This window comes from Fictibacillus sp. FJAT-27399 (assembly GCF_001510655.1).
Classification (GTDB): Bacteria; Bacillota; Bacilli; order Bacillales; family Fictibacillaceae; genus Fictibacillus_C; species Fictibacillus_C marinisediminis.
In genome coordinates this window covers 1-56554 of record NZ_LMVC01000005.1, presented here as the reverse complement: position 1 = coordinate 56554, position 56554 = coordinate 1, and the positions used below count along the sequence as shown (strand labels likewise).

The window sequence follows — 56554 nt, the reverse complement described above, 5'->3', positions numbered from 1 at the left end:
TATTACGAAGAGCAATCCGGAGGAAGCTATACAGTTGAAGGAACAGTTTCACCGTGGTTGACTGTCCCTGGTAAAGCAGCTGATTATGGAGATGATTCTCCAAAAGGCGGTAACGATAACCAGGCACCACTAGGGCCTCGTGATTTTATTAAGGACTCTTTAAATGCAGCAGCGGCAAGCGGAATTAACCTTGCTGACTATGATAATTTGGATATTTATGATCTTGATGGTGATGGAAATATTAATGAGCCAGACGGATTAGTTGACCACTTGATGGTTATCCATGCAGGCAGTGGACAGGAAGCAGGCGGCGGAAAGCTTGGAGACAATGCGATCTGGTCCCACCGCTGGACGATTGGAAATGCACCTTACAAAGTTCCAGGAACAACTGCAACTGTACCTTATTGGGGCGGACAAATGGCTGCTTTCGACTACACAGTTGAACCTGAAGATGGGGCAGTTGGGGTATTTGCCCACGAATTCGGACATGATCTAGGTCTGCCGGATGAGTATGACACTCAATATACAGGTGACGGTGAACCGGTTGCTTCCTGGTCCATCATGAGTGGCGGAAGCTGGAACGGTAATATTGCGGGAACAACGCCAACAAGCTTTTCACCGCAAAACAAAGATTTCTTCCAAAACACAATTGGCGGGAATTGGGCGAACGTACAGGAAGTAGATTACAGCAAAATCAATAAAATTGGTCTTCTCACAAAAGTTGACCAGTCTGTAACCAAATCGAACAACCCGGGTATTGTTAAAGTAAATCTGCCGGATAAAAAGGTTCAAGGCATTAAGCCAGCTTTCGGTGAGAAATACTTTTACAGTACAAAAGGTGATGACCTGCATACTACGATGACCACACCGGAGATTGATTTGACTAATGCATCAAATGCAAAAATCGACTTTAAAACACTTTATGAAATTGAAGCAGATTATGACTACCTATATGTTAAAGTAGTGAAAGCTGACGGAACTACCGAAACGATTGATACATTTGGTGATGAGGTTGTAGATGAAGACAAAGGCGCAGATACAACTAAGGACCAATGGATAGACAAATCTTATGACCTTTCTGCTTATAAAGGCCAAAAAGTAAAAGTTCAATTTGAGTATGTTACAGATGGTGGTCTTGCGATGAACGGCTTTGCAATGGATAACTTATCTGTAACTGTGGATGGAAATGTTGTACTATCCGATGATGCTGAAGGAACTCCAAAATTAACATTCTCTGGTGGTGCTAAGACTTCTGATGGAATCGACTTTAAGAAAAACAACTACTACATCGAATGGAGAAACTACGCTGGTGCAGATAAGGCCCTTCAATTTGCGCGCGGAGTAAAATACAACACTGGTATGCTCGTATGGTATGCGGATGACAGCTTCTCTGATAACTGGACTGGACCGCATCCAGGTGAAGGGTTCCTTGGAGTAGTAGACTCTCATCCGAAAGCAATTGTCGGTACGTTGAATGGCAAGCCTTCAGTTGAGAATTCTACACGTTACCAAGTAGCAGATGCTGCATTCTCTTTTGATAAAGCTCCGGCTTGGTACATCAACTCTCCTTCAAGAGGAATCTTTGACTATAAAGGCTTGAACGGAGTAACTACATTTGACGATTCTAAAAAGTATATCGATGAAACAGACTATAATGGCAGTGAGCCAGACGGAAAGATTGATGACGCAGGACGCAAGGTTCCTAACCTAGGCTTGCAGTTCCATGTGATCGGTGAAGCGAAAGATAACTCTGCCGGTGCAATCTGGATTCGCCACAGATAATTAAAAAAGAACCTGAATGGCCCACTAAGAGCCATTCAGGTTTATTTTTTGAATTTTTGAATAACCTATTTACAAATCCTGCATACTTATACTATAGTTAGATTATTAAAGAGTCTTTAAGGAGGTATGTTATATGAGCATTGTTACTGAATACGCCATTACTGTTGTTAATTTCATATCACAGCCCTCCGGGAATCAGGACATTTAATTTCTTTGAAGTATTTCAATGGTTAAGTGATTATACCCGTGGGCTGTGAACAGTTCACGGGTTTTTTAATGCAAAGGAATTCTGTCATTATGCAGATCTCCAAAAGACCGGTGCGCCGGTCTTTTTTATTTTAAATAAAATTAATCATTTAATCATTGGAGGAAAACAAATTGAATTTAAAACAATTAGGATGGGATCTATTTTTTGAAGAAGGATATGCATCATTCGATAAGGAAAGCTACACCGTTGGCCGGGTGGCTCTTGAGCATAAGGGAATGTACCGATTGTTCACGGAGCACGGGGAACTTCTCGCCGAGGTGACCGGAAAGCTCCGCCATATGGCATCAGAAAGGCAGGATTACCCGGCTGTCGGGGATTGGGTCGTTATTACGGCAAGGCCGGAGGAGAAAAAGGCTTCAATACATGCCATTCTTCCACGCAAAAGCAAATTTTCAAGAAAAGCGGCAGGACATACGACAGAAGAGCAGATAGTAGCCGCAAATGTGGACACAGTTCTACTCGTGAATGCATTAAATACGGATTTTAATCTAAGAAGGATAGAAAGATACTTGCTGATGGCTTGGGAAAGCGGAGCCAACCCAGTAATCGTACTAAGTAAAGCTGATCTTTGTGAAGATATCGAGGAAAAGTTCAGGGAAGTGGAAGAAGTGGCGATGGGTGTTCCCATCCATGCAATCAGTGCGGAAAAAGAAGAAGGTTTGGAGCAGCTTGCCGCCTATCTTGAAGAGGGTAAGACGGTTGCCTTGCTCGGTTCTTCCGGGGTAGGTAAATCCACGTTGACGAATGCTCTCTATGGAGAAAAGAAGCAGGATGTCAAAATCATCAGGGAAGACGATGACAAAGGGCGGCATACGACGACGCATCGCGAACTCATCGTTTTAAAAAGCGGAGGAATTGTCATTGATACTCCTGGAATGCGTGAGCTGCAGTTGTGGGAAGCAGAAGAAGGAGTAGGGCACAGCTTTTCAGATATTGAAGGGCTTGCTGAACAATGCAGGTTCCGGGATTGCAGCCATACGAACGAGCCAGGATGTGCGGTTCAAAAGGCCATTAAGAATGAGACATTGGATGAAGGCCGCTATAGCAGTTATGTTAAGCTGCAAAAAGAGCTGGCTTTCCTTGCAAGAAAAGAAGACCAGCGTGCCGCACTGGCTGAAAAAGCAAAGTGGAAAAAGATCGCCGGAGACCGTACACGTGTAAATCGCAAATAAAAGGAAAGAGCTGCCCACACGGCAGCTCTTTTTTATGCTTTGCATTCTTCTATTTCTTAAAGGACGCCATCCCTAGTTTTATTCTCATTTCCAATGATTCCATGGCAGCCGTTTTGGCTTGCTGAAGTTTATCAGGATTCTCGCATCCGATCCAAGGGCCAAAAGGGGATCCTCACCTTCTTTTACCCGTGTAAGATAAGTCACTATAGGATTGGTATCGGCTTTCACTTCTTTCATAGCTTTCAAGTAAAGTTCGAAGTGGCTGATAAAACCGCCTTCGCCATCTTCATCTGTTTCTTCACCTAATACAATTTCATTAATGAATCGGGCGTATTCCGGGTGTGGCTGTGGCATCCAGGGAACGGAAACGCTGGTCAGCTCGATCTGCAGTTTCTTTAAGAGGCTCATGAAATCCCAAACGGCAAACACATGATGCTTCATTAGAATTTTTACCCTTTCTGCATTCGTTAGTTTTTTGTACAATGGGTGATTGATGAGTTCTTTGCGTATAGTGGTTAGTTCTTTAAAAGCGGCATGTTCCAAAACTAGCATCCTTTCTTTATTCTGGTGTTTGATGCTGAACCAGAATGGTAATGTTTATAAGATAACGGAAAAACATAGCGAGGTGATCAGTTTTGCTGCAAAAATTCACAATAAAGACACACCATCGGGACGAAATGATCGATGTAACGGATACGGTCCGTGCTTATGTCCAAGAGCAAGGGGTACAGGAAGGGCTGTTGTATGTCTATTGTTCCCATACTACTGCGGGGATAACAATCAATGAGAATGCTGATCCTGATGTGAAGTCGGACATGCTGATGAGGCTGGATGAGGTTTATCCTTGGGAGCATCCAAAGTACCGGCATGCGGAAGGCAACACAGCGTCACATTTAAAAGCGAGTACAGTAGGAACTTCACAGATGGTTTTTATTCATAATGGCGATTTAGTGCTTGGCACATGGCAGGGAATTTATTTTTGCGAGTTTGACGGACCTCGTTCCCGAAATTATTTTGTAAAAGCTGTACCCGACAGCAGATAAACAATGAAAAGGGGCTGTCCAGAAAGTCGAAAATTGACCTTCAGGCAGCCCCTTTTTGGCTTGAAAAATCTTCAATGAAAAGTTAATTGAAGCGAGCAGCCTGGAACGGAAATCAACAGCTTACAGACTTCTTGGACAGCCCCTTTTTTATGTATCCTGAATAATTTCATCCAATTGAATCAATGTGTCCTTTGCGCCGGAATGTATGACCATAGTAAAAAGATGATCGAGTGTGGTCGGTTCTCTGTTGATCAGAACTGTTTTTCCGGAGGTTAAGGAAGGGAGCTGATTAACGGGATAAACCTGCAGGCTTGTGCCGATGACGATCACAAGGTCTGCCTTTTCAATGGAAGCCAGGGCGCTTTCCCATGTTTTTTCAGGCAAAAGTTCTCCAAACAGCACAATTCCGGGCCGGAGCCTGCCGCCGCAATCACAGGGTTCTCCTTTTCTGAAATTTTCACGGGAATGAGCGGATCCACACTCATGACAATAAATCTCATCAAGAGAACCATGTAGTTCAAAAACATGATGTGCACCGGACTTTTTATGAAACCCATCCACATTTTGTGTGGCTACCGCATGAACCATAGACTGCTGCTGCCATTTTGACAGGATACTGTATCCGCTATGAGGCTTTAATCGTTCCATGTCATTGAGCCGCAGTGAGTAAAATTCATGAAATACATCATAATGGCGGTGTAGTGCTTCAACTGACGATACATAGGCGGGATCGTAATTTTTCCATAATCCGTTCTGGGATCTGAAATCCGGTATCCCGCTCTCGGTTGACATTCCAGCCCCAGTTAACAGAACGGTATACGATGAACCTTTGATCCATTCAGCAAGCTGTTCAAGTGCTTGTCGATTTGCCATCCGCTCATCTCCTTTTTACTGCAATTATAATATAGGTAAATGAGTTCTCCTTATGTTTTTACACAATTAACGGTATACTTTAATGTAACAGCAATAAATAGATGGGGGATTACTATGGTTAAAGTTTTATTTGTATGTCTTGGAAATATATGCCGTTCACCTATGGCTGAAGCGATATTCAAGGATATGGTCCAAAAAAAAGGCTTGGATGACAAGATTTCAGTGGACTCTGCCGGAACGGGAAACTGGCATGTCGGTGAACCGCCGCATGAAGGAACACGGGATTTATTAACGAAGAAAAATATTTCTTTTGATGGATTGAAAGCAAGGCAGGTTGTGGCTGGAGATCTTACGGAATATGACTTTGTTATCGGGATGGATGCTAAAAATATCGGTGATCTTCAGCAGCTGGCAGGCCATGTACCTGCGAACCATGTGGCAAGGCTGATGGATTATGTTCCTGAAAGTAAGGCAGAAGATGTGCCGGATCCTTATTTTACAGGAAACTTTGATGAGGTTTATGAACTGGTCACAGAGGGATGCCATCATTTGCTTGAAGATATAGCGGTCCGCGAAAACTTGTAGAGGAGATGGCTGAATGGGGATCATACGTCAACTTTCAACGGAAAAAGAAGTAAAAGAAGCTTTTCCTGTTATGAAACAGCTTCGTCCGCATTTAACCGAGGCGTTATATCTTGCTTTAAATGAAGAAATGCAGACTAACGGGTATACGCTGCTTGGCTGTTATGATGATGAAACACTTGTGGCTGTAGCTGGTTTTGCCATCATGACAAACCTTTATTACGGTAAACATGTGTGGGTGTATGATTTGGTGACTGACGGAAACCTTCGCTCAAGAGGGTTCGGGGAAGAACTTCTTTCGTTTATCGAATCATTTGCTCTTCATAACAGCTGCAACTGCGTGGCTCTGTCATCAGGAATTGCCAGAAAAGATGCCCATCGCTTCTATGAAGGCAAGATGGGATATGACTGTGTCAGCCATGTTTTTAAAAAGGATTTTGGAAACTAAAAAAAAGGGGCTGTCCAAGAAGTCTGATAGCTGTTGATCTCCGCTCCAGGCTGCTCGCTTTCCGCGGGGCGTGCGGTGAGCCTCTTGGCGCAAGCGCCTGCGGGAGTCTCACCTGTCACGCTAGTCCCGCAGGAGTCTCGCACCTTGCACTCCAATCAACTTTTCATTGAAGATTTTTCACGTCAAAGGAGCTGCCTGAAGGTCAATTTTCGACTTTCAGGACAGCCCCTTTTTTTGATGGTTATGCGTTTCGTCTCATACCACGAAGGATGGCACTGACGATTAATACTACGACTATTGCTCCAATAATGGCTGGTACGATAGCAAATCCAGCTACATCAGGACCCCAATCTCCAAGGACTAATCCTCCAAGCCACGCACCGACAAAACCGGCAATGATGTTTCCGATGATTCCACCCGGAACGTCACGTCCTGTAATTACTCCTGCTAACCAACCAATAATACCACCTATAATAAGTGCCCAAAGAAAACTCATCTCGTGTGTTCCTCCTTTAAAATTTTGTTTTGTTATTGTGCTGTACCGTTAAGATACCCATCACTTTAAAAAAATAAACAAAAACAAAAAAATGTTTTTTTGTTCCAACCATAGGGAATGTAAACCATACTAAATGGTACTTTAATATAAAGGAGAGATGTTTATATGGCGTACAAAACATTTGATACTTATGAAAGAAATGACAGCAAGCTTGTGAAGGGACTCCTCATTGGAGCAGCAGTGGGAGCAGCAATTGCTATGCTTGACCGCTCTACCCGGCAAACCGTAAAACGTAAAACGTTAGATGTAAAAGATCAGACAGTTACTATTGCAAAAAATGTAAAGGATAATCCTCAATCGCTCACAGGCGGAGTAAAAGAAACTTTCCAATCCGCGTCTTCAGCCGTGAGCGATGTGATGGATGATATCAAACAGCTCATGTCGACAATGGAAGATGTGAAAAATACATCAATGGAAGCCATGCAGCAAGTAAGAGGGGCAAGCAGTGAGCTTGTAAAAATAGGAAGTAAGTTGAAAGGTGCAGGACAGGACGTTAAAGAGCATGGTAAAGATGTTGTGGGCGAAGTAAGCGAAAAGGATTCGATTACAGCTCCATCTTATTCCGACCTTCAAAACAAACCGCATGTGGTTACACCAAATGAGGGCAGCTATTAAGTTGCCCTTCTTTTTTCAGTATACGGATCGTTTAAAGCAGCGAGGTGAAACAGATGAAATTGTTCCATGAACTTAAGAATATATCTCCAAAGTCATTTGCCATTGAATTTATGCACAGTTTTAAAAAGAGTGGTGTTCCTGATCTGGCTGCGCAGCTGGCATATTATTTTTTGCTGTCGCTTTTTCCGTTTCTCATCTTTTTAATAACCCTTGGCGGTATCTTTATTTCTCCGGAAGACGCTGTAAAAGTTCTTAATAATGTCGTACCTGGACAATCGATGGAGTTGATTAGAGAGAACCTGAAGGCTGTGCTTGAATCTAAAAAAGGCGGGCTGCTTTCTTTCGGGATTATCGCCTCCCTCTGGTCAGCCTCTAATGGAGTCAATGCAGTGATTAAAGCATTAAATGAAGCCTATGGTGTGGAAGAATGCCGTTCGTTTATCACGGCAAGGATTTTGGCTATCTTTCTTACCATTGGATTAATTATCTCTATCGTTGTTTCTTTGGTTCTTCCTGTCTTCGGAAAAATGCTTGGGGAATTTATCTTCTCTTATCTGGGACTCGATCAGTTCTTCCTGAGCATGTGGAGCTTGTTGAGATGGGTTATCAGTTTTGTGGTTATTGCAATTGTTTTTTCTGTATTGTACTTTATGGGGCCTTGCAAACGGCTGAAATATCGTGAAGTCTGGTACGGTGCCATTTTTTCTACCGTTGCCTGGCTGCTTGTCTCACTTTGCTTTGCTTTTTATGTTGACAGCTTCGGCAATTATTCAGCCACATATGGGAGCCTGGGAGCCATTATCGTACTCATGCTATGGTTTTATTTAACGGGGATGGTCATCATCCTTGGCGGTGTCATTAATGCTACGTTTCATAAGTTCAAGATTGACCAGGCATATGAGAAGGGTTTATTGACAAAAACCAAATAAGATTTTCGATGAAAAGCCGCCTCATTGGCGGCTTTTTTTGGACAAATTAACATCTTCATGCATGATTACATACGGATATCATATGGTATAATGGACGGGGCTTTTTGAGCTGACTCAAATGAAATGTCATGCAATTGGCCGGGATTAAGCACGTGAATGGAGAATGATGATGAAGAAGAACAAAAAGCTCAACAAGAAAAAAGCCCGGCTAAGATGGAGAAATATCGGTTGGCTTATGTTCCTAGGGTATTTGGCTATTCTGATTTATGCAACGTTGTTTACATACAACCACTATGTGTATGGAAAATCAATGAACCTTGTGCTCTTTGACAGTATTCGATTAATGTGGAAGAGCCGTGACTACTGGCTGATTTTTAAAAATATAATTGGCAATGTCATTCTTTTCTTTCCGCTGGGCTTTCTGCCACCGTTGATTAACCGTTCGTTATCTAAATGGTGGCTCATGTTTATGATTGGATTTGGGACGAGCTCTGTAATTGAAGTCATCCAATATAATTACGCTCACCGGATCTTTGATATAGACGACATCCTATTGAATGGATTCGGAACGATGGTCGGCCTTGTGGTGTTTAAACTGTGTGCACTTATCTACCGCATTGTTGAAAATAATATTCTAAGAAGAAAAAGGTAGACGCGGGCGATCCCCGGAAGCCCTTTTAGTATAAAAAACCCCTGTTGGCCAATTCCAACAGGGGTTTTGATTTCAGCTTTTCTCGATCCAGCTTCAGTGCCCAAAAGCTCGGTCGTTTCACTCTCTCATCAAAACACAAGGAGCGTGTTGAAGTTCGCGAGTTTCAACGTATGTCGCTTTTAAACAGGCACCTCAGCTTTTCGAACTTACTTCGTTTCTTTCCCTAGTACACGGTTGACGCGTTTGGTTAGCATTTTCATGCCATCGCCGCCGGCTTGGAAGTGGCGTAGTTTGCCTTCGTTATCAAATACATAGTAAGCAGGTACATATTGGTTTTCGAAAGCATCAGTAAGGTTGTGCTGGTTATCGACAAAGATCGGCTGAGTGATGTCGTGTTCTTTTGCTACTTCTTTGATTTGGTCGATGTCCAGGTCTTTTTCAGAACGAGGCATATGAACAGCAATAACGTTTAGTTCGTCTTTGTAATCATCACGGAATTTATTGATGTTTGGCATTGCTTCTTTACAGAGTCCGCAGCTTACAGACCAAAAATGAATAAGTGTTGGTTTGTTGCCGATTAGATCAGATTTTGTTACTTCACCATTTAACCATTCAGTTGCACCATTTAGTTCAGGCATTTCGTCGCGTAATTTCATGAACAATAAACTCCTTTTTAAGAAAAATTATTTATAATAATTATTATTTAATTACAATTATAGTATAAGGAATATCGAAATGCAAAAATATTGCTTTCTATAGTATGCAGTACCTCAGCTTTATTTATTGGCTTTTCATGACACGTTTTTTTCAGCAGCAGAACGTATGCCTGTTCCTTTATGTATAAAGGTAATCACCAGTAAAGTCAGCAGCATTCCGCTTATTGCATAAACAAAAGCGCCTGATTTAAAGGTATCTATGAACCATCCTCCGATGAGCGGACCGCTCATACTTCCTGCACTGAACGCGATGCCTGCCAGGATATTGCCTACAGGAAGAAGGTGCAGGGGGAGCAAGTCGCTCATATAGGTAATCCCTAATGAAAACAGGGATCCAACGAACATGCCGGCAATAAAGAAAAGGAGGAGAAATAACGGCATATTTTCCCCTGCAAACAATGTAGCAGTAAATGCCGCAAAGCCCACGAAAAGACAAACTAAAAGAACATTTCTTCTTCCAAATCGGTCGCTCCATAATCCGAGTGGAAGCTGGAACACCAGACTTCCGACAATAAAGGAAGGCAGTAAGATGGATACCCAGTCGATCGGTATGCCGTGTCGTAATGCATAAACAGGGAAGGAACCATTTAAGGAGGCTTCAAGAAAACCGTAGCCGAACGCTGGAAGCAGAGCGACCCAGGCTAGAAGTATTACCTCACGATAACGGCTGAGCGTATTCATACCAGCTTCATTAAAGCTTTTTGTTTCTGGATATTCATTTTGGATAAAGGTCATAACAAACAGAGAGATCAGGCAGAACCCTCCTGAAATTATAAAGGGAAGCGCTTCACTATACACTGCCAGCCGGGTCATCATTGGCCCAATCCCAAAACCTGCACCAAAAGCTATCCCATAAAGTGCGATATTCCGGCCTCTTTTATCGGCAGGACTGTTGGAAGTTACCCATACCTGGGTGGAAAAATGAAGCATATGGTCCCCGACACCGATAATCATGCGCAGAGCGAACCAGAACCAGAACGCTTTCCACCATGGAAATAAAAATAGTGATACGGTAACGAGAATAAGCCCGGTTATAATAATTTTTTTGTAGCCGAACATTCGCACCGGTTTTTCAATAAAAGGCGAGGCGAAAACGATACCGATATAGAGGGCGGTCGCGTTTAATCCGTTCAAGGTAGAAGAGGTTCCCGACTCTTCCAGCAAAATAGCGATCAAAGGCAGGAGCATACCCTGAGAAAACCCCGAAATGAAGACAATACTGACTAACACGGAAAATTTCGATTTTGTTAATACAGCCATAAGCAATACATCCTTTTTTCAATTCTACTCTTATTCTACAATGAATATCTATTTCTTGCCTTGCTGAGCCGCATTCTTTGTAAAAACAAATTAAAATTGTTTACACTATATAAAATAAGAGGTGATATTAATGGAATTTAAAATGAAGGAGAACGGTTTTCAAACCCAATTTGAATACGGCACGCTCGATATTTCAGGCAATGAAGAGTATGGCTTTCGTCCTTATCAGCTAATGGTTTCATCTGTGGCCGTTTGCAGCGGCGGGGTGCTTCGTAAAGTTTTGGATAAGATGAGAATTGATGTTCAGGATATTACGATTCGTACGCAGGTCGTTCGCAACAGGAACGAGGCGGATCGCATAGAAAGCATTCATATGCATTTTATTATAAAAGGCCAGGAACTTTCCTCGGAAAAAATTGAAAAGGCATTGCGGGTTACGGAGAAAAACTGTTCGATGGTTCAATCTGTAAAAGGAAGTATCGATATCACAGATTCATTCGAACTGACCGCATAAGAAAAAGCATTCCTTGAGAATATTCCTAGGGAATGCTTTTTTGAATTATTCCTTAGAGTTTCATCTCTACGGGTTCCCGCTCTTTCGAGTTCATCAGCCTGTAGACAGACGGCTTGATTTCCAGAATGATATAGTTTGGGTCCTCGGGGCCTGAAAACCAATGCTTCATCATGTCATGCCAGAATTCTTCCTTGAGGTCCTTACCATCACGCACGGTAACTGTACCTTGAAGCTCAATATAAGGATCATTCCAGTCTTCGTATCCCAGGAGGACATGGACATTTGGATTCTCCTGAATTTCTTCCACTTTATGTGTTTGTTTACTGGTTGCTGTAAAGAGGGTTATACCTTCACTATGAAACGACATATAACGTGAATGAGGTTTATTGCCTGATATGGTTGAAAGGGTGCCGATTGGGTTTGAAATCTGTTATCAAAGTTCCACCAATTTTAAAAGAGTAATCACAAAGACACTTGAAAAACATGAAGTGTCTGTTTTATGTGTTAAAAATTGTTATTCCTCTACTATGGATAAATTTCTTCAACAAGAAAAAAATAGGTGTATAAAGGAGGCAATTCATATGAAACGGAACCGCACATACCTTGTTATAATCATGCTTTTTTCCCTGCTGGCCCAAGCAGATACTGCTGCAGCAAGTCCTTCCAGGATACCTAACTCTGTTGTCAGCATATCAAAAGAAAATACGTATCCCAATTCCGCTCAGGATCTGCCTTACCTGGAGCCAAGCAAGCTTGCTAAATCCATGCTGAAAACATCCAATGTATCCATTGCAAATCCGGATTTAATCCGTATTCTGAACGAGTCGGTAATCAATCCATCAAAATTAGCCATCGGGTACAGAGCAAGAATTTTCCTTGGACAATGGCCGTTGTCCTATCAGTCCACGGAAACTACCGTCAATTGGGAGTACCAGCAGATCAACCTTAATCGTTTGGATAACCGAGGCGGAAAAGCAATGGCTCAGCTCAGATATCAACAGCAGGCACATAAACGGATTACCGGCGGCTTGACTGCTGAAATTCCGAATAGTGATGCTGTAAAAAAGATGATGCTGATTGCAGCAGGAGAGAAAACAAAGCTTCCTCTTTCTTTTCAGACCAATGTGGGGGCAGGAACAAGGAAAGGTAACGTCTATAATATTTCCCCTAAGCAAGTCGGTTACCTTTCAAGCTATGCGCCAGCTGTTAATGAAAGAGGAAGAGTGACATATGGAGAAGTCTACATCGTATTGAAGGGAAGCAAAAGAAAGCTTGAGGTACAGAATGTTACCCAGCAGGGAATCGGAGCCTGGATCCCGGTTCAAGAGCATGTTTCCTTCAGATTCCATTCTTCCAATATGTAAAATAAAACAGCTCCCTAAAGGAGCTGTTTTATTTTTGAAGTTCGCAATTCTCAACCCATTCTTCACTCCAGCTTTGAATAGCATCAATTACGGAGCGCAGGGATTTTCCTTTTTCGGTAAGATCATACTCAATCCGAACTGGTGTTTCGGGATAAACATGGCGGGCAACGATGCCCACAGCTTCAAGTTCTTTCATTCGTTCTGTGAGCATTCTGTCACTCATCTCAGGAATCTGCTTTTTTATATCCTTGAATCTTCGGGATCCACCCAATAATACACGGATGATCAGCCCCGTCCATTTTTTACCGATAATATCTATAGTAACTTCATATTTGGGACACATGGTATTGTAATCCATACAACAATTCACCTCATTGCATTGATCTTTTTCGGCTGAAAAGCCTGTTAGATATAGTCTTTCCTTTGATAATACTCTCAAAACTTACTAATGTAAAGTTTATAACTTTTTAAAAAGTTATATTTTGGAAGAACGGAGTGAAAAGTCCATTTCTTTATAATACGTATCTTTCACCAGCAGGTTGGGACCCAGGCATTTTACAGCTGGACAATGGCAGTTCAGCGATTTTGCTGTGTCGGTTTTGTTCCATTTTTCATAGGCTTCTAAAAAAGAAGTGCTTTGTATGTTGCCGAGTGAAGGAGTGTCGCCAAAGTCTGTTACGATGATCTCTCCGTCAAACAGATTGACGTTCAGCCGTGACCTTCCATCGGGATCATTACGGACAGTTATGTTCTCTTCTGCATAAAGGCGCTTTAGAAGCTTTTGATCTTCAATGGAGGTTGAACATGCATAAAAAGGCAGCGTTCCAAAAAGCATCCACACGTCCTGATTGCGGAAATCCAGCAGCCGGTGGATGGCAGCGCGGGTCTCATCCAGCGAAAGGACTTCAAGAGAGCTTGCGAAGTCGCTTGGATACATGGGGTGGATTTCGTGGCGCTGACATCCCATTTCCTGGATATGCTCATGGATTTTTTCAAGATAAGGAAGAGTGCTCTTGTTCAGCATGGTCTCCGCAGACACAAGGACGCCTTGTTTTGTGAGTTCCTGCGCATTATGTACCATCCGGTCAAATAATGCTGTTCGCTGTTCCATGGAAGGTTTGCGGTCCATCACGGCAAAACCAATCTCAGCAAAATCTTGTGGAGTTCCCCAGTTATGAGAAATGTGAAGGACATCCAAGTAGGGAAGGATGGGCTCATACCGGGTGAGATCCAGCGTCAAATTTGAATTAATCTGAGTTCTAACCCCTCGTGATGATGCGTATCGGAGTAGTGGCACAACATACTGATCCACCGATTTTTTCGACATCATCGGCTCTCCGCCTGTGATCGAGAAAGAACGCAGATCCGGAATCTCATCGAGTCTGCGGATAAGAAGATCGAGCGGCAGGGGTTCAGGGTCTTTCACATTTAAGGTATATCCGACTGCACAATGGGCGCATCTCATGTTACAGAGGGTAGTTGTTGTTACTTCAATATTGGTTAGCCTCATGGAACCGTACTGTTCCACATCCATGTAGGCTTCCCAAGGGTCATATTGAACGGAAATTGGTTCTTTTATCATCATTATAAAAAACTCCTTTTTAAATAAAACGGGTAAAAATAAAGGGCTGCGATAACCTATAAATACACCATATGATAACTCAATCAGAAGCAAAGAAAAAGAGCCTAAATTTCAAGTTTAAATTGGCAGACAAATGATCCTTTGATACAGTATGAAGGAAAGGAGAGGTTAATGTGGGTAAATCGATTGAAGATAGATCATCTCAGAAAGAGTATATTGTGCAGCGGGTGGACATGCTGCTGCAGGTGCTTGATTCCATTGATGCAGAAACAGCAGGAGTAGAAGAAATCGACCGGATCATAGGAATGCTGGATGACCTGGAGTTTAAGTGCAAGCAGTTCCGAAATCATTGGGAAGAAAAAGAGCAGATCAAAAACGAAAAGTAAGCGCTATTTTATCCTTTTTGTTATAATGGAAATGGTTTTAATGGACAAAATTATTCTTCTATAATAAAAGGGGTTAGATCATGGAAAAGTTTCAGGAGAGCATGTATAAGCTGATCGTGGAAACATCCACAAACTTGCCGAAAGACGTACGTAGAGCCATTGCGGCAGCAAAGATACGGGAGAACGCAGGAACCCGTGCTGCGATGTCTTTAGAAACGATTACAAAAAATATTAAGATGGCGGATGAAAATGTTTCGCCGATCTGTCAGGATACTGGGCTGCCGACATTTAAGATTAAAGTTCCGGTCAATGTGAACCAGATTGAAATGAAAAAGGCGATCAAAAAAGCAGTTGCTGAAGCGACCAGTGATGCCAAGCTGCGTCCGAACTCTGTTGACTCCATAACCGGGGACAACAGCGGAGACAATTTGGGTGAAGGTACACCTGTTATTAAATTTGAACAATGGGAAGAAGATTACATTGATGTTCGTTTAATTTTAAAAGGCGGCGGCTGTGAGAATAAAAATATTCAATACAGCCTTCCTGCGGAGCTGGAAGGCCTTGGACGTGCTGGACGTGACCTGGATGGCATCAGAAAATGCATCATGCATTCCGTTTATCAGGCACAAGGACAGGGATGCAGCGCTGGCTTCATCGGTGTCGGCATCGGCGGAGACCGTACAAGCGGATATGAACTGGCAAAAGAAATGCTTTTTCGTTCTGCGGAAGATGTAAATCCTAACGAAAATCTTCGCAAGCTTGAAGAATACGTGATGGAAAACGCCAACAAGCTTGGAATCGGAACGATGGGCTTCGGTGGAGAAACAACGCTTCTTGGCTGTAAAGTTGGAGTCATCAATCGTATTCCTGCCAGCTTTTTTGTATCTGTAGCTTACAATTGCTGGGCTTACCGCCGTCTAGGCGTTAAAGTTGATCCGGTTTCCGGTGAGATTCAAGAATGGCTCTACCAAGAAGGTGAAGAAGTCGACTTCGACAAGATGAAAGAAGAAGCGGCAGCTGCCCTTGAAGAAAAAACAGAAGTCCGCCAAGTGACACTCGAAGCACCGATTACGGAAAAACAAATCCGTGAGCTTCGTGTCGGTGATGTTGTCACCATCAATGGCATGATGCATACGGGCCGTGACGCAATCCATAAATATTTAACAGATCATGACGCACCAGTTGATTTGAACGGTCAGATCATCTACCATTGTGGTCCAGTAATGGCCAAAGATGAAGAAGGAAACTGGGTCGTAAAAGCTGCTGGTCCTACGACATCTATTCGTGAAGAGCCGTATCAAGGCGACATCATGAAAAAGTTTGGTATTCGTGCGGTTATCGGTAAAGGCGGAATGGGCAAAAAGACTCTTCAGGCGCTTGGCGAGCATGGCGGTGTTTATTTGAATGCCATCGGCGGAGCTGCCCAATACTATGCGGAATGCATGCAGAAGGTAGAAGGCGTAGACCTGATGGAATTCGGTATTCCAGAAGCAATGTGGCATATTAACGTGAAAGGTTTCACAGCGGTTGTTACAATGGATTCTCATGGAAACAGCCTTCATCAAGATGTGGAAGCTTCATCGCTTGAACGCCTTTCTCAGTTTAAAGAACCTGTATTCAAATAGATACAAGAAGCCTGCTCCTGGAGCGGGCTTTTTTTGTGGCATAGATGTAATGTCTATCTTCAGCGCTTGTCGGACCTGAACAGGGCGCTTGCACTTTTCTCCTATGGCAGATACTACCTTGTATGCTTTTAAATCAGACAAAGAAACTAAAAGTAATGATATAAAAAGCATGGAGAGGAGTGAACGGACATGAAAAAATGGGGGAATCGTTTAATAATTGCCGCTGTTTTTCTCATGATCGCCAGCAATACAGCACAAGCTGCACATGGGGATTCTTCTAATAAACGGTACGAATGGTATTTCCAGAAGAGAGGAAATGAAGTACCGCCGACGACAGATCAACGTTATTTGCTGCTGTTGAAAAAATATGATGGCATGTATATTGGTAATCCCAATCAAAAAGATATTTATCTCACATTTGATAACGGATACGAGAACGGCTACACAGACGATGTCCTGGACACGCTAAAGAGCAGAAAAGTTCCGGCGGCGTTCTTTGTTACCGGACATTTTATTAACACTCACCCTGATCTGATTAAACGAATGGCAAATGAAGGCCATATTGTTGGAAACCATACCAATCATCATCCGGATATGACGACAATCAGCGGGCAGCGTATGGAAGAAGAATTGACAGCGGTTAAGGATAAATACACAAAGCTAACTGGAAAAAAAGATATGCATTATCTTCGTCCGCCAAGAGGTGTATTCAGTGAGCGTTCAATCGCCCTATCCAAACAATTGGGATATTCGCATGTGTTTTGGTCGCTCGCGTTTGTTGATTGGGATGTTAAACGCCAGCAAGGATGGCAATACTCCTATAACCACATCATGAAACAAATTCACCCTGGCTGTATACTTTTGCTGCATACTGTTTCAAGAGACAATGCTGAAGCTCTCGGAAAAGCGATAGATGATCTTAAGAAGCGGGGATACACTTTTAGGAGCCTGGATGATCTGGCTTCAAAAAGCAAGATGGATAAACCTTTGAAGCAAACACCAAAAAAGCCTTGATCAAGGCTTTTTTTCATCTGTTTGGACATGTTAGTGGGAACAAGGTGTAAACAATGCTATAATGGATCGAAAAAATTATTTTGAGAGAAGTGAATGGCTATGGCAAAAGAAACAGCCAACCATAAACAAAAAACAGCATTAAATAAAGGGCAAACCATCCCACTCAAAATTAAACGCCTCGGCATTAATGGAGAGGGAGTCGGTTTTTATAAACGCACGGTTGTTTTTGTTCCAGGTGCTCTTCCTGGGGAAGAAATAACAGCGCAGATTGAACATGTTTATCCCAACCGGGCGGAAGCAAAAGTCAAAAGCATCCGCAAAAAATCAAAAGACCGGGTTGTTCCGCCTTGTCCGATTTATGAACAATGCGGCGGCTGCCAGCTTCAGCATCTCAGCTATGCAGGACAGCTGAGAGAGAAGCAGGATGTGGTCCGTCAGGCCTTCGAGCGCTATACGAAAATAAAGCCGGAAGATCTGCCGCTTAAATCAACCATTGGCATGGAACACCCTTGGGAATACCGCAACAAGAGCCAGCTTCAAGCAGCTAAAGATAAAGACAAGGTCACCGCGGGGCTCTATGGACTAAATTCTCATCGCATTATCGATCTAGATCAGTGCATGGTACAGCATCCCGAGACGGTTCGCATAACCAATGCTGTAAAAAAAATCCTGGAGGATCTGAACATCTCCATTTATCATGAGAAAAAACGCACGGGGATCATCAGAACGATCGTCGTAAGGACAGGCTTTGAAACAGGGGAAACACAGCTGGTTTTAGTAACGGCTCAAAAAATGATTCCTCGAAAAGAACTGCTTGTGTCAGAAATCAAGAAACGGATTCCGAACGTTACTTCCATCGTTCAAAACGTGAATGATAAGAAAACATCCATCATTTTCGGCGATCAAACAATTCCATTGGAAGGACCGGAAACCATAGGTGAACAATTAGGTGAATTGTCATTTGATCTGTCGGCTCGTGCATTCTTTCAGCTGAATCCTAAGCAAACGGTAAAATTGTATGATGAGGCGAAGAAAGCGGCGAAACTGACTGGTACAGAAAAAATTGTGGACGCGTATTGCGGAGCTGGAACGATCGGGCTCTGGCTTGCTCCAGATGCCCGAGAGGTCAGAGGGATGGACGTCATCGATGAGTCGATACGAAATGCAAAAGAAAACGCGAAAAGGCATGAATTTTCGAACACCCATTATGAGACGGGCAAAGCAGAGGAAATTCTTCCGAAGTGGCTGAAAGAAGGTTGGCAGCCGGACGTTATTGTGGTTGATCCTCCCAGAACGGGCTGTGATCAGGCCTTCTTAAAAACAGTAGGGAAGATTAAGCCGAAGAGAATGGTTTATGTTTCATGCAACCCATCCACCTTGGCAAAAGATGTCCACATGTTGATAAGTGAAGGGTTTAAAGTTGAAAGCCTGACACCTGTGGATATGTTTCCTCATACGGCTCATGTCGAAGTGGTTTGTTCACTTGTCTGGGAGAAATAAAAGAGAAAGGGAGTCATTCCCTTTGTCTTTTTTAATAGGCAGAATATTATGGAACTAATCTCCGCCCCAGCCATCTCCGCCCTCGCTGCAGCTGTCTCCAAAAGATCCGCCACCCTTTCCGGTGTTCCACCAGAAAGCGGAGGACGAATCCCTTCCTTCCTATATGTTAATTTTTTCTAATTATAAACATAAAGATACTGACCTACAAGACATGCAGGAAGGTAGGGTCTCTGTTATCCACAATGTTTGTTGAAAAGTATTTTATAAATCGATATTTTCTGACATATTCACACAATCCACAATGTTATCCACTGCTTGTGCATATGTAAAATAATGAAAAAATTATAAAGGCTACAATATTCGTCAAAAAAATTACAAAGTCTTTAAAAACAATAAAAGTTATCCACGATATTAACATCCTGTGGATAACCTTACCCACAAGCCATAAAGTTCCCCATAAAAGTTTTTTAGAAAAAGGGGCTGTCCAGAAAGTCGAAAATTGACCTTCAGGCAGCCCCTTTTTGGCTTGAAAAATCTTCAATGAAAAGTTAATTGAAGTGGAAGATGCGAGACTCCTCGAAAATGAATTTCACATTTTCTTCGTGCGATATAACGCTGCCGCAGCCTTCCTTGTCCTGCGGGACTAGCGTGACAGGTGAGACTCCCGCCGGTGCTTGCACCAAAAAGTAGGCGTTCACGCCGGTAAGGCTCACCGCACGCTCCGCGGAAAGCGAGGAGCCTGGAACGGAAATCAACAGCTTACAGACTTCTTGGACAGCCCCTTTAACGTCTTTATTGATTAAGCTGGCGGCGATCTGCTTCTTCGGCACGTTCTAATGCTTCACGGTCGTCCTGGTCAGCAACCTCAGAAGAGTATTGAACATCTACACCCTGAGGCTGCATCTGATCTGCTTCTGTCAGGCCATCCTGTGCATTACTTAACTGGTTCTTTTCATGATCCATGAGTGAAGCCTCCTCATTAGGTACTTTTTTTATAGCTATCTTGTTTGCTGGGAAGAAGGGAAAGCATTTTTTGCTGCTCCATCCGCTGATTTCATTTCTTCTTTATAGAGCATCTCCTGCGTTTTGGTCAGGTCGGCGTTCCGCTCTTCCGCTTGGCGTTTTTTACTTTTCAAGGCTGTTTCCCCCTTTTAGAAAATAAAAAGAAGATAACCCAGCAAGTTAAACTTACTGAGTCATCCCCTTTATAGTTTGGCTCAAACGGCGCCAATTATTTAAGCTTCTTTCAGATGATCTTCTTCATAAACATCGGTTTGATTTTGATTTCTTAACTGATGAAGCATGTAGTTGTCTTTCTCAATCTGATATAGGTTATAAAGATCCTCTTTACGGTTGAGCTGTTCATAGACGTCGGCCCGTGATTCATTGGCCATTGTGACATACGGAATTTTTTCTGCAGCTTTTTGCGAACGAAGATTGGTTTTGCGAATCCGCATAAAAACCGTCTGAATATCCTTTTCGTAAAATAATTCGGACAGAAAACTTTCTTTAGCAAGTTTATTGTAGCCCTTGCCAAAATACGGCTGCCCAATCCAGGTGCCCAGAAATCCGCAGCCATCTTGAACGTCGTACAAGCTGATGGCTCCGATTGGATTATACCACTCATCCATAATGGTTCTGGAAATCGTTTCCCCGCGTTCTTCTTCTTCAATCGTCTGCTTGGTCAGAAACATAAATTCTTCAAGCGAGTCGGTTTTTTGACGAACAAAAGGAAAGACATCCGGGTGCGCCATTAAATTGAAAAGAACATGACAGTCGTTTAAATCACGCTTTTTTAACAATTTAACCCCTCCTAGAGGGCAGAAAAATCCCACCCTCGAATTAAGAATAAAAATTAATTCGGGGTGGGAATCGAACCCACTAGGACCAGAAATTCTGGTGGCGCACCAATTGCCTTCCCTATGGTTTTTGCATATTCATTTATACTTGAATCATAAGATATTTTTCTAAAAAAGAAAATAGTTTTTTTGTTTATTTTTTGTGAAAATATTGGTTATTTTTATACACAATTTTTCCTTCAATTATGGTCATTACCGGAAGAGATGAAAAATGAAACGGATGCTCTGTCCAGATGCTGATATCTGCGTCTTTTCCGGGTTCCAGGCTGCCGATTCGATTGGCAACGCCCAGGTTTTTGGCCGGGTTGATGGTAATGCCGCGCAGGGCATTTTCTTCACTCAGCCCCTCCCGGACAGAAAGAGCCGCACAGACATTTAAATAATGAATCGGCGTATAGGGATGATCTGTTGTAATGGATACTTCCAGACCATGATCTGCGAGAATTTTATACGTTTCCCAAGTTTTGTTCTTTAACTCAATCTTGGATCTTCTCGTTAGGGTTGGACCTACTGAAACTTGGAGACCTCGGCCAGACAGCTCCTCGGCAACTAAATGGCCTTCCGTGCAATGTTCAATACGGAGATCAAGATTGAATTCATCTGCCAGCCGCAGGGCCGAAAGGATATCATCCGCACGATGAGCGTGAATTCTGACAGGAATTTCACGGTTCAAAGCTGCCAGCAGGGGGGCAATCCTTAAATCCTCTGTAAAAGAAGAGCTTTTTGCGTGATAAAAAGCTTCCCGGAGCATCCCCATGATTCCCATCCGTGTAATGGAGTTATTTTCCCTGCCGCTGTGAATCCTTTTCGGGTTTTCACCGAGTGCCAGCTTCAGGCCTGCCAGCTCCTTGATCAGCATTTTTCGAATATCCTTTCCAGCAGTCTTAATGACGGAAGTTGTCCCTCCAATCACATTTGCGCTGCCGGGCATAATGTGGACCGATGTTATGCCATGCTTGATGGCATCCTGAAAACCGCTGTCCAGCGGATGGCAGCCGTCGATCGCCCGGATATGGGGGGTGAGTACTTCATTTGTTTCATTTGCATCATTCCCGGCCCATCCTGTGCCCTCATCATAAAGCCCCAAGTGGGTATGGACATCGATCAGCCCGGGCAGAAGGTGGCTTCCTTCCGCATGGATGATTACCATATCCGAGGTTTCTTCGATGGATGGGGCAAGATGTTTGATTTTTCCGTTTTGGATGAAGATATCACCTTTTTGCAAAACGGGAGAGGTAATCGGGTAAATCTTTGCCCCTTTAATCAGTATTTTCAATCTGCATTCACCTAATTTTCTTTTTATTTCTAGATATATTGTATCTTATTTCAGTAAATTCTTTAATGCTTCCTGAAGCCTTGAAAAACGGAATTGAAATCCGCCTTGAAGTGCCTTTTCGGGATAGGCATGCTGCCCTTCAAGAATGAGAACACTCATTTCACCAAGCAAAGTTTTTATGGCAAAAGCGGGAGCGGGCAGCCAGTGAGGACGTTTGATGGTTTCTCCCAATTCTTTTCCGAAATCATTGTTCTGTACAGGAAAAGGGGCAGTAACATTTAATGGACCCTCAATGTCTGATTCGATAGCATATGCAATAAGCCTTGCCGCGTCTTCAAGATGAATCCATGATATCCACTGCCTTCCAGATCCGATTCTGCCCCCGGCAAAGAACTTATAGGGCATTTCAATCTGGGAGAGAGCTCCTCCTTTTTCACTGAGGATTACTCCAAAACGAGTTAATACAGTCCTGATTCCCAGCTCAGATGCCTTCTCCGCTTTTTGTTCCCACTTTTGTGCCACTTCTGATAAAAAATTTTCATTTTTCGGTTCCGATCGTTCTGTAAAGCGCTCCTGTTCAGCAGTGCCGTAGTAACCAACAGCTGAAGCATTGACCAGTACAGAAGGTTTTTCAGGGAGTTTGTCAAGAATGCGGAGGACCTCATCCGTTGCTTTCATTCGGCTTTCCATAATTTTTTTCTTTTTTTCCTCCGTCCAGCGGCCATTGATGCTTTCACCCGCAAGGTTAATAAAGGCGTCAATACCGGAAAGCTCTTTTTCAGGAACACTGGAATCTCCAAGCCACTCCACATAATGCAATTTTGAGTCATCAGCCTCTTTTTTTGACCGTGTTAAGATGTATACATCATGATTCTTGGAAAGAAGGAGGTTTGTTACTGCCGAGCCGATCAGTCCGGTGCCTCCTGTAATTGCAATCTTCATGCTATATCCTCCTTTAGCCGAAATTTCAAGTTATTTTAAATATTAAGAATATTTGTTATAATTGTCCTTGTAATTATAACAATTTTTTAAGGGGGAGCATAATGGAAACACAGCCGAGCACCATTAAAAAGAAAAGCAATCCTTTCACAAAGACAATTATTTGGATTGCGATCGCTCTTGCAGGGGGATTAAGTCTGTCGGTTATTGCCCTGCAGAGGGACGAGCACATTAATGCCATTTGGTTTGTCGTGGCATCGCTGGCTACATACGCAGTTGCTTACCGGTTTTATTCCCGTTTTATCTCGAATAAAATCTTTGGTTTGGATAAAAAACGGGCCACACCTGCAGAGAGATACAGTGATGGAAAGGATTATGTGCCCACCAACAAATGGGTGCTCTACGGACATCATTTTGCCGCGATCGCTGGAGCTGGACCCCTTGTAGGTCCTACGCTTGCCGCACAGATGGGGTATCTTCCGGGAACAATCTGGATTATTGCGGGAGCCGTACTTGCGGGCTGTGTCCAGGATTTCGTCATTTTAATCATCTCCATGCGCCGAAAAGGCAAATCGATCGGTGAAATTGCAAGGGAAGAGATAGGGCCAGTTGGAGGCTATCTTGCCCTTGTCGGAGTATTTGCAATCATGATCATTCTCATTGCTGTTTTAGGGCTTGTTGTTGTAAACGCTTTAAAAGCGAGTCCCTGGGGCATGTACACCATTGCAATGACGATTCCGATCGCTTTATTTATGGGAATCTATATGAAATTTCTCCGGCCGGGAAGGGTAGGAGAAGCCTCCCTCATTGGATTTGCTCTTTTGATTTTTGCTTTGCTGAGCGGCCAGTGGGTGGCTGACTCTGCAACCCTGGCTCCAATGTTTACATTTGAAGGCAAAACAATTGCCATCATGATGATTGTTTACGGTTTTCTTGCCTCTGTACTTCCCGTCTGGCTTCTTTTGGCCCCAAGGGATTACTTGAGCACCTTCTTAAAGGTAGGGGTTATAGCTATGCTGGCAATCGGCATCTTTATCGTTATGCCTGAAATTAAAATGCCGGCTCTAACAAAATTTGTGGATGGAACAGGACCAGTATTTTCAGGAAACTTATTTCCGTTCCTCTTTATTACGATTGCCTGCGGTGCGGTTTCTGGATTCCATTCTTTAATATCATCTGGGACGACACCGAAGCTGATCGCTAATGAAAAGCATGCTAACATGATCGGTTACGGAGGGATGCTGACAGAATCTTTTGTAGCGGTGATGGCTCTTGTAGCAGCCACTCTTTTATCACCGGGAGTATACTTTGCCATTAACTCTCCTGCTGCAGCGATTGGGACCGAGGTGAGCGCCGCAGCAACCACTATTTCTTCCTGGGGCTTCTCTGTCAATGCAGATGAGATTAACACGATCGCCCAGCAGGTGGATGAAGAGTCGATTCTTTCAAGGACGGGAGGAGCGCCTTCGCTTGCTGTGGGGATGGCCCACATCTTTTCTAAGATCGTAGGCGGTCCTGAACTCATGGCCTTCTGGTATCATTTTGCTATTCTTTTTGAAGCCGTGTTCATATTAACGACCATTGATGCCGGAACAAGGGTAGGGAGGTTCATGCTGCAGGATCTGCTGGGCAACATCTATAAACCGCTTGGCAGAACAGACTGGATGCCTGCTGTTTATATCACCAGTGCCCTTGTTGTCGCAGGATGGGGCTACTTCCTTGTCGTGGGAGTGACCGACCCGCTTGGCGGAATCAACACGCTCTGGCCGTTATTCGGAATCACGAACCAGATGCTCGCTGCGATCGCTTTAATCGTAGCTACGACAGTCATCCTAAAAATGGGCAAGACCAAGTACTGCTGGGTAACACTGGCTCCGCTGGCTTGGCTGATGATTGTAACGTTTACAGCAGGATGGCAGAAAATTTTCTCATCGCTTCCCAAAATCGGCTTTTTAAAACAAGCTGAAGTCACTCAGCAAGCGCTGGATGCCGGGAAATTGCCGCCGACTATTCCAACAGCAGAAGCGGCCAAGCAGATTATTTTCAACAACCAGCTTAATGCAGTGCTGACTGGAATCTTCATGCTTCTTATTCTTGGAGTGTTGATTGATGCTATGAGAATATGGTGGAAAGTTTGGTTTAAAAAGGAAGAACTTCCGACAAGTGAGGAGCCGTTTAAGCAAACCAATATAAGCGAGGTGTCTTAATGAACCAGCATAATCTCCGTTCCGTCATCAAGAGGATCAGAGACGGAGCAGGCGTGATTCGAAAAATCAGCAAAGGAATCTCCAATCTTCCGGACTATGACTCCTATGTCAAACACATTCAAAAGAATCACCCGGAAGTCGCTCCTCCTACCGAGGCTGAGTTCTTTAAAGACTTTCTTAACAAAAAATACGGAGCATCCGCAAAAAGGTGCTGTTAGAAAGGAAGCCCGCATTTGTTTATGCGGGCTTTTTTTTAAACCTCTATAACAGCATTGGCAGAAGGGGCTATGTTAAAATAAAGGAAGTGAGGTGAAGAAGAAAATGGCCTTAATTACAAAGATCACAACGCAAAAAAAGAACAGCGACCGTTTTAATGTTTTTATTGATCAGGGAAATGGGGAAGAGTTCGGTTTCAGCGTTGATACGGATATCCTCATAAAGTATAAGCTCAAAAAAGGACTGGAAATCAATACGGGAGAGTTAAGCTCTTTATTGTATGAAGATGAGATCAAAAAAGGGTTTAACCGGGCTTTGCAGTTCCTGTCTTTCCGTATGAGATCAGAAAAAGAAGTACATGACTATTTAAAGAAAAATGAATATGAGGACAGTGTAATTGAAGAAGTCATTAAACGGCTTATAGAATATAAATACCTGGATAATGCTGAATTTGCAAAAATGTTTGTTAGAACAAGAAAGAATACAACATCCAAAGGGACAGGCGTTATTGCGAGAGAACTGATCCAAAAAGGGATATCTTCCGATCATATGGAAGCAGCATTAATGGAATTTCCTTATGAAGAACAATTAGAATCAGCAATTAATTTCGTCCAAAAGAAATCAAATCAAAGCAAAGGAATATCAAGCAGTGAGAGGAAAAATAAAGTTTCCCAGCAGCTCCTGCAAAAAGGATACTCCTGGGAAGTGATAGAAGAAGCTCTTCGAACGGTTGATCTTGGCAGCACTGAACAAGAGGAAAAGGAAGCTTTGCTAAAGCATGCCAATAAAGCTCACAAACGCTATAAAAAATTTTCAGGTCTGCAATATAAAAACAAAATGAAGCAGCATTTATACGGTAAAGGGTTTCCAATTGCTTTAATCGAGGAAATATTAGAGTCGGGCCTTATCGATCAATAAAAATCTCAGGCAGCCCATGGTCTTCCGCAGCGATTTGAAGTGCAACCTGCTCTGGTGTCTTGAAGCGGGATTTGTCTTTTACATGATCCGAATGGTCCCAAAAAGGAGTATCCATCCCCCCCATGTAGACGGCAGTTACTTGAATGCCTGTTCCGTCCAGCTCCTTGACGAGGCTTTCCGTAAAACCTCTGACCGCAAACTTGCTGGCGCAATACACTGATTCATTCACTTTGCCTCTCAGGCCTGCAGTAGAAATAATGTTCATGATTCTTCCTTCTTGTTTGTCTTTAAAGAAAGGCAAGCAAGTCTTTGTGGTAAAAATAGTTCCCTTTACATTAGTATCAAGCATCGTTTCAATCTCATCCACACTCAGTTCTTCCAAAGGGCCAAAGATTCCGGAACCGGCATTATTAATGAGCATATGTACATCTTCACGATGAAAAAGCTGATCGAAAACATGTTTTACTTCTTCCATGGATGTTATGTCGCAAACGCAGCTTTCTGCTTTAAAACCTTGTGCTGCAAGGCTGTCAGCAACAGAGTTAAGCTTCTTTAAAGAACGCCCGATCAAGATCACTTTATATTGCTTTGCATATTCCTCTGCAAGTGCTGCCCCTAAACCTGAGCCGCCTCCCGTTATAATCACTGATTTCATAAAAATTCACCACTCCGATACGTTTGGATTCTTAACCAATGTTTATTATACTAAAAGTACAGAAGAACGGAGGCGCACCATGGAAAAAAGATATAGCGAAATGACAAAAACAGAACTGACAGCCGAAATAGCAGATCTTCATGTAAAAGCCCAAAAAGCAGAGCAGATGGGAATGATCAGTGAGTTTTCTGTCTATGAACGAAAAATTACGATGGCAAAGTCTTATCTGCTTGATCCATCTGTCTTTGAAGCAGGTGAAACGTATCCCATTCAAGGAGATCCGGGCTCAACATTTAAAATAGTGTATATGAACGGAATTTTTGCTTGGGGGTACAGAAATGAATCTCACGAACTCGAAGCATTTCCTATTGCGATGCTGGTACAGCCTTCATAAATAATGAAAAAAGAAGCGGGGTAAGCCGCTTCTTTTTCCGGCACTAATAATGCTTGCGTGTTTGAATGTAAGCCTTATTGGCATTGCCGTTTGGTCTGGCATCCATCATAACCGCAAGAACTATTGATCGTCTCGGTGTCGATTGGATAAAAACATTCGTTCCTGTGGTCGGTCTTGAATGGATCCATCTGGCCGTTTTGAAGAAAATTCTTCTTTGGCTCTCGGCTCACCTGAGAAGGAGATCCGATTAGGGAAGTTTTTAGCTTTGTTTCGCATCGATTAGCCCTCCTTAAAATCGGTTCTCACCTAGTATGGTTTGAATAAAACCCTTTAATGTGAGCCAGTAACGGCAAAATAATGGATAAGGAGGAAGTAAAAATGGAGGATAGGTTTGCCCGGCTTGCCCGCAATTTATTAGATAAGAATCAAAATTTGACCTATGAGGAAGCAAGAAGCTGGATCGAAGGGCTTTGGGAGGATTTTGAGTCAACAAGAGCCAAGGGCGGCTATGAATATGGCGGCAAAAATAAAACAGAAGAGATGGTCGTGCAATGGATTACGAGCTACGGCCCCAAACTGCATGAATACCAGACCATGAATCCGAAGTTCAAACACTTAAAAAAAGAGCAGTGACAGCATAAAAAAAGTGATGAAGGTACATTTCCTTCATCACTCATTTTTTAGAAGCTTGGATGGAGTAAAGTCCATCTTTTTGCGCAAGCGGTCCTCGCTGTATACCCAGCCGGTATAGGATGTAATGATTTCAAGATCCTCATCAAGCTGGACTAGTGCAACAAAGGGATAATGCCCTTTGCTTCTATAGCGGAGATCGATAAAACGCACTTCATGTCCATGGTTGTTTTTTTCAACTTCCCACCGATAAACCGGGGAGAAAGAAAGGAACGCTGAAATATTCTTATCTTCTTTCGCTGCCTGAATGATTTTAGTGTCAGGAACTTCCACACGGTCAAACGTGTCAAGAACCTTGAGACGGCCATGTTTAATATTGGCAACGAAAAACTGGTGCTTAGTTTTAATAGCAAGATGATACTGGCTCCATTTTAGCGTTGGAGAAACAATGACTTCGATTGTCTCAGGAATATTCCTCCGAACGATTTGTGCTATTTTGTACCTGTTCCAGATTCTGAGGATATAGTAGCCTGCCATGATCAAATAAACGGCAGAAAATATAATTCCAGGATCGAAGCCGATATACCAAAGCAACAGACCGGCAATATGGATAATGAAAATAAACGGATCAAAAATGCTGATTACACCGAGTGCTACCCATTTTTTTGAGAAGGGATAGAGTGCTTGCGTACCATAAGCATTAAATATATCTACAAATACATGTAAAAATACGGCCAATGACGTCCACAGCCATAAATGAAGGCCGTTTGAGTACGGAACAAACAGGTATATAATCAATGACAACAGGGCCGGCCAGATAAAAAGAGCAGGCACAGAATGGGTAATTCCCCTGTGGTTGCGGATATAGACGGCATTGTTTCTTAATTTTAGAATGGTATCAAAATCTGGTGCTTGTGAACCAACCAATGTACCGAGGAGTACAGCATGGGCGGTTATTGGATCTGCAGAGACAGCCGGATCAAGCATGGCTAATCCGCCGAGCCCTAATCCCATTACAACATGGGTTCCAGTATCCAATATACACACCTCCTAACTCATATAAGATGATTGCGATAATTGTTTAAAATTGGAGGACCAATCATGAATCAAAAATTAACGGTTTTTATCGAGTATAAAGTAAAACCTGACATAATTGAACAATATGAAGCTCATATGCAAAATGTGCTGATTGAATTAATGAAAGACGGCGCCCGCAATACCTCCTGGCTCAAAGCGCTGGATCAAGACTCTCTCTATGTGGAAAGTTTTGATGTTGAAGGTTCTGAGGTATATCACTCTTTAAAGCAGCTCAGGCTCTTTAAAGGCCATCCGGTATATGGGCCGCTTGATCAGATGATTTCGGGCGGACTGTCCAAACTCCATTGCTGGGCATTTGAAAAGAAAGGTGAGTAATACGTTGAATCGTTCTGAAACATATATTGAAGACTTTCCAGTTCAAGGTTTCCAGCAGGATCTAATTAACTGGTATCAAGAGAATCAGCGCGATCTTCCCTGGAGATGGAATCAGGATCCATATAGAGTATGGGTTTCCGAAATCATGCTGCAGCAAACCCGCGTGGATACTGTCATTCCTTACTTTAACCGTTTCCTGTCTTTATTTCCTACCCTTACCGACCTGGCTGAGGCGGATGAAGAAAAGGTTTTAAAGGCATGGGAGGGTTTAGGTTATTATTCCCGTGTTCGTAATTTGCAAACCGCAGTAAGAGAAGTCGCCGAGCAATATGGAGGGACAATACCCGATACAGCCGATGAAATATCAAAGCTTAAAGGTGTCGGGCCGTATACGGCAGGAGCGATCTTAAGTATTGCTTACGGAGTACCTGAACCTGCGGTAGATGGCAATGTGATGAGGGTGCTCTCCAGGATCCTGCTCATCTATGAGGATATTGGAAAAGCTAAAACAAAAATGCTGTTTGAAGATGCTGTTCGAAAATTGATTTTAAAAGAAGATCCTTCTTCGTTTAATCAGGCGCTTATGGAGCTTGGAGCTCTCATTTGCACGCCAAAATCACCGGCTTGCCTGATCTGTCCTGTTCAGGAGCACTGCAGGGCTTTTGATCAGGGACGACAGAAAGAACTCCCTGTAAAAGAAAAGAAAATAAAGATCAAACATGTGGATATGGCTGCACTCATCTTACGCAATCAAGAAGGGAATTACCTGATTCATAAAAGACCGAAAGAAGGGCTGCTTGCTAATCTTTGGGAATTTCCGAATGTACCTGTTCATAAGAGGGGAGTAAGCGAGAAAGAGGATCTGAAGGTTTTCATTGAAGCTGAATGGGGTATTTCTGCTGCTGTCGGCGATCAAGTGAGTAACATAGAACACGTATTTTCCCATTTGAAATGGAACATACAGCTTTTTGAAGGACAATGCAGCCATGAAACAATGGATGCTGCGGATTTAAAGTGGGTAACGCTGGAAGAGATGGAGTCCTATCCTTTTCCGGTATCACATCAAAAAATCATCAAATTGGCAAAAGAGGTGACGGCATGAATCTATATCTGGAAAACAAACGGGTACTTATAACTGGCGGTTCAAAAGGTTTAGGCAAGGGCATCGCCAAGCTGTTTTTGGAAGAAGGTGCATCTGTCGGCATTTGCGGGCGCAGCCTAGAAACCCTTGAACAGGCAAAATCTGAATTGGACGGCGAACTCATCATTCTAAAGGGAGATGTGACATCCCGAGAGGACAGGGAGCGAATCATACGTGAATTTATTGGGGAGTTTGGCGGCATTGATATTTTAATCAATAATGCTGGAGGCAGTAATGGATCTTCAGTAATGGAAACAAGTATGGAGGAGTTTGAAGAAGCGGTTCACCTTAATTTTTTATCCGCTGTTGGAATGAGCAAGCTTGCGGCTGAATACATGGTTAAAAATGAAAAAGGAACCATTATTAACATTTCCTCAATTTTCGGAAGGGAATCCGGCGGCAAACCGACTTACAACGGAAGCAAAGCGGCTCTCATTTCATTTACTAAGTCGTTTGCTGATGAAATGATCCAGCATGGAGTACGGATCAGCGGTATCGCTCCCGGATCAGTGCTGCACCCTACAGGAAATTGGCAGAAACGGTTAAAGGAAAACCCGGAACAGATCAACCAGTATGTACAGCAGCATATACCCGCACAGCGGTTTGGTACGGTCGAAGAGATTGCCAACACGGTTGTGTTCCTTTCTTCAGACCGGGCATCCTGGATCATAGGAGCGACGTTAAACGTTGACGGAGGTCAATCCTACAGCAATTTTTAATTGGTAAATAAAAAATTGAGCCTGAATATTCAGGCTCAGCTTTTTTCATTAATCCACTTTCGGGGTTGTTCCTCTCTCCCAGCTGGCCTCATCATTCGAAAGGCCTCCTCTGGATTCAATTTCTTTAATAATTTCACGATGTATCGTTGTTCCTTCCTCATTCAGATAGGGGGCAATTTGCTGGAAAGACTGATGAAAATATGCCAATTCACTGTCTTTCCATTCTTTTTTAGCGACCATATCTAATTCTGTCATATCTCTGCCCACGTACATAAGATCGACCTCCCAAGGCGTTATAGGTGCCAGGCACCATAAAAAATAATCGCCTTTAGTTTTTGAAACCATTTGCAATCCTATACCCTGTCTCATGGGCCCGCAATCGTTGGAAATATACAATAAAAAATTATTTTTTGTTCACATAAAAACATCCGCAGAGGGTTAAATTAATTTTCGTGGAGGTGATACTAATGGACAAACAGCAAAACAAAACAAACGCACAGCAAGTTAAAAAGCAAAACCAACAGTCTCAAGCTGGTCAAGGTCAATATGGTGCTGAGTTTGCAAGCGAAACTGACGCTCAACAAGTTCGTCAGCAAAACGCTCAATCTCAACAACAAAAAGGCCAAGGTAACCAAAACCAACAGTAACCTCTATCCAGAATGCTCCCTGCTATACGCAGGGGGCATTTTTGGTTTTCTGGCCAATTTAGACAAGGTTTTTAAGATACATACTAAGGGAAAAAGATCAATGACTATGGAAAATGAAAAAATGGGCGAGCTTTTTTTCAATAAACAGGGTAACTATCATTTCCAAACTATTCTTAAAACGATATACTATAGGAGAGAAAATAACGTAAAGTAACTGTTTCTTGGGGATGATGAAGGCCGGGCAGGGCTAGAATAGTGATGAGACGATACAATGAACGAATTTGTACAACGAAGCTGGTGAATTACCTAAATGTTCTAATTTAAATTGGAAAGGAGTTCGCACATACCTGGTAACCCATTGGCTTCCGGAAATGCGAAGGAAAGGAGAGGCATATGAGTTTTCCCACACCCGGAAGTATTATTGATATACAAAGCTATAAACATAACGGATCACTCCATCGCACCTGGGAAGATACGGTTATCCTCAAGGGGAGTTCGTCTGTAGTTATAGCAGGAAATGATCGTATTCTTGTAACGGAATCAGATGGCAGGCAGTGGCGGACGAGAGAGCCGGCGATCTGCTATTTCAATTCCAAGCAATGGTTTAATGTAATCGGCATGATCCGGCAGGACGGTTTTTATTATTATTGTAACCTGGGGACACCCTATATATGGGATAATGAGGCACTTAAATATATCGATTATGACCTGGATATTAAGGTTTTTCCCGACATGTCCTATATTCTATTAGATGAAGATGAATACAGCTTGCACAGGCAAATGATGAAATATCCCCATGAACTCGATTACATTATTAAAAAGAATTTAAATGAATTAATTTCCATGATCAATCAGAGAAAAGGCCCATTCGAACCAGGCTTTATAGAGCAATGGTACGAAAGGTATTTGGAGTTTAGATAAGAAAAAACCTGTTGAATCCAGCGTTCAACAGGTTTTTCTGACAATAATAATAGTAATCGTAAAAAACGCCTGCGCGGGGAAGCCGTATATCGATCCCTTAAAGAGGCGTTTTAAGCTTTTAAAAGGTCACTTCAGCATTTCTTGATCCAGCTTCAGCAGGCAGATTGGACGAAAAAAGGGGCAATTTTCGTCCCTCTCGGCCGCTTCGTTCTCACGCGAGCACGTCTATCGGCTCTAAACGCCTGCTTCAGCATTTCATATAAGAAGGTGTAATTTTGGATAGTATCAGAAGGTATTTGGGCTTTGTAAAGCCCTACAAAAAACAAATTGGATGGACCATTGTAATTGGGATATTAAAGTTTGGTATTCCATTGCTCATCCCGCTTATTTTAAAATATGTGGTCGATACGATTATAAATGGACATGGTTTGACGAGCAGTGATAGACTCAGCAAGCTGCTTTGGCTGATGGGAGGTTCCTTCTTTATTTTCGGTGTGCTTCGTCCGCCAATCGAATATTATCGGCAGTATTACGCACAATGGGTCGGAAGCAAAATCCTATATGATATCAGGGATAAGCTTTATGGACATATTCAGCGGCTCTCCTTACGTTTTTATTCCAATAACAAGTCGGGTGAAATCATATCGAGGGTAATCAATGACGTTGAGCAAACGAAGGATTTTGTCATCACGGGCTTAATGAATGTCTGGCTTGATATGTTTACGATTGTGATTGCGATTGTGATCATGGCAACGATGGATGGATGGCTGACGGTTGTCGCATTGGCGATGCTGCCGTTTTACGGCCTCTCCGTTAAATATTTTTATACAAGGCTAAGAGGTCTGACGAAACAGCGTTCGCAGGCGCTCGCGGAAGTGCAGGGGCATCTGCATGAACGAGTCCAGGGGATGTCAGTCATCAGAAGCTTTGCTCTTGAGGATTATGAGCAAGTTCAGTTTGATAAAAGAAACTCCCATTTTCTGAACAAAGCGATGGATCAGACAACCTGGAACGCCAAAACGTTTGCGGTTGTAAATACGATTACAGATATAGCACCGCTTCTAGTTATCGGTTTTGCGGCATATAGGGCGATAGGAGGCCATATATCTGTCGGAGAAGTGGTCGCATTTGCCGGCTATATGGACAGGCTGTATAATCCGCTCAGAAGGCTGGTTAATTCATCGACAACCCTTACACAGTCACTCGCGTCCATGGACAGGGTCTTCGAATTTATGGATGAGGAATATGATATTAAAGATCAGCCGAAAGCCAAGGAACTTACGGATGTAAAAGGAGAGCTGTCGTTTAACGAAGTGTATTTCCGGTACAATGAGGGTGAACCGCACGTTCTAAAAGGAATCGATCTTAGAGTAGAACAAGGGCAGACGATCGCCCTCGTAGGGATGAGCGGTGGCGGGAAATCCTCGCTTGTCAGCCTTATCCCCAGGTTTTATGACGTGTCGAAGGGCAGCATCCTGCTCGATGGGGAAGATATCCGGAGTTTCAAAGTGCGTTCGCTCAGGGATAAGATTGGCATGGTCCTTCAAGATAACATTTTGTTCAGTGAATCGGTTAAGGCCAATATCCTCATGGGAAATCCAGAAGCATCTGATGAGGAAGTTGCTGCAGCTGCAAAAGCAGCAAATGCGCATGAGTTCATTATAAATCTGCCACAAGGATATGATACGAAAATTGGTGAACGGGGAGTCAAACTTTCAGGAGGGCAAAAACAGCGGGTTGCCATCGCCAGGGTCTTCCTGAAGAATCCGCCGATTTTAATCCTTGATGAAGCGACTTCCGCCCTTGATTTGGAAAGCGAGCACCTCATTCAAGAATCGCTTGAAAAGCTTGCAAAAGACCGTACGACCTTTATCGTTGCACACCGCCTAGCAACCATCACTCACGCAGACCGTATAGTAGTTGTCGATAACGGTGAGATTGCTGAAAGCGGGACCCATTATGAGTTAATGAAAAAAAGAGGAGTGTACTATAACCTGTTTACGGTTCAGCAGCTTGGCGATTGAATTGGTAATTGATGGGCAGAAAGTTGTAATTTCATAACATGCCATAAGAAAAAAGAACGGGGCAGCCATAGGCTTCTGTTCTTTTTTTGTGTTAGAAAAGACCCGGGTTTCCTAACAAACGACAAGATTATTAAAAATTTTTAGAAATTTTAATATTGTCAAATTATTAGACTAGTGTCATAATTTCAATAGAGTGTCCTACAAATTGTTCACGCTGTAAGTAAATGTCATCATGAAGAAAGGGGTGGGATAGTGAGCAGTCCAGTCTTGGAAGTAAAAGGATTAAGGACTTCTTTTCAGACAGATGATGGGGAAGTTTCGGTTGTCAATCACATCGATTTCCAAATCAATTCCGGTGAAGTACTTGGAATTGTAGGAGAATCGGGATGCGGCAAAAGTGTTACTTCATTATCAGTCATGGGACTCGTTCCAACACCTGCGGGGAAAGTTGAAGGAGATATTTTGTTTAAAGGGGAAAATCTTACTTCAGCATCTGAGAAAAGGATGCGCCAGATTCGCGGGAATGAGATAGCAATGATTTTTCAGGAGCCGATGACCAGTCTAAATCCGGTGTTTACTATCGGCAGCCAGCTGATCGAGGCTTTGCAAATACATAAGAAATGGCCAAAAAAGAAGGCAAAGGCACATGCCGTTGAAATGCTTAAAATGGTTGGGCTTCCACGGGCGGAAGAACTGATGAAGGACTTTCCCCACCAGCTGTCAGGGGGAATGCGCCAGCGTGTCATGATCGCAATGGCCATGATCTGTTCTCCGAAACTGTTGATCGCAGACGAACCGACCACCGCGCTAGACGTGACAATTCAGGCTCAGATTCTTGAGCTTATGAAAAAATTGAACGATGAGACCGACACAGCCATCATGATGATCACCCATGATTTGGGCGTAGTAGCTGAAATGTGCCAGCGCGTTGTCGTTATGTATGCAGGTAGAGTCGTTGAAGAGGCAGATGTAAAAACGATTTTCACTAGTCCGAAACATCCATATACGGTTGGCCTGATTCAATCTGTTCCTGATATGAGGGATAAAAAAGAACGTCTTTATTCCATACCAGGAAATGTTCCAAAACCCGGATCTGTGAAAGCGGGGTGCCAGTTTGCTCCGAGATGCGCCCATGCCTATGAGCGCTGCCAGAGCGAAACACCAGCGCTTGAAACCCTTGAAGGCGGCCAAAAAGTAAGATGCTGGCTGTATGAGGATCAGAAAGGGGTAGACATCGTTGACCGAACCATTAGTTAAAGTTGAGAACTTAAAAAAGCACTTTCCGATTAAAGGCGGAGTGCTTGGGAAAACAGTCGGAGAAGTAAAAGCGGTGGACGGTGTATCCTTTACCATTCAAAAAGGTGAAACTCTGGGACTTGTCGGTGAGAGCGGATGCGGGAAATCTACGACCGGACGCATGCTGCTCAGGCTTCTCGAACCGAGTGACGGCAAGATCTATTTTGAAGGGCAAGATGTGACTGCGCTTTCTTCGAACGCGATGCGCAAGATGCGAAGAGAGATGCAAATGGTTTTTCAGGATCCCTTTGCTTCACTTAATCCGAGGCATACCGTTGAAAAAATACTGGAAGAACCGCTGATCGTTCACGGAGTAAAGGACGCAAAAGAACGCAAGAGAAGGGTGAAGGAGCTGCTTGAAGTCGTAGGATTAAGCAGTTATCATGCGAAACGCTATCCCCATCAGTTCAGCGGTGGGCAGAGGCAAAGAATCGGCATCGCCCGTGCACTGGCTGTTAACCCTAAACTGATCATCGCGGATGAACCTGTCTCGGCGCTGGATGTATCCATCCAATCGCAAGTACTGAACCTTTTGCAAGACTTGCAGGAAGAATTCGGGCTTACTTACCTTTTTATTGCCCATGATCTTGGAGTCGTACGACACATTAGCGACAGAGTCGGTGTCATGTATCTCGGCAGGATCGTAGAACTGTCAGACAGCGAACAGCTTTATGACAATCCTATGCATCCTTATACACAGGCCTTGCTTTCTGCAGTACCTATTCCCGATTTTGAAGTAAAAAAGGAGCGCATCATTTTAAAAGGTGATGTCCCAAGCCCGTCCAACCCTCCAAAAGGATGTGCGTTCCATACGCGATGTCCTCAAGCGATGGATGTATGCGCTGCAGAGCGTCCGGTATTTAAGGAAGCTGAGAAGGGCCACTACGTTGCCTGTCATCTTTATTGATGGCAGCTCGTACACATAAATAGAGGCAAAAATCTATATAAAAATGGGGGAAAGAAGATGAAGAGAAGTATATTGACAGCTCTTGCATTAATCCTGGTCCTGTCTTTAGGACTGGCTGGCTGTAAATCCTCAAGCGAAAGCACCGGCGGAAAAGGAAGTTCCAGCGGTGGCGGCGTCATGATCTACGGACGCGGCGGTGATGCAGTAGGACTGGATCCTGCTCATGAAACAGACGGTGAATCTTTCATCGTTACTGAGCAAGTGATGGAAACACTAACTGGATACAAAAAAGAAAATACAGATGTTGTTCCTGAACTTGCGAAGAGCTGGAAGATTGAAGATGGCGGAAAGAAGTACACATTTACGTTGGAAAAAGGCGTTAAGTTCCAGGATGGAACTGACTTCAACGCTGATGCGGTTGTTAAGAACTTTGACCGCTGGATGAACGGTGATGCTGCTAAATTCCCTTATTACGCATCCATGTTCGGTGGATATAAAAAGGATCCTGGCCACGTCATTAAAGAAGTTAAAGCTATTGATGACACTACAGTTGAATTTACATTGAAACGCCCACAAGCTCCATTCCTTAAAAACCTTGCGATGAGCCCGTTTGCCATTTCCAGCCCGGCTGCGATTGACAAATATGGCGACAAATATGGCGAGCATCCTGTAGGAACAGGACCGTTCAAGTTTAAAGAGTGGAAACGCGGGGATACCATTTCAGTTGTGAAAAACGATAAATATTGGAAAAAAGGGCTTCCAAAACTTGATGGGGTAACCTTCAAAGTCATCAAAGATAACTCTTCACGCTTAAATGCTCTTACAAAAGGCGAAGTTGACTTGATTGACGGAGTAAACCCGAGTGATATTGATAAGATCAAAGCAGATAACAAGCTTCAAATTTTTGAGCGTCCTTCTATGAACGTTGCTTACTTTGGCTTCAATGTTGAAAAAGCTCCGTTTAACAAAAAAGAAGTCCGCCAGGCGATCAGCCACTTAGTAAACAAAGACGAACTGATCAAAAACTTCTACAACGGAACAGCTGAACCGGCTGCTACGCCGCTTCCTTCTTCCATTGCAGGACAAAACAAGGATATCCAGGATTATGGATATGACGAAGCAAAAGCAAAAGAACTTTTGAAAAAAGCTGGATACGAAAAAGGCTTCAAAATGGACCTTTGGGCGATGCCGGTATCACGTCCTTATATGCCAAACGGACAAAAGATTGCTGAAGCGATCCAGGCAAACCTTGCCAAGGTTGGAATTAAAGCAAACATCGTTACATTTGAGTGGGGTACCTACCTTGAAAAACTCCGTAAAGGTGAGGCACCTGCCTTCTTGATTGGATGGACAGGGGATAACGGAGACGCAGATAACTTCCTATACGCTCTTCTTGATAAAGACACGATCGATTCTAACAACTATTCACGCTATAAGAGTGAGCCAGTTCATAAGCTATTGATTGAAGCGCAATCCACGGCAGATGAAGGAAAACGTGAAGAGCTTTACAAAAAAGCACAGGAGATCATCCATGAAGATGCTCCATGGGTACCTCTAGTGCATGCTAAGCCACAGCTTGCAGGTACGAGTTCAATTAAAGGATTCTACCCGCATCCAAAAGGGTCTCAGTCATTTGTTGATGTTTCCATGAAGTAATGAAGAAATTGGGGAGTATCTTGCATGCTCCCCTTTTGTTTTGGAGAAAAACATCAGGGTGCTATAACGACAACTACGCGTAAATGAGGTGTGGACATGTTTTCTTATACCATTAGAAGGATTGGTTTGCTTATCCCGGTGCTTCTCGGGATGACGTTTATTGTATTTATGATGATAAGGGCAATTCCGGGGAATCCTGCTCAATTGATCCTTGGCCAGCAGGCTTCAAAGCAGGCTATCGCAACATTAACAAAGCAATTGGGACTGGATCAGCCATGGTACTCCCAGTTTGTTCATTATTTAACCGGTCTTTTTCAAGGTGATCTTGGAATGTCGCTGAAATCAAGAACACCGATCAGCGAGGAGCTCTGGCCGTATCTTGCCGCTACAATCGAACTTTCACTGGTCGCAATTCTGATTGCAGTGGTCGTCGGAGTCAATGCAGGCATTATCTCTGCCTGGTTCCAAAATTCCTGGTTCGATTATGGGGTTATGCTTATTGCATTGATCGGAGTATCCATGCCTATTTTCTGGCTAGGATTGATGGAACAATATTTTGTTTCCATCAAATGGGACTTGCTGCCGACAACAGGCAGGGACAATATCAGGATGCCGGTAGAGGCCATCACACATCTGTATTTGCTTGACACATTACTGGAGGGCAGATTTGATCAGTTTATTGAAGTCGTTAAGCATTTAATCCTTCCGGGAATTGCACTTGGCACGATTCCAATGGCAATCATCGCAAGGATGACAAGATCAAGCATGCTTGAAGTTATGCGATCGGATTATATCCGCACAGCAAAGGCAAAAGGGTTAAAGATGTTCTGGGTAGTGTACAAGCATTCATTGAAAAATGCCATGATTCCTGTAGTCACGGTAATCGGTCTGCAGACAGGATTGCTTCTCGGCGGTGCCATTCTGACAGAGACCATCTTTGGATGGCCAGGGGTTGGCACATATATTTATGAAGCCATTCAGTCGCGTGATTATCCCGTCATCCAATCTGGAATTCTGGTAGTGGCCACACTGTTTGTACTCATCAATCTGTTTGTTGATATTTTGTATGCGGCCATTGATCCGCGCATCAAATACTGATAGGGGGAGTTTATTATGGCTGAATTAGCAAGAACAACACCACCGTTAACAAACCCGCCGAAAGTGGAACAAGGTGACGACAAAGTCATCTCTCCCTGGAAGGATGCGTGGCGTTCATTCAAGAAGAATAAATTAGCGATGGTCGGACTGGGAATTGTTATTTTCTTTATTTTAATCGCTATTCTGGCTCCTGTTTTGGCGCCTTATAGCTTTTCGGATCAGCATCTAGCGGACAAGCATCTGGCGCCTTCGGGAGAGCATTGGTTTGGAACAGATGAATTCGGACGGGATATCTTCAGCAGAGTTTTATACGGGGCAAGGATTTCATTATGGGTGGGCTTCGTCTCTGTAGCCGGATCAGTCATTGTAGGATCGGCCCTTGGAATCATCGCAGGCTATTATGGAAAATTCATTGATGGAATCATTTCAAGGATCTTTGATATCCTGCTGGCGTTTCCGAGTATTCTTCTCGCTATTGCGGTCGTTTCTGTATTGGGGCCATCTTTAAGAAATGCGCTTATCGCTATTGCCATCATTAATGTGCCGATATTTGGACGTCTTGTACGGTCGAGGGTTCTGAGTGTAAAAGAAGAAGAGTATATCACAGCGGCTAAGGCGATTGGTATGAGGGATTCCAGAATTTTGATACACCATGTGCTTCCAAACAGCATGGCGCCTATCATTGTGCAAGGGACCTTGGCCATCGCAACAGCTATCATTGAGGCAGCTGCCTTAGGGTTTTTAGGACTTGGGGCACAGCCTCCAACTCCTGAGTGGGGAAAAATGCTCGCGGATTCCAGGGACTTTATCATCCAGGCGCCGTGGACCGTTATCTTCCCGGGTATAGCGATCATGCTTACGGTTTTGGGCTTTAACCTGATGGGTGACGGCCTTCGTGACGCGCTTGATCCAAGAATGAAAAACTAATAGAGGAAGCCTGACATGAAAATGTCAGGCTTCTTTTACGGACTAATATTCTAATCTATTTTCTGTTCTTTAATCGTTAGCTCATTGTCATCGGTGTGATGGTTTTTGAAGCTCTCAACGAGCCGGTTCAAATGCTCCAATTGATCACTGTAATCGATTATTAAGGCGAAAACAGGAAACAGCTGCATCCATTGATCATTATGGGGAGTCGTATAATAACTCATGAACGACTGCATTAAAGAACTTTTATTCTCACATAGCTCATCAAGCATGCCAACAGAATGCTGTGAACGGATTTTATCAGTGTATTTCAAAAGGATCTGTTCATGGTAATTGGTCAGACAGTCAAGCTGTTCCGTGATCAGATGTTGAAGATCTTCAGGCATGCAGAGCATTTCATTCTCATGGCGGTGAAGACTTCTTAGCAGTTCGAGAGATTTTTTAGTCGTAAAAATCATCTGCCGGTAGAGTACAAGCTTACGGCCTTTGGTAAATTGATTGTTTTTAAAATAAGTGCGGTCTTCTTTGTATAAAAGATAGAGCTGATCCATTTTAAAGCTGTTTTCTTTCATTGTCCCTATGTCATCCTTGATGGCAGAATAATCAGAGGCATGCCGGATAATCATACGGATCCATTTGATGATGTCGTCTGTCAGATTAGAGATACTGAAGTAAAGTTTTGTTTCATATTTTGGCGGCATAAAAATCAGATTGACAAGAAAAGCTGATACGACACCCAGCATGATCAATAGAAAACGGCCCATCGCAAACGATATAAAATTAGGTGTCTGACTTTCCATAATGACAATAACCGTCACGATGGCAAGGGGAATGGTCTTTTCATTCTTCATCTTTAAGTTTACAGCGATGACAATAACGACTACAAATCCGATGACAAACGGGCTGTTGCCCAGCAAAAGGACCGAGACGATGGCAAAGAATGCTCCGATTATATTACCCTGAGCCTGCTCAATAATGGTTTGATAGGACCTGTAGATCGATGGCTGAATGGCAAATGTTGCTGCGATTGCAGCAAAGACAGGTGTACTCAGGTTGAAAAACATGGCTAAATAAATGGCCATGGTGATGGCTAATCCCGTTTTTATCATTCGGGCTCCAAGTTTCATCTTGAATTGGTGTTCCCTTCTATAAGTAAGATAATAATCTTGACAACTATACAATGATTCCCACTAATAATCAAGTATTCATTTATAACAAAAATATGAATTAAAAGGGGCTGTCCAGAAAGTCGAAAATTGACCTTCAGGCAGCCCCTTTTTGGCTTGAAAAATCTTCAATGAAAAGTTAATTGAAGTGGAAGATGCGAGACTCCTCGAAAATGAACTTCACATTTTCTTCGTGCGATAAAAAGCTGCCGGAGCCTTCCTTGTCCTGCGGGACTAGCGTGACAGGTGAGACTNNCTAGCACCAAAAAGTAGGCGTTCACGCCGGTAAGGCTCACCGCACGCCCCGCGGAAAGCGAGGAGCCTGGAACGGAAATCAACAGCTTACAGACTTCTTGGACAGCCCCTTCTACTATTATGGCTATTTATTCCGTGGAAACATCGGGATCAGCCTGTTCTTTTACAGGAATGACCTGCACAAAATGTTCAAGCGGATGTTCCTTGAGATACTTGATTTCAGCAGCTTCTTCAAACTGCTCTGATTTTACAAGCGCAGCTGAATACTTTGTCAGCAGCTCATTAATGTCCTCCGCACCCTTAAACCCGATGGGCTCCAATGAAACTTTGGCACCTTTCGCAATCCTTGTACTCAATACTTCATATGTCAGACCCATTTCGGGCTGGAGGCGAAGATAGACGACCCCTCCGGTCATTCCGGCGCAGATCCATGGGCCTGGATCCCCGAGTACGAGCCCTCTGCCATTAGTCATATATTCAAAGGCAAATCCTTTGATGTTGGCGTTTACTCCGGTATTTCCACGATCTGCAATGACCGGAGCAGCAAGTTTGCCGCCGATGACAAGATCTGCTCCGGATAGGCGGATTCCGGCTCTTGCATCTGCATTTCCCTGAATCATAAAGAGCCCTTTCTGAGCGCCGTATGCAAATCCTTTACCTACAGAACCATTGTAATACTGTCCGTTTTTCGCCTTTGATTTCAAGATGGTGATGGACCCGCCAAATGCGGTTTTTGCCAGCCCGTCCTGTGCTCCGCCTTCTACTTTGATTTTAATGCCTTTTGAAGTATAGGCCCCAAGCCCGTTTCCAGGAATAGATCCGTTTTTAAAATGAAGGTGGATATCCGGCTGTTTTCCGGTTCGCTGTGAACGGGTCTTGTGTCCTGAAACCCGGCTGCCGAGTACACGCTGTTCGGCCGTTACAAATTGAAAGTCTCTTGAATGAGAGAGCTGGGTAACATCGTCATCCAAATATTCTGCACCGGCCGCCATTGTTACGGTAGCAAGGAGTGATTCCTGTACATGCGGCAATGGGATCATCTCTTCTACAGTCGATTTTTCCAGCAGGGAAGAGAGATCCAGCTGATTGAGTCCCCGATTCTGCATTAACAGATCTGATCGTCCTACAAGTTCCTGTGCCGATGTAAAACCAAGAGAAGCCGTAAGCTGCCGCAGTTCATTGCCAAACTCAGTGAACAGTCTGACAAGACCTTGGACGGCGGGGTCGAATTGCCTTGGAACAAAGCGTCGTAGCCCATGGTCTCTCGCTTTTTGCTCGGAATCAATCTGAGTGGCAATTCCTACATGGCACGTATCAAGATGGCAGCCGCGGCAGGTCGTACAGCCGATGGCTACCATGGAAAGGGTGCCAAACCCGATCCTGTTTGCGCCTAGCAGCATCATTTTCACTGCATCAAGAGCACTGCGGATGCCTCCGTCAGCCCAAAGCTCGACTTTATGCCTCAATCCGGCTTCAAGAAGTGCGGTATGGGCAGCTTTTACTCCGATCTCGGCAGGCAATCCGACATGCTGTAGAGCATGCACCCGCGCAGCTCCGGTTCCGCCATCGAAACCGCTGAGCGTAATGATGTCTGCCCCCGCTTTAGCAATGCCAACGGATATGGTGCCGATGTTAGGGACGACAGGTACTTTAACAGATACCTTTGCCTGGTCGTTGGCCGTTTTTAGTTCGGTGATCATCTGTGCCAGATCTTCGATGGAGTAGATATCATGGTTGTTGGAAGGCGAAATTAAATCTGATCCGACAGTGGCATTTCGGGCCTCTGCGATTTTCTCGGTAACCTTCGAACCTGGCAGATGGCCTCCTTCACCAGGTTTAGCTCCCTGACCGATTTTGATTTCCAATAGATTGGATGAGTTTAGCAGTTCGATATTAACCCCAAAGCGTCCAGAAGCGATCTGCTGTCCGCGTGTCTTCGGATATTTTCCAATCATGTCTTTGATTTCGCCGCCCTCGCCGTTTACGCTGATCATATTCAGCACATCAGCCGCTTCAGCATAGGCTCGAAATGCGGTCTCGTTTTGTGAACCGAAAGACATAGAGCTGATCACAAAAGGAAGGCTGTGATCTTTTACACCAATATCGACATGAGCCGGATCAACTGGTGTTTCAGAACTGGACAGGTCGGTCAGATGGCGAATGGCAATAGGATTGCTTTTTTCCTGATCCTCCAATTTATCTGCATAGGTTCTGTAATCTGATTTACCGCTGGCGATGTCTCCGATCGATTTCCAAATTCTTGGGAACAAGCGGAAGCTCTTGCTTGCTCTTGCGTCAGTTTGCCTGAATACTTCTTTTCTTGCAAGACTGTCTTCTTTCAGTTTAGCAAAATTATATCCAAGCGATTCTGAGCCAAAGAAGTTTACGATATTCAATGTTTCGGCAATTTCGCTGCTCAGCCCGATGCTGGAAAAGAGGCGGTCGTATCCCCTTAACTCATGGATACCGATTGTGGAAATCACTTTCTCCAGCCCTTTGTTTAATGCTTCAAATAATTTGGCCGCAGGGAGCTGGTTCTCAGGCTCGGTTACGGTCTCAAACAGAAGGTATGGGCTGACTGCATCAGCGCCAAGCCCGATTATAAGGATGATATCATGCAGAGAACGGATGGCAGCAGATCTGAGAATCAATGAAACACTGCGTCTCAGGAACTTCTTTCTGAGGCTTTGATCCACTGCTGACAGAACCAGATGAGGATCAAGCCAAAGATGCTTTCTGTGTGCCTGGTTGTCATCCAGAATGATCACCGCAGCTTCATTTTCTGCGGCTGTTGCGGCTTCAGCAGAGAGGCGGGAAAGTGCTTCTTCCACGGTCTCACTTTCCAGCATGACAGAATGAAGAACATACTTTTCATTTCTTCCTTCAAAATAGGCGGCTACTTGCTCATAAGATGGATGGTTGAATTGCTCCGAAAGGTTTTTCCCATCTATCCCTTCAACCAGCAGCGGTGTAAGGAGTTCAATCGTATTCAGTTCTTTTTCTTTTTTAAAGAGGGAAGGCCGTTTTCCGAGAACGGTACGGGTAGAAAAATGCTCGGTTTCCCTGTCTCTGTCAATCGCCGGGTTGGTAACAACAGCTACACTTTCTTTAATAAAATCAGCAATGTTTTGGCGTTCAGGATGAAGAGCGGCCAGCGGAGAATCATGGCCGAGCGATTGAATAGGTTCGACTCCTTTTTCTGCCATCTGTTCAAGCTGATGGATCTGTTCTCTGTCCCAGCCATAGGCGGCATACCATCCGTTATGTTTTTTCAGAGCTGCACGGAAAGGCCCGATCTCCAGGGAAGGTGTTTCTAACCGGTGCCTGGCACCGTCAACACAGATCCTGGTCTCCATCTTTTGGAAGACCTGCTCCTGGTAATCATTGTGATTGTAATAAGTAAGGCGGCCGTCATCTTCCCGTTTCAATCCAACCTTTTCACCGGGAGCAAAGCTTTTTGGCTCCGCTGTAAAGTCATTGTTGGAAAGAATTCCTTGTTCAGATGAGAAGTAGAAGGAAGTATCTGTTTCGAGCTGCCAGATCGGACGGAGTCCAAGGGCATCTACACTAAAAACCGCTTCGTTTCCGAATCTTGAGATGATTCCTGCAGGCCCTTGAGCAAAATGTCCCCAGGCTTCCCTTAAATAGGTATACAAATCCTTTAAGTGAGAAGGGTAGGCCTTGATTTCATGAATGATGGGAGGAAACAGAACGTCCATCGCTTCGAACAAGGAGAATCCTTCTCGAAGGATCAATGTTTCAATGACTCTGTTTAAATCTTGTGAGTCGCTTCCGCCATCAGTAACCGGAATACCAATAATTTCAGCTTCTTCACGGAGTTTGGCGATCGTATTCAGTTCGCCGTTATGTCCAAGAACGCTGAAAGGCTGGACTCTGAAAAAGGTGGACAATGTATTGGTAGAATAGCGGTTGTGGCCTAAAGTAATGGTTGACGCGATGAGCGGGTTTGTTAAATCTTCATAATAGGCAGGCAGTGTTTCGCCTGAACCCATGACTTTATAGACAGCATGGTGATTGCTGAGAGAAGCGACATGGACTGCCGGGGACGTTTCGATATCAATCAGCAGGTTATAAAGCGTACGATCCAGCTCTTCATGATTTTTAACAGGAAGCAGTGCTGCCTGCCAGAAGACTGGTTCTTCACCGCGAGCGATGGGCCCTAAGGCCGCAGAATTTGTAACCTCTGTTGTTTCATGTATAAGCTCAAGGTGATACTTCTCAAACCATTGTTTAACCGCTTCCATCTCTGAGCGGCTGTCCGCCTTTTTGTCGATGAAAAAATGGCCGACAATAAAATGATCAGAATCCACAGCAGAAGAAGGTAAGCCTTTGCTTGTAAGCTTTTCCTTCCAAAGAAGTCGGGGGATATCGATATTGATACCGATACCATCACCTTCATTTTCAATAAAGCCTGCTCTATGGTTCATCGTGATCAAAGCATGAATAGCATCATCCACATTTTTCTTGGTCGGAATGTTCTCTTTCTCAATCACCGATACGATTCCACAGCTGTCAAATTCCTGCTTGCGATAATCCTTAAACAAAGCAGGACTCCATGATTTACTCATTACGAAAGCCTCCCTTACCCCTATGTTTCATACCTTATAAGACATAAAAAAACCACATCGCGAGAAATGGTTTTATCTCTTTACCCGTGTATTGTTTTAAAGCAATTGACCAATATAGTTAAATATTATCATCGTTTGAATAGTCAGTCAATTATTTTTATTCAAACTAATGTATGTAAAAGGAGGGCTGAGGTGGTACTTTGAGCACAATCATTTAAGAAAGCGCTTACATTTTGGAGTGAAAAAACAGAGTGGTTTATGCACTCTGTTTCATAAATTTACATCGAAGTAATTTTCTTAAACGAACGTTCAACCGCTTCGAGCGTTTCAGCGATGTCTTGATCTGTATGAGCGGTGGTTAAAAACATGGCTTCATACTTAGAGGGAGCAAGGTTGATTCCTTCTGCAAGCATGGCTTTAAAGTATTTTCCAAATAGCTCTCCATCGGTGTTTTCAGCCTGTTCATAGTTCACGATTTTCTCATTCGTAAAGTAGACGGTAAGCGCCCCTTTTAAACGGTTGATCGTAATGGGAACACCATAGGCCTTTGCATGCCCCAGGATACCTTCTTCAAGCTGTTTGCCTAGTTCATCCATTCTTTCATATACGCCTTCTTCTTGAAGAACTTCAAGACATGCGATTCCCGCAGAGATGGAAGCCGGATTTCCGGCCATTGTTCCTGCCTGATAAGCGGGTCCTAAAGGCGCTACTTTTTCCATAATTTCTTTCTTGCCGCCGTATGCTCCGATCGGCAGACCTCCGCCGATGATTTTTCCAAGGGCAGTCATATCCGGTTTTACGTTAAGAAGATCTTGTGCACCGCCATACATAAAGCGGAAAGCCGTGATGACTTCATCATAGATGACGAGAGCTCCGGCCTTGTGAGTCAGCTCATTTACAGCTTTCAAAAAACCTTCTTTAGGTTCAACGATACCGAAGTTTCCGACGATGGGTTCAACAAGAACCGCAGCAATCTGGTCACCCCAGCGGTCTAACGCCTCACGGTAGGAATCAATATCATTGAAGGGAACTGTGATGACTTCCTGAGCGATGCTTTTCGGAACGCCGGCGGAATCAGGTGTTCCGAGTGTTGATGGGCCAGAACCGGCGGCTACAAGTACGAGATCTGAATGGCCATGATAGCAGCCTGCAAACTTTATGATCTTGTCGCGTCCAGTGTAAGCGCGGGCTACCCGGATCGTTGTCATGACTGCTTCTGTGCCTGAGTTGACAAACCTCACCTTTTCCATGGCAGGCATAGCCTCTTTCAGCATTTTTGCAAACCTCACTTCCAGGCTTGTCGGTGTGCCGTACAACACGCCGTTTTCCGCAGCCTTCGTTATGGCTTTTGTGATATGCGGATGGGCGTGGCCTGTAATGATGGGTCCGTATGCTGCCAAGTAATCGATGTACCGATTTCCGTCCACATCCCAGAAGTAGGCTCCTTGTGCTCTTTCCATGAATACTGGTGCTCCTCCACCTACTGCTTTAAAGGAACGTGAAGGGCTGTTCACTCCACCGACAATATGTTCTTGTGCTTCCTTATATAATAATTCTGACTGCTGATGATTCATTGATTTTCCTCCTTGCTGTCCATACATTCCCCAAGGGGTAAATGAAACAATACAATTAAAATCCATCATATATTGTAGCATGTTTTAGGCGATGCTGTAGAGGATCCGCTTAAGCAGGCTAAATAGATTGAGGTAAACGGAGACTTAGGATAAACTAGTGCATGCTGGTTAAAAACGGGTGCCTGGCACCATGAAGAAAGTTTTCGGAGGAAAAACACAATGGATTATATTATAGATGTAAAAGATTTGCGTAAAGAATTCACATCCCATTCCAGCCGTTCGGGGCTTAAGGGAGCATTTCGTGATCTGTTCACGAGAAACTACACCATCAAGACAGCAGTGGATGACATCTCTCTGCAGATACGTAAAGGGGAAATGGTTGGTTATATCGGGGAAAACGGTGCCGGTAAGTCCACGACCATCAAAATGCTGACAGGCATTCTGACGCCCACTTCAGGGCAAGTAATGGTTAATGGAATGAACCCCCATAAAGACAGGGAGAAATTTGTACGCAGCATCGGGGTGGTGTTCGGGCAGAGATCTCAGTTATGGTGGGATATTGCAGTTCAGGAATCCTTCCGGCTGCTGAAGAAAGTCTACAATGTTCCGGATGAATTCTATAACTCTCACATGACGGATGTAATACAAACACTGGCAATTGAACCTCTGCTCGATAAACCGGTGCGAAAGCTGTCTTTAGGACAGCGTATGAGATGTGAACTTGCGGCAGCGCTTATTCACAACCCGCCGCTTCTGTTCCTGGATGAACCTACCATCGGGCTGGACGTGCTGGTGAAGCTTAAGATCCGTGAATTTTTAAAAGAGATTAATGAAAAATACGGAACGACCATTCTTTTGACTACACATGATCTGTCAGACATAGAGGCGCTATGTGAACGGGTCATCATGCTCGATGAAGGTAAGATCATCTACGATGGAGCCCTTCGCCAGCTCCGTGAAAACTGGGGAGAAGGCAAGCAGATTCAATTCCTTTTCACTGAGGATGTGTTTATGAATGAACTGCAGGAATTGACGAAGGAACACCTTGTTGTGTGGGAGCAAGGCAGCAATGCGAACAGCTGGACAGCAAGCGTGGAGAACGATGAGGAAGTGATCTCTGCGGTCATCGGTAGGGTCGTTGCTGCAAAGAGAATTGCTGACTTAAAGATTGTTGAGATTACAACAGAAGAAATTATTCGCAATATTTACGAAGAAGGAGCAGTCCGGAATGGCTAAATATTTAGAAATGATCCGCATCCGCTTCTTGATGATGCTGGCCTACCGGACAAACTATTACAGCGGTATTTTGATCTATAGCATCAATATCGGAGCGTATTACTTTTTGTGGAGTGCAATCTATGGGGATAAACCATCAATCCAGCATCTCTCTATTGTCCAGATGACTACATACATTGCGGTCTCCTGGATGGCAAGGGCCTTCTACTTTAATAACATCGACAGGGAAATAGCGCTTGAGATCAAGGAAGGAAAAGTGGCCATCGAGATGATCCGGCCGTATAACTACATTAGCATGAAGATGATGCAGGGATTGGGAGAAGGTATTTTCAGGATTCTTTTTTTCTCGGTACCAGGCATGGTCATCGTCTATTTTATCTTTCCGATCCAGTTTACTAGTCATCCGGCAACATGGCTGTATTTCCTGGTATCTATTATTTTAAGCTTCATAATTAATACTCAGATCAATTTACTGACAGGAATTGCAACCTTCTTCCTATTTAATAATGATGGTTTAATCCGGGCAAAGCGTGTCGTAATCGATCTGTTCTCGGGGCTAATCCTGCCAATCAGCTTCTTTCCCGGCTGGGCCCAAAGTATTATGGGCTATCTGCCGTTTCAGGGAATCAGTTATATTCCGAGCATGATCTTTACGGAAGGGTTTCAGGGAAGTGAAGTTATCCACGGGCTGATGAATCAAGCACTGTGGTGCCTCGTTCTCTTTATACCGATCCAGGTGCTGTGGACAACAGCAAAACGTCAGCTCATCGTGCAAGGAGGGTAATGAGGAATGTCCTATCTTTCTATCTTTTTTCAATATGCAGGCCAATATTTAAAAACAAGGCTGACCTACCGTGCAGATATGCTCGTTGATATATTTTCGGACCTGCTCTTTCAAGCTGTTAACCTTATTTTCATACTCGTGGTATTCGGCCACACCAGTCTGCTGAAAGGCTGGAGCAAAGATGAGATGGTCTTTATCTATGGCTTTTTTCTTGTGCCATTTGCGGTTTTCGGTGCTTTCTTTAACATTTGGGATTTCACGGACCGCTATATCGTGAAAGGGGAAATGGACAGAATTCTGACCCGGCCGATCCATAGTCTGTTTCAGATTATTTTAGAACGGATGGAACTTGAGTCATTGTTCGGAGGCGTTACAGGCCTGGCGATTATGTATTATGCTGGAAACAATCTGGGATTAAGCTTGCATTGGTATGATCCATTTATTTTTCTCGTTCTGGTGGCAGGCGGTGCCCTTGTGTATGCAGGAATCTTTGTTACGCTGGCGAGCATCGGTTTCTGGTCGGACAGCAGAACGGATATTATGCCGATGATGTACAACATCGGAAACTACGGCCGTTATCCGGTAGATATTTATAATCGGATCATTCGCTATGTACTTACGTGGATTCTTCCTTTTGCTTTTGTCGGAGTCTATCCGGCAGCTTATTTTCTTGGCAGGGAAGAGTGGTACCATTATGCCTTCATCACACCGCTGATCGGCGTCATTTTCTTCGCTATCTCTGTTTTTTTATGGAATATAGGTGTAACCAAATATCGTGGGGCAGGGAATTAGCTGGTAAGGGGCTGTCCTGAAAGTGAAAATTGACCTTCAGCAGCTCCTTTTTGGCTTGAAAATCTTCAATGAAAAGTTGATTGAAGTGGAAGGTGCGAGACTCCTGCGGGACTAGCGTGACAGGTGAGACTCCCGCAGGCGCTAGCGCCAAAAAGTAGGCGTTCACGCCGGTAAGGCTCACCGCACGCCCCGCGGAAAGCGAGCAGCCTGGAACGGAAATCAACAGCTTACAGACTTCTTGGACAGCCCCTTTTTATTTTGGTTGTCTGGAACATCCATGGCGACTCCTCTTGTTGCGGGTGTAGCCGGATTGCTTGCTTCACAAGGGAAAAGTGCATCTCAAATCCGTGCGGCGATCGAAAATACAGCGGACAAGATTTCAGGTACAGGAACGTATTTCTCTAAAGAGCGTGTCAATGCAGCAAATGCTGTAAGATACTTATCCATATAAAAAGAAAACAATCGTTTTCTAGCCCTTTTTTGTGTTCTTTTTAATGTACAGCCCTATTATATACCTGTCCTATTTGTCCAAAGGGCGGCATACACTGCTAACAGAGGCGGTGGGGGAAGATGATTTATTTTGCGATGCTTTTATTATCAGGGTTTATAGTATATAAAAGTCTTCAATCCCTTTTTTCACACCCGGTAATGAAGCATCAGCTCATGTCATTAAACCACCTTTTCGTGCTTGTTATCGTTTATGTCACCATCATCCTCGGTTTCGGGCTCATGTATACCTCGCTGCTTCTCATGGATATTCATGTTCTCGTGAAGCACGGGGAGGTGATCGGGCATCGCCATTTTTTTCATGTAATTGATGATGCCATGTATTTCAGCTCGATGACGATGCTCTCTGTAGGATATGGGGACTTGACTCCTCTGGGGGCTGGCAGATGGCTGTCCATAGTAGAAGCACTGATCGGCTACTTGCTCCCAGCTGCATTTGTACTGTCTTCAGTCATCGACAGGGAACCAGCATCAAAAAAGTTGTAGGAACGCGTGGAATTGGTTACCCTCTTTATATAGATGAAGTTAAACAGGAGGGATATCCTTGACAGTTACCACAGGAGAAAAAGCACCGGATTTTACATTGCCGGCAAGTAATGGAGAAGATGTAAAGCTATCAGATTTCCAGGGGAAAAATGTGGTGTTGTACTTTTACCCGAAAGATATGACCCCTGGATGCACGACTCAAGCTTGTGATTTCAGGGACAAGCATGATGAATTTAAGGATTTGGATGCCGTGATTCTCGGAGTCAGTACAGATCCGATGGCCCGACACGAAAAATTTATTGATAAATACGGCCTGCCGTTCTTGCTTTTGGCAGACGAGGAACATGAAGCAGCAGAGCTTTTTGGAGTTTGGAAACTAAAGAAGAACTTCGGAAAAGAGTACATGGGAATTGAGCGCTCAACTTTCATTCTCGATAAAGAAGGAAACGTTGTGAAAGAGTATAGAAAAGTGAAAGTGAAAGAGCATATTGATGAAGTTCTGGCTTATATAAAAGAAAACACGAAATAAAGAAAAGGGCACTGCTTTTTGAAAGCAGGCCCTTTTGCAATTAATGCTCAAGCAGATCGCTTACTGGCACTTCCATGTCATGATCAGGTTCTTCATTGGGATGCACCCAGGCTGTTCCGCTTGATGAATTAATGGACTCAATCCATACTGGCTTACCAAAATACATCACTTCAATTTCGCTAGGCGAAGAAATAATCTGTTTTGCTCGATCCACGTTCATTGTAACAAGCCCCTTTATTTTTTCTTATAGTATGAGCATATGAACCAGGTATATACTCCCGGATTAATTATGGGCAACATGAAGGTTTTAATGATAAGATTGAATTGTTGGAATTTTTTAAAGATACATAGAATAGGGGAGGTTTACAATGTTAGATGAAAGAGTCGTAACTCTTGCCAGGACGCTGCTGCACCACTCTGTAGAATTAAAAAAAGGAGAGCGTGTCCTGATCACTTCACCTCTAACTGCCAGGCCATTAATTAAAGCCCTCATTAAAGAAGCTTACGCGATGAGTGCTTATCCGTACGTGAATATATATGATGACGAAATCAGCCGTTACTTAATTACAGGCTATGAAGCAGAGCAGCTGGAAACCTCAATGGGCTGGGATTTAAAAAGAGTCAAAGAGGTGGATGCGTATATCTCCATCGCAAGTTCAGAGAATGATTCCGAGCTGTCTGAAGTTCCTGGCGACAAGTTCCAGCTTCGCGGTGAGTACTTTAAACCCGTTCAAAAAGTCATCATTAATGAACGTAAATGGGTGCTTTTGAATTACCCTACCAAGGGACTTGCTCAGAAAGCTAAAATGAGCTTCGAGTCGTTTGAGAACTTCCTATTGGATGTCTGCAATGTGGATTATAAGAAGATGGAGCAGGCACAGCAGCCTTTAAAAGAATTGATGGAGCGTACGGACAAGGTAAGAATTGTATCGCCTGGTACCGACCTGTCGTTTTCCATTAAAGGAATCCCGGCTGTTAAATGTGCAGGTGAGAACAATATCCCGGATGGGGAAGTCTTTACGGCCCCGGTCAAGGACAGTGTAAATGGGACAATCACCTATAATACACCGTGTCCTTACCGCGGAACGATATTCAATAATGTCAGTCTTACGTTTGAAAACGGCAAAATTGTAGAAGCAACAGCTGACAACTCAGAGAAACTCAATGAAATCTTTGATACTGATGATGGGGCACGCTTTGTAGGAGAGTTTGCGATCGGTGTTAACCCGTTGATCCAGCATCCAATGGGCGACATCCTTTTTGATGAAAAAATTTGCGGAAGTATTCACTTTACACCTGGAGAGGCATATGAAGATGCGGACAATGGAAACCGTTCTTCCGTGCACTGGGATATGGTTCTCATCCAGCGTCCTGAATACGGCGGCGGTGAACTGTATTTTGATGATGTATTAGTCAGAAAAGACGGCCTATTTGTTATTCCGGAACTTGAAGGCTTAAATCCTGAGAATCTAAAATAGAAAATAAACATCAAGGCGTCTGACTATACTTCGTTTCATGATTTGCATAGGATTTAGTAATAACTCTTCCAATCGATGTGCGGGAATCTCTCCCGCACTTTTTATATGCATTTGGGGAATCATAAGAATGTAACTCTAATGGAACGGATAATAAAAAAGACCTGGATCTTTTGTGGTTCAGTGTACATATACAGGCCAATGGATTGACAAAAGCAGGCAGTTCAAGATACACTAATTATAAACATTATAATGTAATAATTTCTTTTGAGAGTGAGGTGCATGACGATGTCTGAAGTACGCATAAATGAAGCAATAGATACACTAAAACAATCTGGAGTTCGCATTACTCCTCAGCGTCATGCGATTCTGGAACACTTGATAAAATCTATGACACATCCAACAGCAGATGAAATATACAAATCCTTAGAGGGTAAATTTCCTAACATGAGCGTTGCGACGGTCTATAATAACCTTAGGGTATTTAAAGAAGTAGGTCTCGTTAAAGAATTGACCTACGGAGATGCTTCCAGCCGTTTTGATTGTGTAACGACAGAGCATTACCACATTATATGCGAGGGATGCGGCAAAATAGTGGATTTCCACTATCCTGGACTTGATGAGGTTGAAACCCTGGCTGAATCCGTAACGGGGTTTGACGTTGGACACCACCGCATGGAGATCTACGGAACTTGCCCGGATTGCAAAACTAAAAAGCATTAAAATAAGCTGAACCAGCTTGACTGGATCAGCTTATTTTTTTGCGGTCTTTTTCATAGCGCGTCTTGAATTATATTTTTCGTCAAATTCAAGACCTTCAAGATCCTTATCAAGCGTAAGCGGCTGATTGCATGCCATGCACGCATCCGCGCGGCCCAATACTTTGGTGACTTTCCCGCAATTTGGGCATACAACCTGAACAGCATTCGTTGAGATCATACCAATCCAAAAATAAACTCCGGCACTTGCGAGGGTTGCAAGAAATCCAATTAACATAAATAATGACATTAGTATGAAGTGACTTCTAAAAAATATGCCGGCATACATAATAATGATTCCAATAAAAACAAGACTTAAAGCAAACGTACGTATTTTATTGATCTTGCTCGTATATTTTATCATGGTTGTCCCTCCTAAATTACAGTATACAAGGACTTGAAAAAAAAGAAAGGATTTTCAGCGGCTGCGTTGAAATGTATGGAGACCGAAATTAGAACGGGAGTTGAAGGCATGGAAGACTTGTTACGCCCGCTTTATCAAGAAAGGGCAAGTAACGAAAACACACTTGGAGTTCTATTGATTGAAAAGAACAAACCATTTTGTCCATTAACGGATAATTTTGACTGCATCTTATTTATAATTGTCACTCACGGGGAGAAACCATGGAGTGTCAAACACTATGAATTTGATGACAAGATTGCTGCTTTACATATTGTGACAGAAGAGCGGCTGAATGAATGGCTTCTTCTCGGCTCAAACCGCCGAGTCGTCGATTGGGTCATTAATGGGAAGGTCCTGTTTAACCGAAACGAATATATCACTGAACTGAGAGACAGACTTGATAAATTCCCAGTTCCTGAACGCTCCAAAAAGATTACGCTAGAATTTGCCAAACTGCTTCGCCGCTTTTCTGATGGAAAAGAGCTTTTTCACAGCGGACAGCACCTTGATTCGTTCAACCATATACTCCATGCTCTCCATCATCTGGCACGTCTGGCTGTTATCGAACGGGGGTTCCACCCGGAAATTACAGTTTGGAATCAAGTAAAGGTAATCGAGCCTCAAATCTACAAACTATATGAAGAACTGATTACCGGAAATGAATCCATTGATAAACGGATCGAACTTCTATTAATAGCAAGCGAATTTTCCATAAGCTCCAAAACGAAGCTAGGCGCGGGCCACTTATTAACGATATTCGAAGAACAATACGAGTGGACAGTCGCTGAACTGATGGAACACCGTGAAATTGCAGATTACTCTATTGATCTTGGAATCCTGCTTGAGCACCTTATTGAAAAGGGAATTGTGGATGTAATCCGCCAGCAGACCAAAGGCAAGCATTTGTTTCACCGCCACTATACAACGAATAAATAAAGGAATTAAACTTTTTTCTGAAAAGGTGTTGACCTCTTTCTTGCTATCATGGTATAGTACTACTTGTCGCTGAAACGACGCGGCAAACACGAACAAACACAAACAAAAAAGAGGTTGACACCTTACACCAAAGATGTTAACCTAAGAAAGTCGCCAAAACGAGCGGCATTCGACAAAGTGTTCTTTGAAAACCAAACAAAAGCCAGGTAAGTCAGGGATTTTACAATCCCATCAATTTCTTATTTTTAAACTTTAAGAGCTATATCAAACACTTTATTGGAGAGTTTGATCCTGGCTCAGGATGAACGCTGGCGGCGTGCCTAATACATGCAAGTCGAGC

At 43.5% G+C, this 56554-nt stretch carries 63 protein-coding genes, 1 rRNA gene and 1 pseudogene (1 of these 65 cut by a window edge); 41 read left to right on the top strand and 24 right to left on the bottom strand.

The window, feature by feature from the left end; genetic code table 11:
* Both AR335_RS18345 and rsgA read left to right on the top strand, forming a co-directional pair.
* On the top strand, positions 1-1782 hold the 3' portion of the coding sequence (locus tag AR335_RS18345) for an immune inhibitor A domain-containing protein (protein WP_156419109.1). The gene continues 576 nt to the left of window position 1, outside the view; only the last 1782 of its 2358 coding nucleotides appear in the window; the start codon falls outside the window, past its left edge; the stop codon is at positions 1780-1782.
* Positions 1783-2160: 378 nt separating this feature from the next.
* Positions 2161-3222: a ribosome small subunit-dependent GTPase A gene (gene rsgA, locus AR335_RS18340; protein WP_062238596.1), complete on the top strand. Its 1062-nt coding sequence runs from the start codon at positions 2161-2163 to the stop codon at positions 3220-3222.
* A gap of 84 nt (positions 3223-3306) precedes the next feature.
* Here the strand turns inward: rsgA and AR335_RS18335 are convergent, their stop codons facing one another.
* The gene (locus AR335_RS18335) at positions 3307-3765 is read right to left on the bottom strand and encodes a DUF3050 domain-containing protein (RefSeq protein ID WP_062238595.1); all 459 of its coding nucleotides are present in this window, start codon (positions 3763-3765) and stop codon (positions 3307-3309) included.
* Between the two features lie 92 nt (positions 3766-3857).
* On the opposite strand from AR335_RS18335, the gene AR335_RS18330 reads away from it, so the two are divergent.
* Entirely contained in the window at positions 3858-4265 is a 408-nt protein-coding gene (locus AR335_RS18330; protein WP_062238593.1) for a secondary thiamine-phosphate synthase enzyme YjbQ, read from the top strand.
* A 147-nt stretch (positions 4266-4412) separates the two neighbouring features.
* On the opposite strand, the gene AR335_RS18325 is transcribed toward AR335_RS18330, so the two are convergent.
* Positions 4413-5138, bottom strand: a complete 726-nt coding sequence (locus tag AR335_RS18325) for an SIR2 family NAD-dependent protein deacylase (RefSeq protein WP_062238591.1) — start codon at positions 5136-5138, stop codon at positions 4413-4415.
* 114 nt (positions 5139-5252) lie between these two features.
* Between AR335_RS18325 and AR335_RS18320 the strand changes: the two genes are divergently transcribed.
* The 3 genes from AR335_RS18320 to AR335_RS24405 are packed head-to-tail and all read left to right on the top strand — an operon-like array spanning position 5253 to position 6447.
* Positions 5253-5723, top strand: a complete 471-nt coding sequence (locus AR335_RS18320) for a low molecular weight protein-tyrosine-phosphatase (RefSeq protein ID WP_062238589.1) — start codon at positions 5253-5255, stop codon at positions 5721-5723.
* A 13-nt stretch (positions 5724-5736) separates the two neighbouring features.
* Positions 5737-6168, top strand: a complete 432-nt coding sequence (locus tag AR335_RS18315) for a GNAT family N-acetyltransferase (RefSeq protein WP_062238587.1) — start codon at positions 5737-5739, stop codon at positions 6166-6168.
* A 33-nt stretch (positions 6169-6201) separates the two neighbouring features.
* Entirely contained in the window at positions 6202-6447 is a 246-nt protein-coding gene (locus tag AR335_RS24405) for a hypothetical protein (RefSeq protein ID WP_156419085.1), read from the top strand.
* Here the strand turns inward: AR335_RS24405 and AR335_RS18310 are convergent.
* Positions 6410-6664 (bottom strand): GlsB/YeaQ/YmgE family stress response membrane protein, encoded by a 255-nt coding sequence (locus tag AR335_RS18310; RefSeq protein WP_053355688.1) that lies wholly within the window; start codon positions 6662-6664, stop codon positions 6410-6412. The two genes, AR335_RS24405 and AR335_RS18310, sit on opposite strands and share 38 nt — an antisense overlap.
* Positions 6665-6829: 165 nt before the next feature.
* Here AR335_RS18310 and AR335_RS18305 point away from each other — a divergent pair, with 165 nt between their 5' ends.
* The 3 genes from AR335_RS18305 (at position 6830) to AR335_RS18295 (ending at position 8920) form a co-directional block, all read left to right on the top strand.
* Positions 6830-7339 carry a hypothetical protein gene (locus AR335_RS18305; RefSeq protein WP_062238585.1) on the top strand — a complete coding sequence of 170 codons (510 nt, stop codon included), beginning with the start codon at positions 6830-6832 and terminating at the stop codon, positions 7337-7339.
* 53 nt (positions 7340-7392) lie between these two features.
* Positions 7393-8268 (top strand): YihY/virulence factor BrkB family protein, encoded by an 876-nt coding sequence (locus tag AR335_RS18300; RefSeq protein ID WP_062238584.1) that lies wholly within the window; start codon positions 7393-7395, stop codon positions 8266-8268.
* Positions 8269-8437: 169 nt separating this feature from the next.
* Positions 8438-8920 carry a VanZ family protein gene (locus AR335_RS18295; protein WP_199805107.1) on the top strand — a complete coding sequence of 161 codons (483 nt, stop codon included), beginning with the start codon at positions 8438-8440 and terminating at the stop codon, positions 8918-8920.
* A gap of 206 nt (positions 8921-9126) precedes the next feature.
* Here AR335_RS18295 and AR335_RS18290 read toward each other — a convergent pair whose 3' ends face one another.
* Positions 9127-9576, bottom strand: a complete 450-nt coding sequence (locus AR335_RS18290) for a TlpA disulfide reductase family protein (protein ID WP_053355684.1) — start codon at positions 9574-9576, stop codon at positions 9127-9129.
* A gap of 135 nt (positions 9577-9711) precedes the next feature.
* Positions 9712-10896 (bottom strand): MFS transporter, encoded by a 1185-nt coding sequence (locus tag AR335_RS18285; protein WP_062238582.1) that lies wholly within the window; start codon positions 10894-10896, stop codon positions 9712-9714.
* Between the two features lie 130 nt (positions 10897-11026).
* Here AR335_RS18285 and AR335_RS18280 point away from each other — a divergent pair, with 130 nt between their 5' ends.
* Positions 11027-11410, top strand: coding sequence for an OsmC family protein (locus tag AR335_RS18280; RefSeq protein ID WP_062238580.1), 384 nt, complete (start codon positions 11027-11029; stop codon positions 11408-11410).
* Positions 11411-11462: 52 nt separating this feature from the next.
* Here AR335_RS18280 and AR335_RS18275 read toward each other — a convergent pair whose 3' ends face one another.
* Complete coding sequence (locus AR335_RS18275; RefSeq protein WP_062238578.1) at positions 11463-11837, bottom strand: pyridoxamine 5'-phosphate oxidase family protein; 375 nt, start codon at positions 11835-11837, stop codon at positions 11463-11465.
* A 154-nt stretch (positions 11838-11991) separates the two neighbouring features.
* Here AR335_RS18275 and AR335_RS18270 point away from each other — a divergent pair, with 154 nt between their 5' ends.
* Entirely contained in the window at positions 11992-12774 is a 783-nt protein-coding gene (locus AR335_RS18270; RefSeq protein ID WP_062238576.1) for a YfkD famly protein, read from the top strand.
* Positions 12775-12802: 28 nt separating this feature from the next.
* On the opposite strand, the gene AR335_RS18265 is transcribed toward AR335_RS18270, so the two are convergent.
* Together AR335_RS18265 and yfkAB are read right to left on the bottom strand one after the other, a co-directional pair.
* Positions 12803-13132: a winged helix-turn-helix transcriptional regulator gene (locus AR335_RS18265; protein WP_053355679.1), complete on the bottom strand. Its 330-nt coding sequence runs from the start codon at positions 13130-13132 to the stop codon at positions 12803-12805.
* A gap of 117 nt (positions 13133-13249) precedes the next feature.
* Complete coding sequence (yfkAB, locus tag AR335_RS18260) at positions 13250-14359, bottom strand: radical SAM/CxCxxxxC motif protein YfkAB (RefSeq protein WP_156419084.1); 1110 nt, start codon at positions 14357-14359, stop codon at positions 13250-13252.
* Between the two features lie 170 nt (positions 14360-14529).
* Here yfkAB and AR335_RS18255 point away from each other — a divergent pair, with 170 nt between their 5' ends.
* The 4 genes from AR335_RS18255 (at position 14530) to rlmD (ending at position 18881) form a co-directional block, all read left to right on the top strand.
* Positions 14530-14742: an SE1561 family protein gene (locus AR335_RS18255; RefSeq protein WP_053355678.1), complete on the top strand. Its 213-nt coding sequence runs from the start codon at positions 14530-14532 to the stop codon at positions 14740-14742.
* A gap of 80 nt (positions 14743-14822) precedes the next feature.
* Positions 14823-16367: a fumarate hydratase gene (locus tag AR335_RS18250; protein ID WP_062238573.1), complete on the top strand. Its 1545-nt coding sequence runs from the start codon at positions 14823-14825 to the stop codon at positions 16365-16367.
* A gap of 189 nt (positions 16368-16556) precedes the next feature.
* Complete coding sequence (gene pdaA, locus AR335_RS18245) at positions 16557-17381, top strand: delta-lactam-biosynthetic de-N-acetylase (protein ID WP_062238571.1); 825 nt, start codon at positions 16557-16559, stop codon at positions 17379-17381.
* 99 nt (positions 17382-17480) lie between these two features.
* Entirely contained in the window at positions 17481-18881 is a 1401-nt protein-coding gene (rlmD, locus tag AR335_RS18240) for a 23S rRNA (uracil(1939)-C(5))-methyltransferase RlmD (protein ID WP_062238569.1), read from the top strand.
* 548 nt (positions 18882-19429) lie between these two features.
* Here rlmD and AR335_RS24400 read toward each other — a convergent pair.
* The 6 genes from AR335_RS24400 to AR335_RS18220 form a co-directional block, all read right to left on the bottom strand.
* A complete protein-coding gene (locus AR335_RS24400; RefSeq protein ID WP_156419083.1) occupies positions 19430-19636 on the bottom strand; it encodes a hypothetical protein in 207 nt (68 codons plus the stop codon).
* A 37-nt stretch (positions 19637-19673) separates the two neighbouring features.
* Positions 19674-19844 (bottom strand): YfhD family protein, encoded by a 171-nt coding sequence (locus AR335_RS23305; RefSeq protein WP_082683604.1) that lies wholly within the window; start codon positions 19842-19844, stop codon positions 19674-19676.
* A gap of 35 nt (positions 19845-19879) precedes the next feature.
* Positions 19880-20017 (bottom strand): hypothetical protein, encoded by a 138-nt coding sequence (locus tag AR335_RS24395; RefSeq protein ID WP_156316260.1) that lies wholly within the window; start codon positions 20015-20017, stop codon positions 19880-19882.
* Positions 20018-20116: 99 nt separating this feature from the next.
* On the bottom strand, positions 20117-20683 hold the full coding sequence (locus AR335_RS18230) for a GNAT family N-acetyltransferase (protein ID WP_062238564.1): 567 nt from the start codon (positions 20681-20683) through the stop codon (positions 20117-20119).
* Positions 20684-20873: 190 nt separating this feature from the next.
* A complete protein-coding gene (locus AR335_RS18225) occupies positions 20874-22016 on the bottom strand; it encodes an amidohydrolase (RefSeq protein ID WP_053355673.1) in 1143 nt (380 codons plus the stop codon).
* Positions 22017-22061: 45 nt separating this feature from the next.
* The gene (locus AR335_RS18220) at positions 22062-22958 is read right to left on the bottom strand and encodes a TIGR01777 family oxidoreductase (protein WP_062238563.1); all 897 of its coding nucleotides are present in this window, start codon (positions 22956-22958) and stop codon (positions 22062-22064) included.
* Positions 22959-23059: 101 nt separating this feature from the next.
* Here AR335_RS18220 and AR335_RS18215 point away from each other — a divergent pair, with 101 nt between their 5' ends.
* The 3 genes from AR335_RS18215 to recX all read left to right on the top strand — a co-directional run bounded on the left by AR335_RS18215 (position 23060) and on the right by recX (position 26296).
* Entirely contained in the window at positions 23060-25162 is a 2103-nt protein-coding gene (locus AR335_RS18215) for a carbon starvation CstA family protein (RefSeq protein WP_062238560.1), read from the top strand.
* Positions 25162-25380, top strand: coding sequence for a YbdD/YjiX family protein (locus AR335_RS18210; RefSeq protein WP_062238558.1), 219 nt, complete (start codon positions 25162-25164; stop codon positions 25378-25380). The genes AR335_RS18215 and AR335_RS18210 overlap by 1 nt, the downstream gene beginning before the upstream one ends.
* Before the next feature lie 103 nt (positions 25381-25483).
* A complete protein-coding gene (recX, locus tag AR335_RS18205) occupies positions 25484-26296 on the top strand; it encodes a recombination regulator RecX (protein ID WP_062238556.1) in 813 nt (270 codons plus the stop codon).
* On the opposite strand, the gene AR335_RS18200 is transcribed toward recX, so the two are convergent.
* Positions 26283-26951: an SDR family NAD(P)-dependent oxidoreductase gene (locus AR335_RS18200; RefSeq protein ID WP_062238553.1), complete on the bottom strand. Its 669-nt coding sequence runs from the start codon at positions 26949-26951 to the stop codon at positions 26283-26285. The two genes, recX and AR335_RS18200, sit on opposite strands and share 14 nt — an antisense overlap.
* 79 nt (positions 26952-27030) lie before the next feature.
* Between AR335_RS18200 and AR335_RS18195 the strand changes: the two genes are divergently transcribed.
* A complete protein-coding gene (locus AR335_RS18195) occupies positions 27031-27345 on the top strand; it encodes a YfhH family protein (RefSeq protein ID WP_062238551.1) in 315 nt (104 codons plus the stop codon).
* 120 nt (positions 27346-27465) lie between these two features.
* On the opposite strand, the gene sspK is transcribed toward AR335_RS18195, so the two are convergent.
* Positions 27466-27621, bottom strand: a complete 156-nt coding sequence (sspK, locus tag AR335_RS18190; RefSeq protein ID WP_053355666.1) for a small, acid-soluble spore protein K — start codon at positions 27619-27621, stop codon at positions 27466-27468.
* A 102-nt stretch (positions 27622-27723) separates the two neighbouring features.
* Here sspK and AR335_RS18185 point away from each other — a divergent pair, with 102 nt between their 5' ends.
* Positions 27724-27978, top strand: a complete 255-nt coding sequence (locus AR335_RS18185; RefSeq protein ID WP_062238549.1) for a YfhJ family protein — start codon at positions 27724-27726, stop codon at positions 27976-27978.
* A 36-nt stretch (positions 27979-28014) separates the two neighbouring features.
* Here the strand turns inward: AR335_RS18185 and AR335_RS18180 are convergent, their stop codons facing one another.
* On the bottom strand, positions 28015-29013 hold the full coding sequence (locus AR335_RS18180) for a metal-dependent hydrolase (RefSeq protein WP_062238547.1): 999 nt from the start codon (positions 29011-29013) through the stop codon (positions 28015-28017).
* 63 nt (positions 29014-29076) lie between these two features.
* Here AR335_RS18180 and AR335_RS18175 point away from each other — a divergent pair, with 63 nt between their 5' ends.
* Genes AR335_RS18175 through AR335_RS18165 form a run of 3 tightly spaced genes read left to right on the top strand, consistent with a single transcriptional unit; the run spans position 29077 to position 31248 of the window.
* Entirely contained in the window at positions 29077-29388 is a 312-nt protein-coding gene (locus AR335_RS18175; RefSeq protein WP_062238545.1) for a hypothetical protein, read from the top strand.
* A 4-nt stretch (positions 29389-29392) separates the two neighbouring features.
* Positions 29393-30490, top strand: coding sequence for an A/G-specific adenine glycosylase (gene mutY / locus AR335_RS18170; RefSeq protein WP_062238543.1), 1098 nt, complete (start codon positions 29393-29395; stop codon positions 30488-30490).
* Positions 30487-31248 (top strand): SDR family NAD(P)-dependent oxidoreductase, encoded by a 762-nt coding sequence (locus tag AR335_RS18165; RefSeq protein ID WP_062238540.1) that lies wholly within the window; start codon positions 30487-30489, stop codon positions 31246-31248. Before mutY ends, AR335_RS18165 begins: the two co-directional genes overlap by 4 nt.
* Positions 31249-31296: 48 nt before the next feature.
* Here the strand turns inward: AR335_RS18165 and AR335_RS18160 are convergent, their stop codons facing one another.
* Positions 31297-31521, bottom strand: coding sequence for a hypothetical protein (locus AR335_RS18160; protein ID WP_062238537.1), 225 nt, complete (start codon positions 31519-31521; stop codon positions 31297-31299).
* A gap of 194 nt (positions 31522-31715) precedes the next feature.
* On the opposite strand from AR335_RS18160, the gene AR335_RS18155 reads away from it, so the two are divergent.
* The 8 genes from AR335_RS18155 (at position 31716) to AR335_RS18120 (ending at position 40724) form a co-directional block, all read left to right on the top strand.
* Complete coding sequence (locus tag AR335_RS18155; RefSeq protein WP_062238535.1) at positions 31716-31895, top strand: gamma-type small acid-soluble spore protein; 180 nt, start codon at positions 31716-31718, stop codon at positions 31893-31895.
* A gap of 393 nt (positions 31896-32288) precedes the next feature.
* Positions 32289-32816 carry a nucleoside tri-diphosphate phosphatase gene (gene ntdP / locus AR335_RS18150; protein ID WP_053355658.1) on the top strand — a complete coding sequence of 176 codons (528 nt, stop codon included), beginning with the start codon at positions 32289-32291 and terminating at the stop codon, positions 32814-32816.
* A 275-nt stretch (positions 32817-33091) separates the two neighbouring features.
* Complete coding sequence (locus AR335_RS18145) at positions 33092-34840, top strand: ABC transporter ATP-binding protein (protein ID WP_062238533.1); 1749 nt, start codon at positions 33092-33094, stop codon at positions 34838-34840.
* Positions 34841-35089: 249 nt separating this feature from the next.
* The gene (locus AR335_RS18140) at positions 35090-36097 is read left to right on the top strand and encodes an ABC transporter ATP-binding protein (RefSeq protein ID WP_369795860.1); all 1008 of its coding nucleotides are present in this window, start codon (positions 35090-35092) and stop codon (positions 36095-36097) included.
* Complete coding sequence (locus tag AR335_RS18135; RefSeq protein ID WP_062238529.1) at positions 36078-37043, top strand: ABC transporter ATP-binding protein; 966 nt, start codon at positions 36078-36080, stop codon at positions 37041-37043. The genes AR335_RS18140 and AR335_RS18135 overlap by 20 nt, the downstream gene beginning before the upstream one ends.
* 57 nt (positions 37044-37100) lie before the next feature.
* Positions 37101-38699 (top strand): ABC transporter substrate-binding protein, encoded by a 1599-nt coding sequence (locus tag AR335_RS18130; RefSeq protein WP_062238527.1) that lies wholly within the window; start codon positions 37101-37103, stop codon positions 38697-38699.
* A 96-nt stretch (positions 38700-38795) separates the two neighbouring features.
* Positions 38796-39797 carry an ABC transporter permease gene (locus tag AR335_RS18125; protein ID WP_062238524.1) on the top strand — a complete coding sequence of 334 codons (1002 nt, stop codon included), beginning with the start codon at positions 38796-38798 and terminating at the stop codon, positions 39795-39797.
* Positions 39798-39812: 15 nt separating this feature from the next.
* Positions 39813-40724 (top strand): ABC transporter permease, encoded by a 912-nt coding sequence (locus AR335_RS18120; protein ID WP_062238522.1) that lies wholly within the window; start codon positions 39813-39815, stop codon positions 40722-40724.
* Between the two features lie 50 nt (positions 40725-40774).
* On the opposite strand, the gene AR335_RS18115 is transcribed toward AR335_RS18120, so the two are convergent.
* From AR335_RS18115 to AR335_RS18105, 3 genes are all read right to left on the bottom strand, one after another.
* Entirely contained in the window at positions 40775-41851 is a 1077-nt protein-coding gene (locus AR335_RS18115) for an FUSC family protein (protein ID WP_062238520.1), read from the bottom strand.
* Between the two features lie 422 nt (positions 41852-42273).
* Complete coding sequence (locus AR335_RS18110; protein WP_062238518.1) at positions 42274-46734, bottom strand: glutamate synthase-related protein; 4461 nt, start codon at positions 46732-46734, stop codon at positions 42274-42276.
* Positions 46735-47012: 278 nt separating this feature from the next.
* Positions 47013-48308 carry a glutamate-1-semialdehyde 2,1-aminomutase gene (locus tag AR335_RS18105; protein WP_062238516.1) on the bottom strand — a complete coding sequence of 432 codons (1296 nt, stop codon included), beginning with the start codon at positions 48306-48308 and terminating at the stop codon, positions 47013-47015.
* 219 nt (positions 48309-48527) lie between these two features.
* Here AR335_RS18105 and AR335_RS18100 point away from each other — a divergent pair, with 219 nt between their 5' ends.
* Genes AR335_RS18100 through AR335_RS18090 form a run of 3 tightly spaced genes read left to right on the top strand, consistent with a single transcriptional unit; the run spans position 48528 to position 51120 of the window.
* Positions 48528-49544, top strand: coding sequence for an ABC transporter ATP-binding protein (locus tag AR335_RS18100; protein WP_062238514.1), 1017 nt, complete (start codon positions 48528-48530; stop codon positions 49542-49544).
* A complete protein-coding gene (locus tag AR335_RS18095; protein WP_053355647.1) occupies positions 49537-50328 on the top strand; it encodes an ABC transporter permease in 792 nt (263 codons plus the stop codon). Before AR335_RS18100 ends, AR335_RS18095 begins: the two co-directional genes overlap by 8 nt.
* Positions 50329-50334: 6 nt before the next feature.
* Positions 50335-51120, top strand: coding sequence for an ABC transporter permease (locus AR335_RS18090; protein ID WP_053355646.1), 786 nt, complete (start codon positions 50335-50337; stop codon positions 51118-51120).
* Here the strand turns inward: AR335_RS18090 and AR335_RS24385 are convergent.
* Complete coding sequence (locus AR335_RS24385; RefSeq protein WP_156419081.1) at positions 51062-51343, bottom strand: hypothetical protein; 282 nt, start codon at positions 51341-51343, stop codon at positions 51062-51064. The two genes, AR335_RS18090 and AR335_RS24385, sit on opposite strands and share 59 nt — an antisense overlap.
* Positions 51344-51382: 39 nt before the next feature.
* On the opposite strand from AR335_RS24385, the pseudogene AR335_RS23300 reads away from it, so the two are divergent.
* From AR335_RS23300 to bcp, 3 genes and pseudogenes are all read left to right on the top strand, one after another.
* Positions 51383-51571: pseudogene (locus tag AR335_RS23300) on the top strand (S8 family serine peptidase); the annotation flags it as partial.
* Positions 51572-51690: 119 nt separating this feature from the next.
* The gene (locus AR335_RS18085) at positions 51691-52113 is read left to right on the top strand and encodes a potassium channel family protein (RefSeq protein ID WP_062238512.1); all 423 of its coding nucleotides are present in this window, start codon (positions 51691-51693) and stop codon (positions 52111-52113) included.
* Positions 52114-52171: 58 nt separating this feature from the next.
* Positions 52172-52642: a thioredoxin-dependent thiol peroxidase gene (gene bcp / locus AR335_RS18080; RefSeq protein ID WP_062238509.1), complete on the top strand. Its 471-nt coding sequence runs from the start codon at positions 52172-52174 to the stop codon at positions 52640-52642.
* Between the two features lie 40 nt (positions 52643-52682).
* On the opposite strand, the gene AR335_RS18075 is transcribed toward bcp, so the two are convergent.
* Entirely contained in the window at positions 52683-52862 is a 180-nt protein-coding gene (locus AR335_RS18075; RefSeq protein WP_053355643.1) for an H-type small acid-soluble spore protein, read from the bottom strand.
* A 148-nt stretch (positions 52863-53010) separates the two neighbouring features.
* On the opposite strand from AR335_RS18075, the gene AR335_RS18070 reads away from it, so the two are divergent.
* Together AR335_RS18070 and perR are read left to right on the top strand one after the other, a co-directional pair.
* Complete coding sequence (locus tag AR335_RS18070; protein ID WP_062238508.1) at positions 53011-54120, top strand: aminopeptidase; 1110 nt, start codon at positions 53011-53013, stop codon at positions 54118-54120.
* Positions 54121-54405: 285 nt separating this feature from the next.
* Entirely contained in the window at positions 54406-54840 is a 435-nt protein-coding gene (gene perR, locus AR335_RS18065) for a peroxide-responsive transcriptional repressor PerR (RefSeq protein ID WP_062238506.1), read from the top strand.
* Between the two features lie 30 nt (positions 54841-54870).
* Here perR and AR335_RS18060 read toward each other — a convergent pair whose 3' ends face one another.
* Positions 54871-55239: a YgzB family protein gene (locus AR335_RS18060; protein ID WP_053355640.1), complete on the bottom strand. Its 369-nt coding sequence runs from the start codon at positions 55237-55239 to the stop codon at positions 54871-54873.
* 108 nt (positions 55240-55347) lie between these two features.
* On the opposite strand from AR335_RS18060, the gene AR335_RS18055 reads away from it, so the two are divergent.
* Positions 55348-56214, top strand: a complete 867-nt coding sequence (locus tag AR335_RS18055) for a nucleotidyltransferase-like protein (protein ID WP_062238504.1) — start codon at positions 55348-55350, stop codon at positions 56212-56214.
* Between the two features lie 273 nt (positions 56215-56487).
* Positions 56488-56554, top strand: a 16S ribosomal RNA gene (locus AR335_RS18050); the annotation flags it as partial.

Excerpts from the sequence above, each read along its gene's own strand:
- AR335_RS18325 (WP_062238591.1), bottom strand. The coding sequence starts at position 5,138 with ATGGCAAATCGACAAGCACTTGAACAGCTTGCTGAATGGATCAAAGGT.
- AR335_RS18320 (WP_062238589.1), top strand. The coding sequence starts at position 5,253 with ATGGTTAAAGTTTTATTTGTATGTCTTGGAAATATATGCCGTTCACCT.
- AR335_RS18315 (WP_062238587.1), top strand. The coding sequence starts at position 5,737 with ATGGGGATCATACGTCAACTTTCAACGGAAAAAGAAGTAAAAGAAGCT.
- AR335_RS18310 (WP_053355688.1), bottom strand. The coding sequence starts at position 6,664 with ATGAGTTTTCTTTGGGCACTTATTATAGGTGGTATTATTGGTTGGTTA.
- AR335_RS18305 (WP_062238585.1), top strand. The coding sequence starts at position 6,830 with ATGGCGTACAAAACATTTGATACTTATGAAAGAAATGACAGCAAGCTT.
- AR335_RS18300 (WP_062238584.1), top strand. The coding sequence starts at position 7,393 with ATGAAATTGTTCCATGAACTTAAGAATATATCTCCAAAGTCATTTGCC.
- AR335_RS18295 (WP_199805107.1), top strand. The coding sequence starts at position 8,438 with ATGAAGAAGAACAAAAAGCTCAACAAGAAAAAAGCCCGGCTAAGATGG.
- AR335_RS18290 (WP_053355684.1), bottom strand. The coding sequence starts at position 9,576 with ATGAAATTACGCGACGAAATGCCTGAACTAAATGGTGCAACTGAATGG.
- AR335_RS18285 (WP_062238582.1), bottom strand. The coding sequence starts at position 10,896 with ATGGCTGTATTAACAAAATCGAAATTTTCCGTGTTAGTCAGTATTGTC.
- AR335_RS18280 (WP_062238580.1), top strand. The coding sequence starts at position 11,027 with ATGGAATTTAAAATGAAGGAGAACGGTTTTCAAACCCAATTTGAATAC.
- AR335_RS18270 (WP_062238576.1), top strand. The coding sequence starts at position 11,992 with ATGAAACGGAACCGCACATACCTTGTTATAATCATGCTTTTTTCCCTG.
- AR335_RS18265 (WP_053355679.1), bottom strand. The coding sequence starts at position 13,132 with ATGGATTACAATACCATGTGTCCCAAATATGAAGTTACTATAGATATT.
- yfkAB (WP_156419084.1), bottom strand. The coding sequence starts at position 14,359 with ATGATGATAAAAGAACCAATTTCCGTTCAATATGACCCTTGGGAAGCC.
- AR335_RS18250 (WP_062238573.1), top strand. The coding sequence starts at position 14,823 with ATGGAAAAGTTTCAGGAGAGCATGTATAAGCTGATCGTGGAAACATCC.
- pdaA (WP_062238571.1), top strand. The coding sequence starts at position 16,557 with ATGAAAAAATGGGGGAATCGTTTAATAATTGCCGCTGTTTTTCTCATG.
- rlmD (WP_062238569.1), top strand. The coding sequence starts at position 17,481 with ATGGCAAAAGAAACAGCCAACCATAAACAAAAAACAGCATTAAATAAA.
- AR335_RS23305 (WP_082683604.1), bottom strand. The coding sequence starts at position 19,844 with ATGGATCATGAAAAGAACCAGTTAAGTAATGCACAGGATGGCCTGACA.
- AR335_RS18220 (WP_062238563.1), bottom strand. The coding sequence starts at position 22,958 with ATGAAGATTGCAATTACAGGAGGCACCGGACTGATCGGCTCGGCAGTA.
- AR335_RS18215 (WP_062238560.1), top strand. The coding sequence starts at position 23,060 with ATGGAAACACAGCCGAGCACCATTAAAAAGAAAAGCAATCCTTTCACA.
- AR335_RS18210 (WP_062238558.1), top strand. The coding sequence starts at position 25,162 with ATGAACCAGCATAATCTCCGTTCCGTCATCAAGAGGATCAGAGACGGA.
- recX (WP_062238556.1), top strand. The coding sequence starts at position 25,484 with ATGGCCTTAATTACAAAGATCACAACGCAAAAAAAGAACAGCGACCGT.
- AR335_RS18200 (WP_062238553.1), bottom strand. The coding sequence starts at position 26,951 with ATGAAATCAGTGATTATAACGGGAGGCGGCTCAGGTTTAGGGGCAGCA.
- AR335_RS18195 (WP_062238551.1), top strand. The coding sequence starts at position 27,031 with ATGGAAAAAAGATATAGCGAAATGACAAAAACAGAACTGACAGCCGAA.
- sspK (WP_053355666.1), bottom strand. The coding sequence starts at position 27,621 with ATGCGAAACAAAGCTAAAAACTTCCCTAATCGGATCTCCTTCTCAGGT.
- AR335_RS18185 (WP_062238549.1), top strand. The coding sequence starts at position 27,724 with ATGGAGGATAGGTTTGCCCGGCTTGCCCGCAATTTATTAGATAAGAAT.
- AR335_RS18175 (WP_062238545.1), top strand. The coding sequence starts at position 29,077 with ATGAATCAAAAATTAACGGTTTTTATCGAGTATAAAGTAAAACCTGAC.
- AR335_RS18165 (WP_062238540.1), top strand. The coding sequence starts at position 30,487 with ATGAATCTATATCTGGAAAACAAACGGGTACTTATAACTGGCGGTTCA.
- AR335_RS18160 (WP_062238537.1), bottom strand. The coding sequence starts at position 31,521 with ATGTACGTGGGCAGAGATATGACAGAATTAGATATGGTCGCTAAAAAA.
- AR335_RS18155 (WP_062238535.1), top strand. The coding sequence starts at position 31,716 with ATGGACAAACAGCAAAACAAAACAAACGCACAGCAAGTTAAAAAGCAA.
- ntdP (WP_053355658.1), top strand. The coding sequence starts at position 32,289 with ATGAGTTTTCCCACACCCGGAAGTATTATTGATATACAAAGCTATAAA.
- AR335_RS18130 (WP_062238527.1), top strand. The coding sequence starts at position 37,101 with ATGAAGAGAAGTATATTGACAGCTCTTGCATTAATCCTGGTCCTGTCT.
- AR335_RS18125 (WP_062238524.1), top strand. The coding sequence starts at position 38,796 with ATGTTTTCTTATACCATTAGAAGGATTGGTTTGCTTATCCCGGTGCTT.
- AR335_RS18120 (WP_062238522.1), top strand. The coding sequence starts at position 39,813 with ATGGCTGAATTAGCAAGAACAACACCACCGTTAACAAACCCGCCGAAA.
- AR335_RS18115 (WP_062238520.1), bottom strand. The coding sequence starts at position 41,851 with ATGAAACTTGGAGCCCGAATGATAAAAACGGGATTAGCCATCACCATG.
- AR335_RS18110 (WP_062238518.1), bottom strand. The coding sequence starts at position 46,734 with ATGAGTAAATCATGGAGTCCTGCTTTGTTTAAGGATTATCGCAAGCAG.
- AR335_RS18105 (WP_062238516.1), bottom strand. The coding sequence starts at position 48,308 with ATGAATCATCAGCAGTCAGAATTATTATATAAGGAAGCACAAGAACAT.
- AR335_RS18100 (WP_062238514.1), top strand. The coding sequence starts at position 48,528 with ATGGATTATATTATAGATGTAAAAGATTTGCGTAAAGAATTCACATCC.
- AR335_RS18095 (WP_053355647.1), top strand. The coding sequence starts at position 49,537 with ATGGCTAAATATTTAGAAATGATCCGCATCCGCTTCTTGATGATGCTG.
- AR335_RS18090 (WP_053355646.1), top strand. The coding sequence starts at position 50,335 with ATGTCCTATCTTTCTATCTTTTTTCAATATGCAGGCCAATATTTAAAA.
- AR335_RS18085 (WP_062238512.1), top strand. The coding sequence starts at position 51,691 with ATGATTTATTTTGCGATGCTTTTATTATCAGGGTTTATAGTATATAAA.
- AR335_RS18075 (WP_053355643.1), bottom strand. The coding sequence starts at position 52,862 with ATGAACGTGGATCGAGCAAAACAGATTATTTCTTCGCCTAGCGAAATT.
- AR335_RS18070 (WP_062238508.1), top strand. The coding sequence starts at position 53,011 with ATGTTAGATGAAAGAGTCGTAACTCTTGCCAGGACGCTGCTGCACCAC.
- perR (WP_062238506.1), top strand. The coding sequence starts at position 54,406 with ATGTCTGAAGTACGCATAAATGAAGCAATAGATACACTAAAACAATCT.
- AR335_RS18060 (WP_053355640.1), bottom strand. The coding sequence starts at position 55,239 with ATGATAAAATATACGAGCAAGATCAATAAAATACGTACGTTTGCTTTA.
- AR335_RS18055 (WP_062238504.1), top strand. The coding sequence starts at position 55,348 with ATGGAAGACTTGTTACGCCCGCTTTATCAAGAAAGGGCAAGTAACGAA.